Source organism: Thermoactinospora rubra (assembly GCF_002093975.1).
Classification (GTDB): domain Bacteria; phylum Actinomycetota; class Actinomycetes; order Streptosporangiales; family Streptosporangiaceae; genus Nonomuraea; species Nonomuraea rubra_A.
Map to the genome: position 1 here is coordinate 1 of NZ_KZ084336.1, position 57435 is coordinate 57435.

The 57435-nt window shown below is 74.2% G+C and carries 46 protein-coding genes; 28 read left to right on the forward strand and 18 right to left on the reverse strand.

The window, feature by feature from the left end; all coding sequences use genetic code 11:
• Window positions 1–39: 39 nt before the first annotated feature.
• From BSB02_RS15090 to BSB02_RS15100, 3 genes are all read left to right on the forward strand, one after another.
• Window positions 40–675, forward strand: coding sequence for a response regulator (locus BSB02_RS15090; RefSeq protein ID WP_084959435.1), 636 nt, complete (start codon window positions 40–42; stop codon window positions 673–675).
• Between the two features lie 10 nt (window positions 676–685).
• Entirely contained in the window at window positions 686–1183 is a 498-nt protein-coding gene (locus tag BSB02_RS15095) for a DUF402 domain-containing protein (RefSeq protein ID WP_084959436.1), read from the forward strand.
• A gap of 416 nt (window positions 1184–1599) precedes the next feature.
• The gene (locus tag BSB02_RS15100; RefSeq protein WP_143590688.1) at window positions 1600–3069 is read left to right on the forward strand and encodes an aldehyde dehydrogenase (NADP(+)); all 1470 of its coding nucleotides are present in this window, start codon (window positions 1600–1602) and stop codon (window positions 3067–3069) included.
• A gap of 55 nt (window positions 3070–3124) precedes the next feature.
• Here BSB02_RS15100 and BSB02_RS15105 read toward each other — a convergent pair whose 3' ends face one another.
• Window positions 3125–4666 carry a hypothetical protein gene (locus BSB02_RS15105; RefSeq protein ID WP_084959437.1) on the reverse strand — a complete coding sequence of 514 codons (1542 nt, stop codon included), beginning with the start codon at window positions 4664–4666 and terminating at the stop codon, window positions 3125–3127.
• 56 nt (window positions 4667–4722) lie between these two features.
• The gene (locus BSB02_RS42225) at window positions 4723–4971 is read right to left on the reverse strand and encodes a hypothetical protein (RefSeq protein ID WP_240506429.1); all 249 of its coding nucleotides are present in this window, start codon (window positions 4969–4971) and stop codon (window positions 4723–4725) included.
• Here BSB02_RS42225 and BSB02_RS15110 point away from each other — a divergent pair.
• From BSB02_RS15110 to BSB02_RS15135, 6 genes are all read left to right on the forward strand, one after another.
• Complete coding sequence (locus tag BSB02_RS15110) at window positions 4961–7288, forward strand: DNA translocase FtsK (RefSeq protein ID WP_240506430.1); 2328 nt, start codon at window positions 4961–4963, stop codon at window positions 7286–7288. The two genes, BSB02_RS42225 and BSB02_RS15110, sit on opposite strands and share 11 nt — an antisense overlap.
• Before the next feature lie 73 nt (window positions 7289–7361).
• On the forward strand, window positions 7362–8138 hold the full coding sequence (locus BSB02_RS15115; RefSeq protein WP_084959507.1) for a helix-turn-helix domain-containing protein: 777 nt from the start codon (window positions 7362–7364) through the stop codon (window positions 8136–8138).
• A gap of 36 nt (window positions 8139–8174) precedes the next feature.
• Window positions 8175–9578, forward strand: a complete 1404-nt coding sequence (rimO, locus tag BSB02_RS15120) for a 30S ribosomal protein S12 methylthiotransferase RimO (protein WP_084959439.1) — start codon at window positions 8175–8177, stop codon at window positions 9576–9578.
• Window positions 9575–10147 carry a CDP-diacylglycerol--glycerol-3-phosphate 3-phosphatidyltransferase gene (gene pgsA, locus BSB02_RS15125; protein ID WP_084959440.1) on the forward strand — a complete coding sequence of 191 codons (573 nt, stop codon included), beginning with the start codon at window positions 9575–9577 and terminating at the stop codon, window positions 10145–10147. Before rimO ends, pgsA begins: the two co-directional genes overlap by 4 nt.
• Window positions 10147–10635 (forward strand): CinA family protein, encoded by a 489-nt coding sequence (locus BSB02_RS15130; RefSeq protein ID WP_084959441.1) that lies wholly within the window; start codon window positions 10147–10149, stop codon window positions 10633–10635. The genes pgsA and BSB02_RS15130 overlap by 1 nt, the downstream gene beginning before the upstream one ends.
• Before the next feature lie 241 nt (window positions 10636–10876).
• The gene (locus BSB02_RS15135; RefSeq protein WP_084959508.1) at window positions 10877–11227 is read left to right on the forward strand and encodes a helix-turn-helix domain-containing protein; all 351 of its coding nucleotides are present in this window, start codon (window positions 10877–10879) and stop codon (window positions 11225–11227) included.
• Here BSB02_RS15135 and BSB02_RS15140 read toward each other — a convergent pair.
• From BSB02_RS15140 to BSB02_RS15150, 3 genes are read right to left on the reverse strand one after another with little or no spacing between them, the layout of a single operon-like run.
• Window positions 11224–12015, reverse strand: a complete 792-nt coding sequence (locus tag BSB02_RS15140) for a DNA-formamidopyrimidine glycosylase family protein (RefSeq protein ID WP_084959442.1) — start codon at window positions 12013–12015, stop codon at window positions 11224–11226. The two genes, BSB02_RS15135 and BSB02_RS15140, sit on opposite strands and share 4 nt — an antisense overlap.
• Window positions 12016–12067: 52 nt before the next feature.
• A complete protein-coding gene (locus tag BSB02_RS15145) occupies window positions 12068–12517 on the reverse strand; it encodes an RrF2 family transcriptional regulator (RefSeq protein ID WP_084959443.1) in 450 nt (149 codons plus the stop codon).
• An 8-nt stretch (window positions 12518–12525) separates the two neighbouring features.
• Window positions 12526–14376 (reverse strand): endonuclease/exonuclease/phosphatase family protein, encoded by a 1851-nt coding sequence (locus BSB02_RS15150; RefSeq protein ID WP_084959444.1) that lies wholly within the window; start codon window positions 14374–14376, stop codon window positions 12526–12528.
• A gap of 82 nt (window positions 14377–14458) precedes the next feature.
• Between BSB02_RS15150 and BSB02_RS15155 the strand changes: the two genes are divergently transcribed.
• Complete coding sequence (locus BSB02_RS15155; RefSeq protein ID WP_084959445.1) at window positions 14459–15619, forward strand: ROK family transcriptional regulator; 1161 nt, start codon at window positions 14459–14461, stop codon at window positions 15617–15619.
• A gap of 4 nt (window positions 15620–15623) precedes the next feature.
• Here the strand turns inward: BSB02_RS15155 and BSB02_RS15160 are convergent, their stop codons facing one another.
• A complete protein-coding gene (locus BSB02_RS15160) occupies window positions 15624–16220 on the reverse strand; it encodes a dihydrofolate reductase family protein (RefSeq protein ID WP_143590690.1) in 597 nt (198 codons plus the stop codon).
• Window positions 16221–16293: 73 nt separating this feature from the next.
• Between BSB02_RS15160 and BSB02_RS15165 the strand changes: the two genes are divergently transcribed.
• Window positions 16294–18939, forward strand: a complete 2646-nt coding sequence (locus BSB02_RS15165; RefSeq protein ID WP_084959446.1) for a helix-turn-helix transcriptional regulator — start codon at window positions 16294–16296, stop codon at window positions 18937–18939.
• A 15-nt stretch (window positions 18940–18954) separates the two neighbouring features.
• Here the strand turns inward: BSB02_RS15165 and BSB02_RS15170 are convergent, their stop codons facing one another.
• Window positions 18955–20544 (reverse strand): glycoside hydrolase family 3 protein, encoded by a 1590-nt coding sequence (locus BSB02_RS15170; RefSeq protein ID WP_143590692.1) that lies wholly within the window; start codon window positions 20542–20544, stop codon window positions 18955–18957.
• Between the two features lie 142 nt (window positions 20545–20686).
• Here BSB02_RS15170 and BSB02_RS15175 point away from each other — a divergent pair, with 142 nt between their 5' ends.
• Genes BSB02_RS15175 through BSB02_RS15195 form a run of 5 tightly spaced genes read left to right on the forward strand, consistent with a single transcriptional unit; the run spans window position 20687 to window position 29108 of the window.
• Window positions 20687–24883 (forward strand): non-ribosomal peptide synthetase, encoded by a 4197-nt coding sequence (locus BSB02_RS15175; RefSeq protein WP_084959447.1) that lies wholly within the window; start codon window positions 20687–20689, stop codon window positions 24881–24883.
• Window positions 24876–26186 carry an MFS transporter gene (locus BSB02_RS15180; RefSeq protein WP_240506431.1) on the forward strand — a complete coding sequence of 437 codons (1311 nt, stop codon included), beginning with the start codon at window positions 24876–24878 and terminating at the stop codon, window positions 26184–26186. The genes BSB02_RS15175 and BSB02_RS15180 overlap by 8 nt, the downstream gene beginning before the upstream one ends.
• Window positions 26164–27204 (forward strand): methyltransferase, encoded by a 1041-nt coding sequence (locus BSB02_RS15185; RefSeq protein ID WP_084959449.1) that lies wholly within the window; start codon window positions 26164–26166, stop codon window positions 27202–27204. Before BSB02_RS15180 ends, BSB02_RS15185 begins: the two co-directional genes overlap by 23 nt.
• A complete protein-coding gene (locus BSB02_RS15190; RefSeq protein WP_240506432.1) occupies window positions 27201–28493 on the forward strand; it encodes an FAD-dependent oxidoreductase in 1293 nt (430 codons plus the stop codon). The genes BSB02_RS15185 and BSB02_RS15190 overlap by 4 nt, the downstream gene beginning before the upstream one ends.
• Window positions 28494–28496: 3 nt before the next feature.
• Window positions 28497–29108, forward strand: a complete 612-nt coding sequence (locus BSB02_RS15195; RefSeq protein WP_084959451.1) for a DUF6875 domain-containing protein — start codon at window positions 28497–28499, stop codon at window positions 29106–29108.
• Here the strand turns inward: BSB02_RS15195 and BSB02_RS15200 are convergent.
• From BSB02_RS15200 to BSB02_RS15215, 4 genes are all read right to left on the reverse strand, one after another.
• On the reverse strand, window positions 29098–30561 hold the full coding sequence (locus tag BSB02_RS15200; protein ID WP_084959452.1) for a glycoside hydrolase family 3 protein: 1464 nt from the start codon (window positions 30559–30561) through the stop codon (window positions 29098–29100). The two genes, BSB02_RS15195 and BSB02_RS15200, sit on opposite strands and share 11 nt — an antisense overlap.
• A gap of 74 nt (window positions 30562–30635) precedes the next feature.
• Window positions 30636–31487: a carbohydrate ABC transporter permease gene (locus BSB02_RS15205; protein ID WP_084959453.1), complete on the reverse strand. Its 852-nt coding sequence runs from the start codon at window positions 31485–31487 to the stop codon at window positions 30636–30638.
• Window positions 31484–32500 (reverse strand): carbohydrate ABC transporter permease, encoded by a 1017-nt coding sequence (locus BSB02_RS15210; RefSeq protein WP_084959454.1) that lies wholly within the window; start codon window positions 32498–32500, stop codon window positions 31484–31486. Before BSB02_RS15210 ends, BSB02_RS15205 begins: the two co-directional genes overlap by 4 nt.
• A 2-nt stretch (window positions 32501–32502) precedes the next feature.
• Window positions 32503–33828, reverse strand: a complete 1326-nt coding sequence (locus BSB02_RS15215; protein ID WP_084959455.1) for an extracellular solute-binding protein — start codon at window positions 33826–33828, stop codon at window positions 32503–32505.
• Window positions 33829–33997: 169 nt separating this feature from the next.
• Between BSB02_RS15215 and BSB02_RS15220 the strand changes: the two genes are divergently transcribed.
• Window positions 33998–35146 (forward strand): ROK family transcriptional regulator, encoded by a 1149-nt coding sequence (locus tag BSB02_RS15220; RefSeq protein WP_084959456.1) that lies wholly within the window; start codon window positions 33998–34000, stop codon window positions 35144–35146.
• 77 nt (window positions 35147–35223) lie between these two features.
• Here BSB02_RS15220 and BSB02_RS15225 read toward each other — a convergent pair whose 3' ends face one another.
• The 3 genes from BSB02_RS15225 to BSB02_RS15235 are packed head-to-tail and all read right to left on the reverse strand — an operon-like array spanning window position 35224 to window position 38602.
• A complete protein-coding gene (locus BSB02_RS15225) occupies window positions 35224–37092 on the reverse strand; it encodes a N,N-dimethylformamidase beta subunit family domain-containing protein (RefSeq protein ID WP_143590694.1) in 1869 nt (622 codons plus the stop codon).
• Window positions 37089–38369, reverse strand: a complete 1281-nt coding sequence (locus BSB02_RS15230; RefSeq protein ID WP_084959458.1) for a condensation domain-containing protein — start codon at window positions 38367–38369, stop codon at window positions 37089–37091. The genes BSB02_RS15225 and BSB02_RS15230 overlap by 4 nt, the downstream gene beginning before the upstream one ends.
• Window positions 38366–38602 (reverse strand): acyl carrier protein, encoded by a 237-nt coding sequence (locus BSB02_RS15235; RefSeq protein ID WP_143590696.1) that lies wholly within the window; start codon window positions 38600–38602, stop codon window positions 38366–38368. The genes BSB02_RS15230 and BSB02_RS15235 overlap by 4 nt, the downstream gene beginning before the upstream one ends.
• A gap of 188 nt (window positions 38603–38790) precedes the next feature.
• Between BSB02_RS15235 and BSB02_RS15240 the strand changes: the two genes are divergently transcribed.
• From BSB02_RS15240 to BSB02_RS15265, 6 genes are read left to right on the forward strand one after another with little or no spacing between them, the layout of a single operon-like run.
• Window positions 38791–40185, forward strand: coding sequence for a class I adenylate-forming enzyme family protein (locus tag BSB02_RS15240; RefSeq protein ID WP_240506433.1), 1395 nt, complete (start codon window positions 38791–38793; stop codon window positions 40183–40185).
• Window positions 40182–41591 (forward strand): condensation domain-containing protein, encoded by a 1410-nt coding sequence (locus tag BSB02_RS15245; protein ID WP_084959460.1) that lies wholly within the window; start codon window positions 40182–40184, stop codon window positions 41589–41591. Before BSB02_RS15240 ends, BSB02_RS15245 begins: the two co-directional genes overlap by 4 nt.
• On the forward strand, window positions 41588–42496 hold the full coding sequence (locus tag BSB02_RS15250; protein ID WP_240506434.1) for a thiamine pyrophosphate-dependent dehydrogenase E1 component subunit alpha: 909 nt from the start codon (window positions 41588–41590) through the stop codon (window positions 42494–42496). Before BSB02_RS15245 ends, BSB02_RS15250 begins: the two co-directional genes overlap by 4 nt.
• Window positions 42493–43458 (forward strand): alpha-ketoacid dehydrogenase subunit beta, encoded by a 966-nt coding sequence (locus BSB02_RS15255; protein WP_084959461.1) that lies wholly within the window; start codon window positions 42493–42495, stop codon window positions 43456–43458. The genes BSB02_RS15250 and BSB02_RS15255 overlap by 4 nt, the downstream gene beginning before the upstream one ends.
• Entirely contained in the window at window positions 43451–44503 is a 1053-nt protein-coding gene (locus BSB02_RS15260; protein ID WP_084959462.1) for a 2-oxo acid dehydrogenase subunit E2, read from the forward strand. The genes BSB02_RS15255 and BSB02_RS15260 overlap by 8 nt, the downstream gene beginning before the upstream one ends.
• Before the next feature lie 12 nt (window positions 44504–44515).
• Window positions 44516–45193: a M15 family metallopeptidase gene (locus BSB02_RS15265; RefSeq protein WP_240506435.1), complete on the forward strand. Its 678-nt coding sequence runs from the start codon at window positions 44516–44518 to the stop codon at window positions 45191–45193.
• Window positions 45194–45274: 81 nt separating this feature from the next.
• Here BSB02_RS15265 and BSB02_RS15270 read toward each other — a convergent pair whose 3' ends face one another.
• Window positions 45275–46051: a phosphotransferase family protein gene (locus BSB02_RS15270; RefSeq protein ID WP_158088633.1), complete on the reverse strand. Its 777-nt coding sequence runs from the start codon at window positions 46049–46051 to the stop codon at window positions 45275–45277.
• Window positions 46052–46066: 15 nt separating this feature from the next.
• On the opposite strand from BSB02_RS15270, the gene BSB02_RS15275 reads away from it, so the two are divergent.
• The 3 genes from BSB02_RS15275 (at window position 46067) to BSB02_RS15285 (ending at window position 50901) form a co-directional block, all read left to right on the forward strand.
• Window positions 46067–47152, forward strand: a complete 1086-nt coding sequence (locus BSB02_RS15275) for a carboxylate-amine ligase (RefSeq protein ID WP_084959464.1) — start codon at window positions 46067–46069, stop codon at window positions 47150–47152.
• A gap of 44 nt (window positions 47153–47196) precedes the next feature.
• Entirely contained in the window at window positions 47197–49914 is a 2718-nt protein-coding gene (locus BSB02_RS15280; RefSeq protein WP_084959465.1) for an AAA family ATPase, read from the forward strand.
• 168 nt (window positions 49915–50082) lie between these two features.
• On the forward strand, window positions 50083–50901 hold the full coding sequence (locus BSB02_RS15285; protein WP_143590710.1) for an alpha/beta hydrolase family protein: 819 nt from the start codon (window positions 50083–50085) through the stop codon (window positions 50899–50901).
• A gap of 108 nt (window positions 50902–51009) precedes the next feature.
• Here the strand turns inward: BSB02_RS15285 and BSB02_RS15290 are convergent, their stop codons facing one another.
• Window positions 51010–55884 carry an ATP-dependent helicase gene (locus BSB02_RS15290; RefSeq protein WP_084959515.1) on the reverse strand — a complete coding sequence of 1625 codons (4875 nt, stop codon included), beginning with the start codon at window positions 55882–55884 and terminating at the stop codon, window positions 51010–51012.
• Between the two features lie 206 nt (window positions 55885–56090).
• Between BSB02_RS15290 and BSB02_RS15295 the strand changes: the two genes are divergently transcribed.
• Window positions 56091–56582: a VOC family protein gene (locus BSB02_RS15295; RefSeq protein ID WP_084959466.1), complete on the forward strand. Its 492-nt coding sequence runs from the start codon at window positions 56091–56093 to the stop codon at window positions 56580–56582.
• Window positions 56583–56596: 14 nt separating this feature from the next.
• Here BSB02_RS15295 and BSB02_RS39605 read toward each other — a convergent pair whose 3' ends face one another.
• Window positions 56597–56791: a hypothetical protein gene (locus BSB02_RS39605; RefSeq protein WP_143590698.1), complete on the reverse strand. Its 195-nt coding sequence runs from the start codon at window positions 56789–56791 to the stop codon at window positions 56597–56599.
• 36 nt (window positions 56792–56827) lie between these two features.
• Between BSB02_RS39605 and BSB02_RS15300 the strand changes: the two genes are divergently transcribed.
• A complete protein-coding gene (locus BSB02_RS15300) occupies window positions 56828–57022 on the forward strand; it encodes a DUF3046 domain-containing protein (RefSeq protein ID WP_084959516.1) in 195 nt (64 codons plus the stop codon).
• A gap of 20 nt (window positions 57023–57042) precedes the next feature.
• Here BSB02_RS15300 and BSB02_RS15305 read toward each other — a convergent pair whose 3' ends face one another.
• Window positions 57043–57315: a hypothetical protein gene (locus tag BSB02_RS15305; protein WP_084959517.1), complete on the reverse strand. Its 273-nt coding sequence runs from the start codon at window positions 57313–57315 to the stop codon at window positions 57043–57045.
• Window positions 57316–57435 lie beyond the last annotated feature (120 nt).

The window sequence follows — 57435 nt, forward strand, 5'->3', positions numbered from 1 at the left end:
GAGCAGCTTGCCACCACCCGCCAGAAAGAGGGTGCCCTAGTGATCCGTGTCGTCGTCGCCGACGACCAGGCGCTGCTGCGGGGCAGCTTCAGTGTCCTGGTCGACTCCGAGCCCGACCTGTGCGTCGTGGGGGAGGCCGCGACCGGTTTCGAGGCGGTGGAGCTGGCCCTGCGCGAGCGGCCCGACGTGGTGCTCATGGACGTCCGCATGCCGGGGATGGACGGCATCGAGGCCACGCGCCGGATCGGCGCCGCGGCCAGGGTGCTGATCGTCACCATGTTCGACCTCGACGCCTACGTCTACGAGGGCCTGCGGGCCGGGGCGTCCGGCTTCCTGCTGAAGGACACCGCGCCCGCCGACCTGCTCAACGCGATCCGGGTCGTGGCCGCGGGGGAGGCCCTGCTCGCGCCGTCGGTCACGCGGCGGCTCATCGAGGAGTTCGTCCGCGGCCGGGTCGCGCCGCGCTCCCTGGACGGGGTCACCGACCGCGAGCGGGAGGTCCTGGTGCTGATCGCCCGCGGCCTGTCCAACGCCGAGATCGCCGCCTGCCTGCACCTGAGCCTGGCGACGGTCAAGACGCACATCGGGCGGCTGCTGGCCAAGCTCCAGGCGCGCGACCGCGCCCAGCTGGTGATCGCCGCCTACGAGAGCGGGCTGGTCGGCCCGGCACGATAGCGTCCAAGGCGTGAAGGTCGTTTTCCGCAAGTATGACGGGTCCCTCCACTGGCACCACCCGGGCCGGTTATTGGGGGAGGACGCCCACGGGGTGTGGGTGGGATGCGAGGCGGGCACCTCGGGACAACGCGGCCACGAGCCGCCGGTCGTGTGGGAGCGGGCGTTCGTGATGCTCTTCCCGCGCGACCGGTGGTGGGTGGCGCTGTTCAACGAGATGCCGCACAGCTGCGAGGTCTATGTCGACGTCACCACGGTGCCGGTCTGGGCCGACGGCGAGGTCACGATGGTCGACCTGGACCTGGACGTGATACGGCGGCCCGGCGGGGAGGTCGTCCTCGACGACGCCGACGAGTTCGCGGACCACCGGGTGAAGTTCGGCTACCCGCCGGAGGTGGTCGCGCAGGCGGAGGCGTCGGCCGAGTGGCTGCTGGCGGCGGTCGCCGAGCACCGTGGCCCCTTCGGCGGCGCTCACGAGCCCTGGCTGGCCCAGGTGCGCTCGCCCGCCTGAGCGGCTCGCCGTTCGCCTGCCTGAGCGGCGAGCTGAAGGACGTGGTGCTCATCGTGCCGCAGCTGTGCGTGGGTGGGCTCACCCGCCTGAGCGGCTCGCCGTTCGCCTGCCTTGCGGCCCCAGGGTTCGCCCCGCTGGCGAAGGGCGCTCGCCCGTCGTGCGGCCGGCGTGATGCTGGTCCGGGAGGTGTTGCCCGCGTGAGCGGTGCGAGGCCCGCCGGGAGGGCTGTTGTTCGCTGGTGGGTGGTGAGGCTCGTTCGGAGGGTTGTTGCTCGTTGGGTGAGGGGCGTGATGCTCCTCCGAGAGGGCCGGTCGGTGGCCGACCAGAAGAATTGCAAACGGTTGCTGTCCCTGTGGAAGAATCGGCGCGGACCCGAGACGGTATAGTGGCGTGTGACATTGCACAGAGGTGAGCTGATGATCTATGGGTACGACCCCAGGACCGGAGAGCCCGTCGGCGAGGGGTGGCCGGAAAGCGACGCCCGCCACGTGGACGCCGTCGTCTCGGCCGCCGCGGCGGCGGGAGAATCCTGGCGCGCCACCCCGGCCGCCGAACGTGCCCGGACACTGGAAGCGGTTGCAGAGGCGCTGACCGCCCACGTGGACGAGCTGTGGGCGCTGGCCGACCGGGAGACCGCGCTCGGCGAGGCCCGGCTGCGCGGCGAGGTCGCCCGCGCGGCCGGGCAGTTCCGGCTCTTCGCCCAGGTCATCCGCGACGGCGGCTACCTTGAGGCGATCATCGACCACGCCGACCCGTCGCTCACGCCGCCCCGGCCCGACGTGCGGCGCATGAAGCACCCCCTGCCCGGCGTGGTGGCGGTCTTCGCGGCCAGCAACTTCCCCTTCGCCTTCTCGGTGTCGGGCGGCGACACCGCCTCGGCGCTGGCCGCCGGATGCCCGGTCGTGGTCAAGGCGCATCCGGCCCATCCCGGCACCTCCGAGCGGGTGGCCGAGGTCATCAGGACGGCCCTGCCCGACCCGGCCCTGCTCGACCTCGTCCACGGCATGGCGGCGGGCAAGGACCTGGTGCAGCACCCGCTCGTGGTCGCCGCCGGGTTCACCGGGTCCGTCCCGGGCGGCAAGGCCGTCCAGGCGCTCATCGCCGAGCGCGAGACGCCGATCCCGTTCTTCGGCGAGCTCGGCAGCGTCAACCCCGTGGTCGTGCTGCCCTCCGCCGACCGCTCCCAGCTCGCCTCCGGCTTCGCCGCCTCGCTGACGCTCGGCGCCGGCCAGTTCTGCACCAACCCGGGCCTGGTCTTCGTCCCCGAGGACCCCGGCCTGCTGAAGGAGCTGGCGGCGGCCGTCGAGGCGGCGACCGGCGGGCCGATGCTGGCCTCCCGCATCAGGGACGGCTACCTGAACGGCCTGGAGCGCCTGGGCGGGCTGCAGGTGCTGGCCGAGGGCCGGGCGGGGGAGGGCGCCTGGGCGGTGGCGCCCAAGGTCTTCACCGTGGACCTCGCGACCTTCGCCGAGGGGCTGCCGCACCTGGCCGAGGAGTGCTTCGGCCCGGCGTCCGTCGTCGTGACCTACCGCGACGTCGCCGACCTGCCGGGGGTGCTGGCCCGCCTCGACGGCTCGCTGACCGCCACCGTCCACGCCACCGACCCGGCCGAGGCCGCCTCCGTGGTGCCGGTGCTCCGCCGTACGGCGGGGCGGCTCATCTGGAACGGCTGGCCCACGGGCGTGGCGGTGTGCTGGGCGATGCACCACGGCGGCCCGTGGCCGGCCTCCACGTCCGCGCACACCTCCGTCGGCGCGACGGCCGTCGACCGGTGGCTGGCCCCCGCCGCCTACCAGGACTGGCCCGCCGAGCTGCTGCCGGACGAGCTCAAGGACGACAACCCGCTGGGCATCCCGCGCCGCGTGGACGGCCGCCTGGCCGGCTGAGGTGGACAGGCAGGCCGCCGGTTCGGGGGCCGGCGGCCTGCCGTACGGCGAGAGGTCAGACGGGGATCAGGTCGGGGCCGACGATGTGCCCCTGGTGGGGCTCGGGGTCGTTCTGGTCGTGGCGGAAGTGCCCGGCGTACCAGACGACCACGTTGGCGCCGTCGATGCTCTCGCCGTCGACGAACCGGTCGAGCCGGGCGCGGTTGTCGGGCCCGGGATTGCCGTCGGCCAGCTCGGTCGGCCGGTGACGCAGGAACCACAGGTCGGCCACGCCGTAGGCGTCCGCGGTGTTGTCGTGCTCGCCCGGGTGGATCTGGTAGCCGCGCCCGCTGGACTTGTCGCTCACCCGCCAGAACCTGGCCGGGTGCCGGCGCTTGCGCGCGGTCTCCTGCACGATCCGCACGGCCTCGGGGACGATCGAGCCGGTCTCGTCGAACTGCTCCACCACGTCGTTGGAGGCGCCGTCGATGTCGAAGTCGAACCGCCAGTAGACGTGGTGGCGGTGCCGCATGCAGGTGCGCTCGTTGCGCACGCCGGCGAAGCCGAACCGGGGCTTGATCGTGCCGTCGTCGGCCAGCCGCCAGTCGGACATGTAGCGGTACCAGCCGGCGGCCAGCTCGCTGACGATGCGCAGCTCGCCGTCGTCGTAGTGGAAGGCGACGCCCTGGAAGTTGCCCGCGTCGTTGTCGGGCCGCTCCAGCATGGTCTTGGGCGGCCGGGTGCACAGCCGCCAGCCCCAGCCGACCGGGTCGGTGCCGGTGGCCGAGAAGCGGGTCTCCTCGTTCTGCCAGTCGCGGAAGGTGACGCCGTCCTCCTCGTACTGGACGTTGAGGATCGGCACGTGGGCCTGGCGCAGCACGATCCTGCCGCGGTAGCGGACGTTGCGCAGCTCCACCCCGGATCCGTCGCCGGTGGGGGTGGAGGCGCGCGGCCGGACCACGATGAGGTCCCACAGCTCCTCGCCGGCCTTGACGACGCGGACCCGGACCCGGTCCGGCCCGCCGCGGTCGCGCAGCGCCTCGACGCCCACCGGAAGGTGGGACTCGCAGTCGCCGGGGTGCATCGCCGGGTTCACCCCGGCGGGGGACCAGTCGACCGTGCCCGCCGCCACGTCGACCGCCACGATGCGGTGCTTGCGCTCGGCCGTCGGGTCGTAGATGCCCAGGGTGGGCCGCCGGGTGACGGTGCCGTCGGGGTTCTCCAGGTCCGCCAGCGGCGGCATGGGCTGGTAGATGACGGCTTCCGGCGGGAGGTCGGCGTGGCCGCGCAGCACCTGCGCGGCCCGGCGGAGCTCCTCGCCGCGCGGCACCGGCCGGTAGCCGCTGGGCCGGACCTCGGCGCGCTCCGGAGCGTCGAGGGTGCCGCGCAGCTCGACCGCGCGGTTGGTCACGGGGCTGAACACGGTCGCGCGGAAAGGTGAGCGCTCGTCGGGGTCGTGGCCCAGGGCGGGAGCGGCCTCGGAGATCAGCTCTCCGGGGTCGGCGGCCTCCAGGTGGGCCAGCACCGCCGGGTTGCCGGCGGCCAGCTCGCGGACCTGCTCGGCCGATAACCCGGCCGTGGCGACCGCCTCGATGATGATCTGAACGTCCGCGCTCATGCGCGCCTCCCCGTTTTGTGGTCAATGTCGTCAATTCAGATGTTCACGAAGGAGGTCTAGTTCACACCGGGCCGATGCGGCGCGTCTGAGTGCTGTGACAGGTGTTGACGACGTACCTTTGGCATCATGGCCACCCGTACGCCGAAAAGCGCATCCAAGGGGCCGGCGAAGCGGTCGGCCGCGTCCCGCTCGACCCCCGCGAAGCGGCCGGCGACGGGGGCGGCCCGACCCAGGGCGAAGGCGCCGGCGCGCAGGTCCGTGACCCACCAGGACCCGATCAGCTGGGTCTTCACGATGATCGGCAAGCTCGTCGTGGGCATCTGGATGCTGCTGGCGGGCGCCGTGGGCGCGGCGGCCAGGGCGCTGGGCAACCAGGCCAGGGAGCTGGACCCCGCGCACCGGCGCGACGGTGTGGGCCTGGCCGTGCTCGCCGGAGCCATCGTGCTGGCGGCCATGACGTGGCGCGACGCCCAGGGCACGGTGGCGAAGGTGGTCGACGGCGTGGTGCACGGCGTCTTCGGCTCGCTGGCGTGGGCGCTGCCGCTGCTGCTCGGGCTGCTGGCCTGGCGGTTCCTGCGGCACCCCGACCAGAACGCCGACACCGGCCGCATGGTGATCGGCTGGGGCGCCCTGCTCGCCGGAGTGCTGGGGATCATCCACGTGGCCAACGACACCCCCTACCCGTCGGGCGGCGGCAACGACACCATGGAGCGCGTCTCCCAGGCCGGGGGCATCGTCGGGTTCCTCGTCTCCGCGCCGCCGGACAGCATCCTGCCGCCGTGGATCACCATCCCGCTGCTGCTCCTGCTGTCGGGCTTCGGCGTGCTGGTGATCACCGCGACGCCCGTGCACAGGATCCCCGAACGGCTGGCCGAGCTGCGGCACATGCTGTTCGAGCGGAGCGCCCCCGCCCAGCCCGGGGAGCCGGTCAAGAAGAGGACGCGGCCCAAGAAGGACTCCGGGGACGCGCCGGACGGGGTCAAACCCTACGACACGCCGGTGCTCAAGGAGGGCGACAAGCGCGCCGACCACTCGCCGGAGATCGTGCCCGGCCTGGTGGATGAGGAGGAGGCGCCGGCGGTCAAGGCCAAGCCCGAGCCGCCGCTGCCCACTCCCGCGCCGCGCAAGGTCGAGCAGCTCGTGCTGTCGCCGCAGGCCGGGCCGTACGTGCTGCCGGACCTGGCGGTGCTCAAGCCGGGCAGCCCGCCCAAGCCCGCCACCAAGGCCAACAGCCAGGTGGTCAACGCGCTGACCAGCGTGCTGGAGCAGTTCGGCATCGACGCGCAGGTCATCGGCTTCACGCGGGGCCCGACCGTGACCCGCTACGAGATCGAGCTCGGCCCGGCCGTCAAGGTCGAGAAGGTCACCGCGCTCACCAAGAACATCGCCTATGCCGTTAAATCGGCAGATGTCAGGATCCTGTCCCCGATCCCCGGCAAGTCGGCGATCGGGGTGGAGATCCCGAACGCCGACAAGGACCTGGTGGCGCTCGGAGACGTCCTGCGCTCCCAGGTCGCCCAGGCCGACCACCACCCGATGATCGTGGGCCTGGGCAAGGACGTCGAGGGCCGCACGATCGTGGCGAACCTGGCCAAGATGCCGCACCTGCTCATCGCGGGCGCGACGGGCGCCGGCAAGTCGGTGTGCGTCAACGGCCTGATCACCAGCATCCTCATGCGCGCCACGCCCGATGAGGTGCGCATGGTGCTGGTCGACCCCAAGCGCGTGGAGCTGAGCGTCTACGAGGGCATCCCCCACCTCATCACCCCGATCATCACCAACCCGAAGAAGGCCGCCGAGGCCCTGGAATGGGTGGTGGGGGAGATGGACCGCCGCTACGACGACCTGGCCGCCAGCGGCTTCCGCCACGTGGACGAGTTCAACAAGGCCGTGCGGGCGGGCAAGCTGACCCCGCCGCCCGGCAGCGAGCGCGTCTACCAGCCCTACCCCTACCTGCTGGTCATCGTCGACGAGCTGGCCGACCTCATGATGGTCGCCCCGCGCGACGTGGAGGACTCCATCGTCCGCATCACCCAGCTGGCCCGCGCGGCGGGCATCCACCTGGTGATCGCCACCCAGCGGCCCAGCGTGGACGTCGTCACCGGCCTCATCAAGGCCAACGTGCCCTCCCGGCTGGCCTTCGCGGTCTCCAGCCTGACCGACTCGCGGGTCATCCTCGACCAGCCGGGCGCCGACAAGCTGGTCGGCCAGGGCGACGCGCTGTTCCTGCCGATGGGCGCCAGCAAGCCCATCCGCATCCAGAACGCCTTCGTCAGCGAGAAGGAGATCGCCGAGGTCGTCGCGCACTGCAAGGCGCAGATGCAGGTGGAGTACCGCCCGGACGTCACGGCCGTGGCCTCCGCCAAGCGCGAGATCGACGAGGAGATCGGCGACGACCTCGACCTGCTGCTGCAGGCGGCCGAGCTGGTCGTCACCACGCAGTTCGGCTCCACGTCGATGCTCCAGCGCAAGCTGCGCGTCGGCTTCGCCAAGGCCGGACGCCTGATGGACCTGCTGGAGAGCCGCAACGTCGTCGGCCCCAGCGAGGGGTCGAAGGCCCGCGAGGTGCTGGCCAAACCGGACGATCTACCCCAGCTCCTTGCCGACTTGCGTGGCGAATGACCTTATCCGCTCCTGGGCATGGTGATAACTGATTGAATGTGTATCACTACGCATTGTCAGGGGCGGGGGCGTGATGGAGCAGAGCATCGGCGCCGTGCTGGCCGCGGCGCGGCGGCACAAGGGGCTGACGATCGGGCAGCTCAGCGCGATCACCCGCGTCAGGGAGGCGGTCCTGTGCGCGATGGAGCGCGACGACTTCTCCCTGTGCGGCGGCGACTTCTACGCCAGGGGGCACATCCGGGCCGTCTGCAAGGCGGTCGACCTGGATCCGGTCACCGTCGTGAAGCTCTACGACGAGCAGCACGGCGGCCCGCCCATGCCGGTGCGGGCCGCGGCCGCCTTCCAGGCCGAGCGCGCCATCAAGCTGGGGGAACGGCGCAGCGGGCCCAACTGGACCATGGCTCTGGGGGTGGCGCTGGCGATCGTGGTGGTGTTCGGCGTGGTCCGCGTCATGGGCGGGACCGGCGAGGTGCCCAGCACCGGCATCCAGCCCGCCAGCGTGCCCAGCCCGCTGCCCACCTCCGGCGCCGTGCGCCCGGCGCCCCACCATGGCGAGGCCCGCTCCACGGTCAACGAGGCGGCGGGGAAGCGGCACGTCGTGGTCGTGCGGATGCGGGCGAAGCGGTCCTCCTACGTCAACGTGCGCGACGCCAAGGGCCGCAAGCTGTTCGCCGGCACCCTGTCCGCGGGCAAGTCCACCACGCTGAAGGCCCCCACGGGGATCGACGTGCTGCTCGGCGATGCCGGAGCGGTCTCACTGCAGGTCAACGGCAGGAATCTGGGCACGCTCGGCAGCAGCGGCGAGGTCGTGCGCAGGTCGTTCGGACCCTCCGCCCCCCGACCCAGGTGAAGGGAGTGGCACGGGGCCGATACCGTAGTAGGCACCATGTCATCCCGCCGAACCGTTTCCCTGATCACCCTGGGCTGCGCCCGCAACGAGGTCGACTCCGAGGAGCTGGCCGCGCGGCTGGAGGCCGCCGGCTGGCAGCTCGGTGACGAGCAGCCCGACGTCGTCGTCGTGAACACCTGCGGGTTCATCGAGTCGGCGAAGAAGGACTCCATCGACACGCTGCTGGCCGCCGCCGACTCCGGCGCCAAGGTGGTCGCCGCCGGATGCATGGCAGAGCGCTACGGCAAGGAGCTGGCCGAGGCCCTGCCGGAGGCTGGCGCCGTGCTGTCGTTCGACGACTACGCCGAGATCGGCGCGCGCCTCGACGACGTGCTGAGCGGCCGGCCCCTCACCCCCCACACCCCGCGCGACCGGCGCACGCTGCTGCCCATCACCCCCGTGGAGCGCAAGGGCGCCAGGAACGTCCCCGGGCACGGCGACCTGCCCGTGGGCGTGGCGCCCGCCAGCGGCCCCCGGGTGCTGCGCAAGCGCCTCGACGAGAGCCCGGTGGCCGCGCTCAAGCTGGCCTCCGGCTGCGACCGGCGCTGCACGTTCTGCGCGATCCCCGCCTTCCGCGGCGCCTACGTCTCGCGCCACCCCGACGAGCTGGTGGCCGAGGCCGACTGGCTGGCCCACCGCGGCGTGCGCGAGCTGGTGCTCGTCAGCGAGAACTCCACCTCCTACGGCAAGGACCTGGGCGATCTGCGGGCGCTGGAGAAGCTGCTGCCGCGCCTGGCCGCCGTCGAGGGCGTCGAGCGGGTGCGGGTCAGCTACCTGCAGCCCGCCGAGCTGCGGCCCGGCCTGATCGAGGTGATCGCCGGCACCGAGGGCGTGGCGCCGTACTTCGACCTGTCCTTCCAGCACGCCAGCGGCACGGTGCTGCGCAGGATGCGGCGCTTCGGCGACCCCCAGCGCTTCCTGGAGCTGCTGGAGAGCATCAGGAGGCTGGCGCCGGAGGCGGGCGTGCGCTCCAACTTCATCGTGGGCTTCCCCGGCGAGACCGAGGAGGAGTTCGGCGAGCTCGTCTCCTTCCTGGAGCAGGCCAGGCTCGACGTCATCGGCGTGTTCGGCTATTCCGACGAGGAGGGCACCGAGGCCGCCGGGTTCGACGGCAAGCTCGACCAGGACACGATCGAGGAGCGGGTGCGGATCCTCACCGAGCTGGCCGAGGAGCTGACGGCGCAGCGCGCCGAGGAGCGCATCGGCACCGAGGTCGACGTGCTCATCGAGGAGGACCTGGGCGACGGCGGCTACGAGGGCCGCGCCGCCCACCAGGGGCCGGAGGTCGACGGCTCGGTCACCGTCCAGGGCATCGGCCTGGTCCCCGGCCAGCTCGTGCGGGCGGTCGTCGTCGACGCCGAGGGCGTCGACCTGATCGCCCGGATCAAGGCCGGTCCATGACCAAGGACGAGCGCCGCTTGGTGAGCCCGTGGAACATCGCCAACGTCCTCACCGTGATCCGGCTAGCGCTCGTCCCGTTCTTCGTCGTCTGTATGTTCCTGCCGGGCACGGGGTGGCGCCTGGCCGCGCTGGCGGTCTTCGCCGTCGCCTCCCTCACCGACCACCTCGACGGTGAGCTGGCCCGGCGCTACGGCCTGGTCACCGACTTCGGCAAGATCGCCGACCCGATCGCCGACAAGGCGCTGACCGGCGCCGCACTGGTGTGCCTGTCGCTGCTGGGCGAGCTGCCGTGGTGGGTGACGATCGCGATCCTGGGCCGGGAGCTGGGGATCACGCTGCTGCGCTTCTGGGTGATCCGGCACGGCGTGATCCCGGCCAGCTTCGGCGGCAAGGTCAAGACCGTGCTGCAGATCGCCGCGATCGTGCTCTACATCGTTCCCGGCATGCCGGAGCCGGTGCGCTGGACCGTCATGGGCGCGGCCCTGGCGGTGACGATCGGCACCGGGATCGACTACGTGTGGCGGGCCGTCAGGCTGCGCCGGGTCGCCAAGCGCGTGCGGGGGGAATAGTGGGCGCCGAGGAAGCGCTGTCCTATCTGGTACGGCAGGCCGCGACGCTCGCGGTCGCCGAGTCGCTGACCGGCGGCCTGATCGCCGCGGCCTTCACCTCGGTTCCCGGCGCCTCCAAGGCCTTCAGGGGCGGCGTGATCGCCTATGCCACGGATCTCAAGCAGGGTCTGCTGGCCGTACCGCGGGACCTGCTGGCGCGGGAGGGCGCCGTCCATCCCGACGTGGCGGCGGCCATGGCCCGTGGGGTCGCGGCGCTGTGCGGCGCGACGTACGGCCTGGCCGTGACGGGTGTGGCGGGGCCCGAGCCGCAGGACGGCAAGCCGGTGGGCACCGTCCACGTGGCCGTCAGCGGTCCCGGCGGAACACTTTGGGGTAAAGATCTGCTCCTGGAAGGGTCACGGGAACGTATTCGGGTAGGCACTGTTCATGAGGCAGTCGATCTACTCGAAGGTGTGCTCAAAGCCTCCAAGGGGGAACATTCGGGATGATTACCGTGTTACGTCCCGAGCGAACATGCCAGGCACGGTCTGACGCGGTGTCGGTGGATACGGGTACGGTGGAGCTGTGAGTGAGGTCCGTGAGCCATCTGCAAGCATCGAGAGCCCGGCGGGCGGGCCACCAATGACGCGGCAGAGACGCCCGATGATGTCGGCGAGGAGTATGCACGAGGTCAAGAAAAAGGTCGGGCCAGGGCTGGTCAAGCCGGCCACTCCGGGGAGGGAGCGACAGATGATTCTGCTGCGTCAGCTGCTCGGTGACGTGCTGCGGCGGCTGCGTGTCCGGCAGGGGCGGACCCTGCGGGAGGTTTCGACCCTCGCGCGGGTGTCGCTCGGCTACCTGTCGGAGGTCGAGCGCGGCCAGAAGGAAGCCTCTTCCGAGCTGCTCGCCTCGATCTGCGGCGCTCTGGGTGTGCCGCTGTCGCAGGTGCTGCGCGAGGTTTCCGACCAGTTCGCGCTGGCCGAGCTGCAGGCCGCCCCGGTGCTCGCCGACGTGCCCGAGCACGAGCGTCTGCCGATCGCGGAGACGGTGCCCGGGTCGGTTCCCGACTTCCCCGAGGTCAAGGACATGGTGGCCGCCTAACGCGGCTGACAGCTCCCGCACCACAGGATCAGCCGTTCCTGTGGCTGCGCCCCCATCTCCCCGCGGCTGATGCGACCCCCGCATCGCCGGCAGGGTTTCCCTGCCCTGCCATAGACCCAGGTCTGGTATCCAGGACGGCGATCACCCGTGGTGACGATCGCCGCCGGGTGCGAGCCCGGCGCGACGTTGGCGGCCAGCAGCCGCTGCGCCAGCGCGACCAGACCCTCCAGCTCCGGCACCTCACCCACCGGCCGCCACGGCCACACCCCCCGCAGGAAGAGCGTCTCGGCACGGTAGATCGTGCCGATCCCCGCCAGGTTGCGCTGGTCCAGCAGCGCCTCCCCGATCGTCACCTCCGGCCTGGCCAGCAGCCGCCGTACGGCCTCGGCCGGGTCCCAGCCGGGGCCGAGCAGGTCCGGCCCCAGATGGCCGACCACGCGGTCCTCCTGCGAGGTGCGCACCAGGTCGACCATGCCGAGCTTGACGCCCACGGCCAGCCACTCGGTGTTCGCCAGCACCAGCCTCACCTGGTCGCCGCCGGGGATCCGGCCGCCCGCGGGCAGGATCCGCCAGCTGCCGTCCATGCGCAGGTGGGTGTGGACGGTCAGGTCGCCCTCCACGCGGGTGAGCAGGTGCTTGCCGCGTGAGACCGTTTCCAGGACCGTCCGGCCGGACAGGTCGGCCGTCGCGTGGCGGGGCACGCGGAACTCCGACCGCACCAGGACCCGCCCGTCGAGCGCCCGGCGCAGCCGCGCGGCCGTCCGGTAGACGGCGTCCCCCTCAGGCACGGTGTCTCTCTGGCACGATGTCTTCCCCAGGCGCGGCGGCTCTCGCGGGCCGTCAGTCCCAGGCGGCCGGGTCGGCGGCGAGCTCGCGCACCCGGTCGGGCAGGTCGCCCTTGGCGACGTGCTCCAGGGTGACCTCCTCCAGGATGGCCCGCTCCGAGGCGCGCAGCGCGATCCACACCTGCTGCAGCGACTCGGCGGGGCCGCGGTAGCCGACGTGCTCGGGCCGTTCGCCGCGCACGTTGGCCAGGGGGCCGTCGACGGCCCTGATCACGTCCGCCAGCGAGATCTCCGCGGCGGGCCTGGCCAGGACATAGCCGCCCTCCGGACCACGCTGGCCGCGCACCAGTCCGGCCCGGCGCATCTGGAGCAGGATGTTCTCCAGGTACTTGGGAGGCATGTCCTGCTCCTTGGCGAGCTCACCCACCGTGGTCGGGCCGGCACCCGCGGCGGCGAGTTCGGCGGCGGCACGAAGGGCGTAGTCGACACGAGCGGAAAGGCGCATGTAACCGATTATCCCCCCTGGTCAAGACTGGTTAGCCGCAAGGTCGCCACAACGGGCAGGTGATCGGAGTACGGCACGCGCTCCGCGCTCGCGGAGACCACGGTCAACCCCTCGGTGACCAACACGTGGTCGATGCGCTGGGTGGGGTTGCCGGCCGGGGAGGTCGGCGCGGTCAGGTGGTCCCGCAGCCCGGCCTCCAGCAGGATCCGCATCTCGGGATCCTCCGGGCGGATGTTGAGGTCGCCGGCGAGGATCACGGGCCTGGCCTGCCCCGTGGCGGGCGCGGTCGTGCCGGGAGCGGCCCGCTGGACGTCCTGGCCCGCGGCGAGCGCCCGGACCATGTCCGCGACCTCGGCCGCCTGGCCGTGCGGGGCCTGGAGGTGGGTGTTGACGACGCCGACCTCCCTCTCGCCGAGGCCGAGCACGATGGCCTGCGCCTGGGCCCCGGTGGGGTAGTCGTGCCGCCCCAGCGGGTGGGAGTGTGCCCCGGCCGGGAGGTTGGTGAGCACGGCGTCGCCCCACAGCCGGTCGGCGGCCGGGGCGAAGTGGTAGCGCATGCCCAGGCGCCTGGCGATGCGTTCGAGGTCGTCGTGGCCGCCGTTGAGCAGCCAGCCGCGGTCCACCTCGCTGAGGAGCACCACGTCGGGCTTCTTCGAGGCGGCCCAGTCGGCGATGGCGTCCAGCGAGAGACGTCCGTCCAGGCCGAAACCCATGCGGATGTTGTAGGCGATGAGGGTGAAGGTGTCGCCGTCCTTGGGCTGCTCGTCGGGGAGGGGCCACCAGGTGGCGGCGACGGCGGCCGGGGCGAGGAGCGCCGCGGCGACCAGGGGTTTCCACGGCGAGGGCGTGCGGGGATCCTCAAGGCCGCGAGGGGCGAGGCGTACGGCGAGGCCGCACATCGCCACGGCCACGGCAAGCGGGATCACCGTGTTGGGGAAGCCGAGATCCATGTCGTAGGCGGCGTAGTAGAGGAACACCGCCAGGAGGAAGACGAGCATGCCGCCCAGCAGGCCGCCGCCCGGCCGGACCGCCGTTCCGCCGAGCCGTGCGGTCCGCGACAGCAGCAGGCCGGTCGCGCCGAACAGGAGGACGACGCCGACGGGCGCGACGGGGAGCAGGAAGACCAGGACCGTGCCGAGGAGCAGCAGGCCCGAGGCGAGGACGGCCCCGAGCCTGGAGTGCTCGGGGCGAGGACCCCTGGTGGAGCCGGCGACGAGCAGCGCCGCGGAGAAGACCAGCGCCGCCGTGCCGAGGTGGGCGAGCCACGGGACCTCGGCGGGGGGCACCGTCTCCACCTGGGCCAGGCCCGCCGCCATACCGGTCAGCAGCAGCGCGGGCCCGAACAGGAACCACGCCACGCCCGGCGCGAGGTCCGCCGAGGGCGACGCCTGCCACAGGGACAGCGCGAAACCTCCGCACAGCGCGACCACGCCGAGCCAGGGCAGCACGCCGTCGTGCCACACCAGGTCGACGTTGTCCAGTAGCAGGTGCACCACAATGGACGCGGCCAGCCCGCCGGCCAGGCCGACGGGGACGGCCTTCCGGTCGAGCGTGCGCGCGCAGCCGTACAGGAAGACGATGCCCGCCGACACGCCCGCCGAGGCGGCGGCGAGCTGCCACGCGCCGGTCTGGAGGATCACCCGGGAGGCGGCCAGCGCGGCGGCTCCGCCGTACAGGGCCCATCGGGGTTTCAGGAGGACGGCCAGGAAGGGGAGCGCGAACCACAGCGCGGCGTAGGCGCCCATGAGCTCGGCCGGGGTCTCGCCCGCGCGGCCGAACAGCGTGATCAGTGAGGGCAGGAAAACCCGTAAGACGTCCAGGAAGACAACGATTCCCAGCACGAGCGGCGCAGCGGGCATGAGGCATCCTCACGTCCATCGGCATGGCCTGGCAAGAGCGCTAAACTCTTCGCAGCTTCGACGATGAGACGGTGGGGTGGGTGTGGAGCGACGTCCTGGAGTGCCCCGGTTGCTCCGGGAGATCAATGACCGGGCTGCCCTGGAGCTGCTCCTGACCGAGGGGCCGATGACCCGCGGCCAGATCGGCGACCTCACGGGGCTGTCGAAGGTGACCGCGTCCCAGACGCTCGCCCGGCTGGAGGAGCGCGGCCTCGTCGAGGTGGTCGGCACCCAGGCAGGAGGCAGGGGGCCCAACGCGGCGCTGTATGCGGTGGTGTCCAGCTCCGCCTATGTCGCCGGGCTCGACGTGGGGCCGCAGATGGTCTCGACGGCCATCGCCGACATCCACGGCCGCACTCTCGCCGAGGTGACGGTGTCGCCCGACGGCAACGACGACCCGGTGGCGGTCGTGCACAGCGCCGTGGTCAAGGCGTGCAAGAGCGCGCGGGTGAGCCTGTCCAAGCTGCGCGGCGTGGTGATCGGCACGCCCGGCGTGGTCGACCCGCGCAGCGGCGACGTGCGCTTCTCCTTCGACTTGCCGGCCTGGCACGAGGGCATCCACGAGGCGCTGGCCCGCGACCTCAAGCGCGAGGTCACGATCGAGAACGACGTCAACCTCGCGGCCGTCGCCGAGCGGTCCGCCGGGGCGGCCAAGGGCGTCGACAACTTCGTGCTGGTGTGGGCGGGGCGCGGCCTGGGCATGGCGGTCGTGCTCGACGGCAAGCTGCACCGCGGCCGGTCGGGCAGCGCGGGCGAGATCGGGTACCTGCCGGTGCCCGGCGTGCCGCTGCCCGAGGACGTGCGCGCCGTCCCCGGGCGGCTGCCGTCGCTGGCGGGCGGCCTGCAGTCGCTGGTCAGCGCCGAGGCGGTGGCCGAGCTCGCCCAGGGGTACGGCTTCGCCGGCGTGGCCGACGCGGTCGCCGCGGGGGAGCGCGGCGAGCCCCTGCTCGACGAGATCGCCCACCGGCTCGCGCTCGGCGTGGCCTCGGTGTGCGTGGTGCTGGACCCCGGAATGGTCGTGCTGGCCGGCGATGTGGGCAAGGCCGGCGGCCGGGCGCTCACCGAGCGGGTCGAGGAGGCGGTGGCGCGGATCTGCCCCATCCGCCCCGAGGTGGTCACCACGGCGGTGGAGGGCAACCCGGTGCTGCGCGGCGCCGTGCTGGCCGCGCTGGAGCAGGCCCGCGAGGAGCTGTTCGCCTCCTGACCGTTCAGCCGTCCTGGCGCACCCGCTCGTACCGCAGGGCCAGCGCGCCGGTCTCGCTCGCGACCGGATCGGCGGCCAGGCGCCAGCTCGAGGCGGGCAGGCCGTCCTCCAGCAGGCGCCTGCCGCCTCCGACGACCTCCGGGCACAGCGTCACCCACAGCTCGTCGAGCTCGCCCGCCTCCAGCAGCTGGGTGATGACGCTTCCGCTGCTCAGGACGATGATGTCGCCGCCGCCCTGTTCGCGCAGCCGCCTCACCACCTCGGCGGGGCCGCCGTCGGCGATCCGGGAGTTCTCCCACGGGGCCTCCCGCAGCGTGGTGGAGAAGACGACCTTCTCCACCTTGTCCAGCCACTGCGCATAGGCGCGGTCGCGGGGGTCGGCCGTCTCGTCGCGGGCGACAGCCGGCCAGTAGCCGCCGAAACCCTCGTAGTTCTTGCGCCCCAGCAGCGCGGTGGTGACCGTCGCGGTCATCCGCTCCAGGCCGGTACGGCCCGCCCGGCTGACGGCGTGGGGGACGATCCAGCCCATGTCGTAGTCGCCGCCGGTGCCGTTCACGCGGCCGTCCAGGGACAGGGTGATGTTGCCGATGACGGTCCTCATGGTGTCCTCCAACAGGATCGGGTGAGATATGCCGACAAGTCTCGTGAGCTGGGCAAGCGCTAACATCGGCCAGGTGGCCGATATATCCGGCGGGGGCCTGCTGCCACCGGAGCTGACCTCGTTCGTCGGCCGGCGCCCGGAGCTCCACACCCTGTCCGGGGCGCTGGCCTCGACCCGGCTCGTCACGCTGACCGGCGCGGGCGGCTGCGGGAAGTCACGGCTGGCCCTGCGGCTGGCGCACGACCGCCGCGAGCTGTTCGCCGGAGACGTGTGGTGGGTCGACCTGGCGCTCGAGGGCGATCCCGCGTCTGTGCCGCGCCGCTTCGCCGACGCGCTGGGCCTGCTGGTGACCTCCGAGGCGGCCGGGTTCACCGCCACCTTGGCCGGGCAGCTGGCCGACCGGCGGCTGCTGGTGGTGCTCGACAACTGCGAACACCTCGCCGAGGCCGTGGTCGCCTTGGTGACCGATCTGCTGCCGCGCTGCCCGGGCATGACCGTGCTGGCCACCAGCCGGGAACGGCTGGGCATCCCCGGCGAGCTGGTCTGGCGGGTGCCGCCGCTCGACGACCACGACGCCGTGGCCCTCTTCCGCGACCGCGGCGGCCTCCTGCCCGGCACGCCGGAGACGGAGGCCGCGGTGCGGGCCGTCTGCGCCCGGCTCGACGGGATCCCGCTGGCCCTGGAGCTGGCCGCCGCCTGGACCGGGACGCTGTCGCCGCAGGAGATCCTCGCGGAGCTGGAGGACCGCTTCGCCGTCCTGGTCACGGCCGACCGCGCCGCGCCGCCGCGCCACCGGACCCTCGAGGCGTCGATGGACTGGAGCCACGCCCTGCTCGGGGAGGCCGACCGCGTCCTGTTCCGCCGCCTGGGCGTGTTCCAGCCAGGTTTCTCGCTCCCGGCCGCCGAGCGGGTCTGCGCCTTCGACGGGCTGGACCGCGCCGCCGTCCTGACCGGGCTGCGCGGGCTGATCGACAAGTCGCTGCTCGTGGCGGAGACCACGCGCGGCCTGGCCCGCTACCGCATGCTGGAGACCGTCCGCCACTACGCCCTGGCCAGGCTGGCGGAGGCGGGTGAGCTGGAGTCCGTCAGGGAACGGCACGCCGCCGCCTGCCTCGAGACGGCGCGGGAGAGCGCCCCGCTGCGCGACGGCGACGTGGACGCCTGGCGATCGCGGATGACGGCGGACTACCCCAACCTCCGCGCCGCCCTCGAATGGAGCCTGTCGCGGGACGACGCCGGCGTAGGCCGTGCGCTGGCCGCCGAGCTGGCCTGGCTGTGGCACCTGGAGGGGCGCAGGGGCGAGGGGCCGGCGTTGCTGCGGCTCGCGGCCGAGCGGGGCGCGGGCGAGCGGGACGCCCTGCAGGCCCGCGTCCTGGCCGGCCTGGCCCTGGTGGCCGACACCACGCACCCCACGGAGGCCGGGTTCGAGGCGGCCCGGCAGGCGCGGGAGCTGGCGCTGGAGTGCGGCGATCGCGCCACGGCCGCCCTGGCGGCCAGCCTGTCCGCGATCGGCCTGTTCCACGACCCGCAGGCGGCCGAACGGCTGGCGGCCACCGCCCGGGCGGAGGCGGGCGGGGAGGGCTTCGTCGCCGACGCCGCCCAGGCGCTGCTCGGCATGATCCGCAACCAGCGCGACGAGCACGAGGAGGCCCTGCGCCTGCTGGAGTCCGCGCTGACAGGGCTGCTGCGGCGCCGCGATCGGGGCGTCGCGTCGGCCGCCCTCGGCTTCATGGCCCTCAGCAACGCGCACCTGGGACACCTCGGCCGCGCGCGGGATCTGGCCGAGCAGGCGGTCGACGTGGCCACGCCACTGGCCGACCACCATCGGGTCGGCATGGCCCGCAGCGTGCTGGCCCTCGTCCACGGGCTGCGCGGCGAACCGGCGGCGGCGCACGAGGTGCTGGACCCGGTGGTGCGGCTGGTGGACGCGGCCCCCGCCGCGCCGTTCGTGCCTGGCCTGGCGCTGGCTGCCGGCCGGATCCACCTGTGGAAAGGCGAGCCCCGGCCGGCGCTGCGCCGGCTGTACGGCGAGGCGGCCTGGCGCGGCGGGCCGGTGTCGCAGGAGCAACTGCCGCCCGACGTCCGTCTCGCGGTCGTGGCCGCCCTGCGGGCGCTCGGAGAGGTGGAGGCCGCCGAGCGGACCTGCGTGTCGGTGCTGGACATGGCGCGGGCCGCCGGAATGCCGCGCGTGACGGCCGACGCGCTCGAACAACTGGGACACCTGACCGCCGACCCCGTCCGTGCGGCGCAACTGCACCGCGAGGCGCTCGGGCTGCGCGCCGCCCACGGCCTGCGGCTGGGCATCGTCGACAGCCTGGACGCGCTGGCCGCCCTGGGCGACGGCGCGGCGGCGGCCCGGCTGGCGGGCGCGTGCGACAGGGCCAGGCAGGAGCTGGGCTACCCGCGGCGCGAGCCGCCGCCGGGACGCGACGACCTGGCGGAGGCGTTGGCCGAGGGACGGCGCATGACGCTGGAGGAGGCCGTGGCGTACGCGACCCGGGCCAGGACCACCAGGCGCCGCCCCGACAGCGGATGGGACAGCCTCACTCCGACCGAGCGCCAGGTCGTCGAGCTGGTGGCCGACGGGCTGACGAACCCGGAGATCGCCCGGCGGCTGTTCATGAGCCGCAGCACCGTCAAGACGCACCAGGCCCATGTCTACGCCAAGCTCGGCGTGGCCAACCGCACCGAGCTGGCGGGTCTGCGGCGGGGAGGGTGATCTGGAGCCGGATCGTCAGGGATCGAGCAGAGCGGCGATGGCCTCGGCGGCGACCTGGGCGCACAGCGCGGTCCCGCCGAAGGTGGCGACGGTGACGGCGCCGGGGCAGTCGAGGCCGGGGACGCCCATCTCGACGACGACGGCGTCGGGGCGGCGGGCCAGGATGCGGTCGACCGCCTGGGCCGCCCACGCATGGCGGTAGGCGGTCCTGATCGCCACGACCACGGGCCGGTCCGGTGCGGGGTCAACGGGGTCGGGGCCGGTGAGGCGGGTGACCGTGGTGCCGGGCATGAGGCGGGCCAGCGGGGCGGCCAGGCCCCAGGGGGTGTTCGGGTCGACCGCGAGGTTGGTGGGGGTGTCCAGCTCGATCACGTGCGGCGGTCCCGACACGGCTGGGGACCGCCGCACCGTCACGCGCAACGCCCGCCTCGCCGCCGCCACGGCCGCCTGACCCGGGCTCATCCCGGCCGCGCTCGTCCCGGTGGTGCTCGCCTGAACCGGACTCGCCCCGGCTGCGTTTGCCCCGGTGATGCTCGTCGCGACGGTGCTCGGCTCAGCCGCGTTCGCCCTGGCTGAGTCCGCCTTGGCCGCGGCGCTCCAGTCGGTCAGCCGCCGCACCCGGGCGGCGGCCTCCGCGAGGCGTTCCTCCGGCAGCGTGCCGTCCATGACCGCCGCCATGATGGTGTTGCGCAGCAGCCCCACCACGCCGGGGGAGCGGCTCTCGCCGCCCACGCAGACGGCGTCCGCGCCCGCGGCCAGCGCCAGCACGGCGGTACGGCCCAGCCCGTGCCTGCGAGAGACCGCCGGCATCTCGATGCCGTCCGTCACGATGAGGCCGTCGAACCCCAGGTCGCCGCGCAGCAGCTCCACGACGGCGCGGCTCGTCGTCGCCGGTGAGCCGGCGTCGTACGCCGGCACGAGCAGATGCCCCGTCATCACCGCCCGCACCCCGGCCTCGACGGCGGCGCGGAACGGCGGCAGGGCGGTCGCCGCCAGGTCGTCGGCCGGCCACGTGACGACGGGCAGCTCGTCGTGGGAGTCGACGGCCGTGGCCCCGTGGCCGGGGAAGTGCTTGGCGCACGCCGCGACGCCGGTGGACTGCAGCCCGCGCACCCACGCCGCGGCATGGCGCGCGACCAGCTCAGGATCGGAGCCGAACGCCCGGGTGCCGATGACGGGGTTGTCCAGGTCGGAGTCGACGTCCACCGCCGGCGCGTAGGTGAGCGTGAACCCCAGCTCCGCCAGGTCGCCGCCGACGCCGCGGGCCACGGCCTCGGTGAGCGCCGGATCGTCGGCCGCGCCAAGCGCGAGGTTGCCCGGCCGGGTGCTGCCGCCGTACGCCTCCAGCCGGGTGACGTCGCCGGCCTCCTCGTCGACGGCGATCACGGCGTGCGGGTTCTCCGCCCTGATCTGCCGGATCAGCGCCGCGGCCTGACCGCTGTCAAGCAGGTTCCCGGCGTACAGCGTGACCCCGCCCAGGCCCTCGGCCAGGCGCCGCCGTACCCAGTCGGGCAGGGTGGCGCCCACGAACCCGGGCTGGAGGACGGCGTCGGCAAGCCCGGCCAGCACGGGGCTGCCGCCACGCGGAGTGATCTTCGTCCCCATCGTCTGGCTCCCTCGCCGAAGGCGCTTGTCTGGCGTCCTCCGATATGTATAGCATCGGCTCCAGAAAATAAATAGGAAACTTTCCTAAGAGATACTTGTCGGGACGCCCAGTCAGATCCACAGGATCGAGGGGACGGTCTGGATGCCGACCACGCGAAGCCGCACCACGGTCCTGTCGCCCGGGCAGGAGCGCCTCTGGTTCTTGGACCGGCTGTCCGCCGGTGACGCCTCCTACAACATCGCGGTCGCCGAGCGGTTCGCCGGCCGCCTCGACGCGGGCGCCCTGGAGCGCGCCTTCGCCGAGATCGTCGCGCGCCACGAGGCCCTGCGCACGGTCTTCCCCGACCGGGACGGCGTGCCCGTCGCCGAGGTACGGCCCGCCGCCTTCTCCCTGGAGCGCGTCGACGCCACCCCCGAGCGCCTGCCCGCGCTGCTCGCCGAGCGCGCCAACCGGCCCTTCAACCTGGCCGCCGGCCCGCTCGTCCGGGTGAGTCTGGTACGGCTCGGCGACCTGGACCACGTGCTGCTCGTCGTGCTCCACCACATCGTCGCCGACGCCTGGTCCCTCGAGCGGATCCTGTATCCCGAGCTCGGCCGCCTCTACGCCGCCTTCGCGAGCGGAAGGCCCGCGCCACCGGCCCCGCCCGCCCCGCCGTACGGCGACTACGCCAGGCGGCAGCGCGAGCGGGACCACGGCGAGGACCTGGCGTTCTGGCGGGCGGAGCTGGAGGCGGTGCCCACGCTGGAGCTGCCGGCCGACCGGACCCGCCCGGCGGTGCGGAGCGGGCGGGGCGGCCTGGTCGTGCGCCGCCTGCCGCGCGAGCTGTGGACGGGCGTGGCGGAGCTGGCCAGGGCCGAGCGCTGCACCCCGTACATGGTCCTCCTCGCCGCCTGCCAGGCGCTGCTGGCCCGCCACAGCGGGCAGGACGACTTCTGCGTGGGCACCCCGATCGCCGGGCGCGACCAGGTCGAGGACGAAGGGGTCTTCGGCCTGTTCGTCAACACGCTCGCGATCCGCGCCGACGTCGGCGGCGACCCGGCGGTCCGCGAGCTGCTCAAGCGCGTACGGCGCCGCGTGCTGCGGGCCTTCGCCCACGCCGCCGTGCCGTTCGAGCAGGTGGTCGCCGAGCTGAGGATCGCCAGGGACCCGTCCACGCCGCCGCTGTGCCAGGTGCTGCTGAACCTGGACAACCCTGCAGAGGGCCGGCAGGACGACGGCTACTCGCTGAGCCTGGCCGGGCTGGAGCGGGAACCGGTGCCGTCGGGCCTCGCGCCCGCGAAGGCCGACCTCGCGCTCGACGTGGTGGTCCACCCCGACGCCCTGACCGTCATGGCCACCTACAGCGCCGAGCTGTTCGACCGCGACACCGTCGAGCGGATGGCCGGCCACTTCCACCGGCTGCTGGCGGACATGGCCGAGCGGCCCGGCGCCCGGGTGTCGGAGCTGCGCATGCTCCCGCCGGAGGAACAGGCGGTCCTCGTGGCCACCTCGCCGATCCCGCCCCCGCCCGGGCGGCTGGAGGAGCTGATCGCCCGGCAGGCCGCCCGCACCCCGGACGCGCCGGCCGTCGTCACCCCGGACGGCACGCTCAGCTACGCCGAGCTGGACCGGCGGGCCGAGGCCGTCGCCGGCGGCCTGGCCGCCCGCGGCGTGGGCCGGGGCAGCCGCGTGGCGCTGTGCTTACGCGCGAGTCCCGACGCCGTCGTGGCCCTGCTCGCGGTCCTGCGCCGCGGCGCCGCCTACGTGCCGCTCGACCCGGCCCAGCCGCGCGACCGGCTGGCGTCGCTGCTCGGCGACTGCGGCGCCGTGCTGGCCGTGGTCCCCGAGGACCACGACGGCCTTCCGGTGCCCGCCGTGACCGTGGCGGCGCTGGCCGAGGGCGCCTCGCCGGCCGCAGCGCCCGAGGAAGCACACGTCGACGACCCCGCCTACGTCATCTACACCTCCGGCTCCACCGGGACCCCCAAGGGCGTCGTCGTGGCCCACCGCACCGTCGCCCGGCTGGCCGCCGCCTTCCGCGACCTGCACGGCTTCGGCCCCGGCCAGCGCGTGCTCATGGTCCCGCCGCTCAGCTTCGACGCCTCGGCCGGGGACATCTTCCCCGCGCTCATCAGCGGAGCCGCCCTCGTCCTGCACCCCGAGCCCGCCTCGCTCACCGGCCCGGACCTCCTGGCCCTGTGCGCCGACCTGTCGATCACCATGGTCGACACGGCGAGTGCCCTGTGGCAGCAGTGGGTGGCGGAGCTGACGCCGCTCGGGCGGGTGGATCCGGGGCCGCTGGCCACCATGATGGTCGGCGGCGAGAGCGTCCCCCTGGAGCGGCTGCGCGCCTGGGCCGAGCTGACCGGCGGCACGGTCGCCTTCTACAACCACTACGGTCCCACCGAGGCCACCGTCTGCGCCACGGCCTACCGCACCGTCGACGGCCGCGAGCTCGCCGATCGCACCCACCTGCCCATCGGCACCCCGCTCCCGCACGTGCGCGCCTACGTCCTCAACAACGGAACACTGGCCCCCATCGGCGCCCCGGGCGAGCTGCACCTCGGCGGCGGCTGCCTGGCGCTCGGCTACCTCGACCGGCCGGAGGAGACGGCGGCGCGCTTCCTGCCCGACCCCTTCGTCCGGGGGGCGCGGATGTACGCGACCGGCGACCTGGTACGGCGGCGCGCCGACGGTGTGCTGGAGTTCCTCGGCCGCACCGACCGGCAGCTGAAGGTCAACGGCAACCGTGTCGAGCCGGGCGAGATCGAGAGCGCCTGCCTGGCCCATCCCGCCATCCGGGAGGCCGTCGTCACCGCGCACGCCGGCCGGCTGGTGGCCTACCTCGTGGGCGACCCGATCAGCGCGGCCGGCCTGCGCGGCTTCCTCGGCGACCGGCTGCCGCCGTACATGCTCCCGGCGGTGGTGGTCATGCTCGACGCCCTGCCGCTGACCCCGCACGGGAAGGTCGACCATCGCGCGCTGCCCGCCCCCGAGGTGGCCGCCGCGCCGTACGAGAGCCCGGTCACGCCCCTGGAGACGGCCGTCGCCGCGGTCTGGGAGGAGATGCTCGGCGTCCGCGCCGGGCGGCGCGACAACTTCTTCGACCTCGGCGGCCACTCCCTGCTCACCCCGCGCATGGTGGCCAGGCTCGCCCAGGAGACCGGCGTCGAGGTGCCGCTGCCGACGCTGTTCGCCAGCGCCGACCTGGCCGAGCTGGCCGCCGCCATGGCCGGCGCGAGGCCCGCGGCCGGCGTGGACCTGCGCGCCGAGGCGAGGCTGCCCGCGGACTTCCGCGTCGCCCGCGAGCCACGCGACGGCCCGCCGCGCAGGGTGCTGCTGACCGGCGCGACCGGGTTCCTGGGCGCGCACCTGCTCGCCGAGCTGCTCACCACCACCCAGGCCACCGTGCACTGCCTCGTCAGGGGCCCGGCCGAGCGGATCGGGCAGGTCCTGCGGGCCTACGGCCTGTGGCGGGACGCCTTCGCCGCCCGCGTCGTGGCCGAGCCCGGCGACCTGGCCCGGCCCGGCCTTCCCGACGTGGACGCGGACCTCATCGTGCACTGCGGCGGCGCCGTCGACTTCGCCCGGCCGTACTCGCGCCTGAAGGCCGCCAACGTCGACGGCACGCTGCGGCTGCTGCGGCTGGCGGCCAGGACCGGCACGCCCGTGCATCACGTCTCCACCCTCGGGGTCCACCTGACGCCGGGTGAGCGGACGGTGCGGGAGGGCGACCCCTTACCCGACCCCGGACGGCTCCACCTGGGATACGACCAGAGCAAGTGGGTGGCCGACCGGCTCGCGGCCGCGGCGAGGGCGGCCGGGCTGCCGGTCGCCATCCACCGCCCCGCGCGCATCACCGGCGACAGCCGCGAGGGCAGATCGCCGGCGGGCGACTTCCTCCACCGCTTCCTGGCCACCTGCGCGAGGCTCGGCTCGGTCCCCGACGGCGAGCGGCTCGACATGGCCCCCGTCGACCACGTCGCCGCGGCCATCGTGCACCTGGCCGCAAGCCGCGCCGAGGGCGACTTCCACTACTACAACCCGCGCACCGCGAGCACGGCCGACCTGGTCCGCGCCATGACCGCCCACGGCGTCCCGGTACGGCCCGCCCCCGGCGCCGAGTGGCGCGCCGAGGTGCGGGCCAGGCTCGCCCGCGGCGAGGAGCTGCCGATCGCGCCCTTCCCCGCCTTCTACGCCGGGCACCACGGCGAGCGGGGCCCGCGCTTCGACTGCTCCGCCACCGAGGAACGCCTGGCGCAGGCGGGATTGATCTGCCCTCCCGCCCCCGCCCTCCTCGGCCTCTACCTCGGCCGCCTCCTCGATGTGGGCGCCCTGCCGGGAGGCTGCCGTGCCTAGGACGTTCCTGGCCATCTGGTCCGCCCAGCTGCTGTCGATCGTCGGCTCCAGCCTCACCGGCTTCGTCCTGGGCGTGTGGGTCTTCCAGCGCACCGGGTCCGCCACGCAGTTCGTCACGATCATGCTCTGCGCGATCCTCCCCGAGGTGGTGCTCGCGCCGCTGGCCGGATCGCTGGCCGACCGGTGGGACAAGCGCAGGCTGATGCTCGCCGCCGACCTCGGCGCCGCGCTCGCCACCGGCGCGCTGGCCCTGCTGCTGGCGCTCGGCGAGCTGGAGGTCTGGCACATCTACCTGGTGACCGCGGCGGGCGCGGCCTTCGGCACCGTGCAGATGGCCGCCTACCACTCCCTGATGCCGCTGCTCGTCCCGGCCGAGCGGCTGGGCAGGGCCAACGGCTTCATGCAGGTGGCCGACGCGGCGCGCATCGCCGCGCCGCTGCTGGCCGGCACCCTGCTGACCGCGGTCGGCGTGCTCGGCGTCATCGTGGCCGACCTGGCCGCCTTCCTGCTCTCGCGGCTGGTCCTGGCCCTGGTCCCGCTGCCCCGGGAGGCCACCAGGCCGGGTGGCGGCGCGCCCGCCGCGCCGCTGCTGGGCGACCTGGCGTCCGGCCTGCGCAGCCTGAAGGCGCGCAGCGGGCTGGCCTGGCTGGTCGCGCTGCTGGCCGCCTACAACCTGTTCTTCGGCATGGCCGGCGTGCTGGTCCAGCCGCTGATCCTCACCTTCGCCCCGCCCGCCGTGCTCGGCGCGCTCATGTTCGCCGGGGGAGCCGGGCTGCTGGCCGGCGGGCTCGTGCTGAGCGCCTGGGGCGGGCCCAGGCGCCGGGTGCGCGGCCTGCTGGCCTTCGTCGCGGTGGGCGGGGTGCTGCTGGCCGCCCACAGCCTGGCCCCCTCGCCCTGGCTCATCGCCGTCGTGGCCCCGGCCTTCCTGTTCACCCTGCCGTTCGTGCAGGGCACCGGGATGACGATCCTGCAGCTCAAGACCGCCCCCGCGGAGCTGGGCCGGGTGCTGGGCGCCGTGCGCATGCTCACGCAGGCCGCGACCGTCGCGACCTACCTGGCGGCGGGCCCGCTGGCCGACAGGGTCTTCGAGCCGCTGCTGGCCCCCGGCGGCGCCCTCGCCGGCACCGCGGGCCGGATCGTCGGCACCGGCGACGGGCGGGGCATCGCCTTCGTCTTCCTGCTCACCGGCGCGGCGCTCGTCCTGCTGGCGCCGCTGGCCGCCCTTCACCCGCGGCTGCGCCGCGTCGAGACCGACCTACCGGACGCGGAGGAGCTTCCCGATGCCGCTCTATCTCGATCCTGACGACCTGCGGGACTTCCGCGACCGCAACCAGGCGCCGGGCGCCCTGCTCGACCTGGTCGGCGCGATGGCCTTCCGCGCCGCCGCCGCCGCGCAGCGCCTCGGCGTGTTCCAGGCGCTGCGCGGCCGCCCGCGGGCCGCGGCGCAGCTGTCCGCCGTGCTCGGCTGCTCGGCCCGGCAGCTGGCCGTGCTGCTGGACGCCCTGGTGGCCTTCGGCTACCTGGAGCGCGACGGCAACGCCTACGCGCTCGGGCCGGCGGCGAACCCCTGGCTCGACCGCACAGCGCCCGGAAACTTCGCCGCCGCCCTGGCCGTCTGGGACGAGCTGCTCGGCAGCCTGTGGACCGGCATGGAGGAGGCCGTGAGGAGCGGGCTGCCGCGCGAGCCGTACTATCCCTGGCTGGAGAAGCGGCCGGAGACCCTGCGCGACTTCCAGAGCATGCTCGCCGGGCTGGCCCGGCTGCTCGCCCCGGCCGTGGTGGAGGCCGCTCCGCCGCTCGCGGGCCGGCTGCTCGACATCGGCGGCGGCCACGCGATCTACAGCCTCGCGTTCTGCTCCGCCGCGCCGGAGGCGACCGCGACGGTCGTCGACCTGCCGGGCGCCCTGGAGGAGGGCCGGACGCGGGCGGAGGCCGCCGGGCTGGCCGACCGGCTCACGTTCGTCCCCGGCGACCTGGCCGACCCCATCGACGGCCGCTACGACGCCGTCCTGCTGTTCAACGTCTGCCACGGCCTGGACGAGCAGGCCGGCCGCGAGCTGATCGCCCGCGCCCGCGGCGCGCTCGGCCCGGGCGGGATCGTCCTGGTCCTCGAACCGTTCGCCGACGCGCCCGCGCGCCCGCACGACACGGCCTTCCTGCGCGGCTTCAGCCTCAACCTCGCGATCACGCAGGGCGGCCGCCTGTACGCCTTCGACGAGGTCGCGGCATGGGCCCGCGAGGCCGGGTTCGCCCGCGTGGAGCGGCGCGCCCTGGCCGCGCCGACCACCGACGAGCTGCTCGTGGCATGGGAGGACCGGTGAAGATCCTGATCGTGGGCGCGGGCCCGGCCGGCTCGCTGCTCGCCTGCCACCTGGCCCGCCGCGGCCACCGCGTGGAGGTCTTCGAGCGGCGCCCCGACCCGAGGCTTGCCGGGGACGACGAGGGCCGGTCCATCAACCTCGGCCTGTCGGCACGCGGCGTGCGAGCCCTCACCGACGTGGGGCTGATGGACCGGATCCGGCCGCTGGCCGTCCCCATGCGCGGCCGCGCGGTACACGCGCCCGACGGCCGCGTGAGCTTCCACCCGTACGGCGCGCGAAGCGACCAGATCCTCCACTCCGTGCGCCGCCGCGACCTGGTCACCGCCTTGGTCGAGCACGCGGCGGCGCACCCGCAGGTGACCTTCCGCTTCCGCCACCGCGTGGTGGACCTGGACCGGGACGCCCCAGCGCTGGAGGCCGAGGAGGAGGACACCGGACGCAGGCTCAGGTGCACGGCCGACGCCGTCGTCGGCGCGGACGGCGCCTTCTCCACCGTGCGGCCCTCCATCGAGCGGGACCTGCGCCGGGAGTTCCTGCCGTGGGGCTACAAGGAGCTGACCATCCCGTCGATGCCCGTCCACCACGAGGCCCTGCACGTGTGGCCGGGCGGCGACGACGGGCTCATCGTCACCCACCCCAACCGCGACGGCTCCCACACCGCCACGCTCTTCCTGCCGGTCGAGCGGTTCGCCCAGATCACCGATCCCGAGGCGTTCTTCGCGCGGCGCTTCCCCGACGCGCTCCCGCTCATGCCGTACCTGGCCAAGGAGTACGGCGAGCGGCCCGTGGGCCACCTGGTGTCCGTCCGCACCCGGCCGTGGCGGCACGAGGGCAAGGTCGTCCTGCTGGGCGACGCGGCCCACGCCGTCTACCCCTTCTACGGCCAGGGCATGAACTCGGCGCTGGAGGACTGCACGGTCCTGGACCGCTGCCTGGCCCGCCACGCCGACCCCGCCGCCGCCTTCGCCGAGTTCGAGCGCGCCCGCAGGCCGCACACCGACGTGCTGGAGGAGCTGTCGCGGCGGAACTTCGCCGAGCTCCGCGACGGCGTGCGCGCCCCGCTGCACCGGGCGCGCAAGCGGCTGGACCTGCTGCTGGCCAGGGCCCTCCCGGGCCGCTGGGTCCCGCTCTACACGATGATCTCCCACACCACGACGCCGTACGCCGACGCGCTGGCCAAGGCCGAGCGCCAGGACGCCGCCTTACGCCGGACCGCGCTGGGCGCCGCGGGCCTGGCCGTGCTCGCCGCCGTGCTCGCCGCCGTGTTCCTCGCCAGGAAGGGCCGCTGAACGATGCTGACCGACCCCCTCGACCCCTCCAGGGTCCTGATCGAGCCGGCGGACCTCGGCGGCGAGGACCCCCTGGTCCGCCGCCACGCCGAGCCGCTGGGCCGCGTGGTGGCCTGGGCCCGCGAGTACCTGTGCCGCCCCCACCCCGAGCTGGGCAGGAAGGGGCCGGTGTGCCCGTATGCCCAGACGTCGCTGGACAAGGCCGCCTTCTACCTGGCCGTGTGCCCGGGGCGGCCGGACGTCGCCCGGGCGACGAGCGTGCTGGCCGGCTACCGCGACTGGTTCGGGCGCCTGGAGTCGCCGCCCGAGGTCCTGGCGCAGTTCCGCACGATCCTCGTGCTGTTTCCCGAGATCGAGGACATCGGGGTGATCGACGCGGCCCAGATCGCGCTCAAGACCGACTACGTCAGGGACGGGCTCATGATCGGGGAGTTCCACGACGGCCCGCCGCGGAAGGCCGGCCTGTGGAACCCCGCCTTCCTGCCGCTGCGCAGTCCCGTGCCGATGCTCGTGGTGCGCCACATGGTCGGCACCGACCTGCCGTTCCTGCAGGGCGATCCGGACCATGAGGCCGCCTACCACGAGCGGTTCGGCGACCGGCGGGTCAGGCGGTGAGCAGCTGGAGGGACAGCAGCTCCATCGCCGCCGCCGCGCTGGCGCGGCTCGCGCCGTAGGTGGCGATGTAGGCCGCGCACTCGGGCCGCCAGACGGGCAGCCCCATCTCCACCACGACGGCGTCGGGGCGCCGCGCGACCAGCTCGGAGACCAGGGCCCGGCTCTCGGGGTGGCGGTGGGCGTCCTTGAGCACGACGACGAGCGAGCGGCCGGCGGCCTGCCGTACCAGGGCGTCGGCGTCCGCCTCGGCGGGGCGCACCCGCAGGGTGTCGCCGGCGGGCAGCAGGGGGGACAGCCCCCACGGCACCTCGCCGACCGCGATGGTCGGGGGCGTGTCGAGCTCGACCACGAGCGGGCCGGCCGCCGGGGAGGCCGGGGGAACGGCGCCGACCAGCTTCACGGCACGCCTGGCCGCCTCCAGCCCGATCCCGGGCTCCCGCGCGACCGGCGGCCGGGGACGGCCCGTCCACGCCCGCAGCTCGGCCACGCGGGCCGCGGCCTCCTCCAGCCGCGCCACCGGCAGCGTGCCGTCCTCCACCGCCGCCACGATCCCGGCGATGATCCGCCGGATGTCGTCGTAGCCGGGGGTCGGGCCCAGGCACAGCAGGTCCGATCCGGCCGCCAGCGACCGCACGGCGCCGCCCACCAGCCCCACGCCGTCGGAGACGGCCTTCATGTCCAGCGCGTCGGTGATCACCACGCCGTCGTAGCCGAGCTCCCCGCGCAGCAGGCCGGTCAGCGCCTCGGGCGAGAGCGTGGCGGGCTGGGAGCCGGTCAGCGCGGGCACCGCGACGTGCGCCGTCATGACGGACCTCGCGCCCGCCTCGATGGCCGCGCGGAAGGGGACGAGCTCGCGCTCGCGCAGCAGCGCCATGGAGGCGTCGACCACGGGGACGGCCAGGTGGGAGTCGACCGTCGTGGCGCCGTGGCCGGGGAAGTGCTTGACGCAGGCCGCCACGCCCGCCGCCTGCAGCCCGCGGACGGCGGCCACGGTGTGCCGGGCGACCAGGTCCGCGTCGGCGCCGAACGAGCGGGTGCCGATGACCGGGTTGTCCTCGGCGGTGTTCACGTCGGCGTCCGGCGCCATGTCGAGGGTGACGCCGCAGGCGGCCAGCTCCGCGCCGATCGCGCGGTAGACGCGCTCGGTCAGCTCGGCGTCGTCCACGGCGCCCAGCGCGGCGTTGCCCGGGTACGGGCTGCCGGCGTGGTAGGCCAGCCGGGTGACGTCGCCGCCCTCCTCGTCCAGGGAGACGACCGGGTCGCCGGCCGCCCTGAGCGTCGCGGTCAGGCCGGCGAGCTGCGCGTGGTCGCGCACGTTGAAGCCGAACAGCGTGACGCCGCCCAGGCCCTCGCCGAGCTCGCGCAGCAGCCACTCGGGCGCGGTGGCGCCGTCGAAGGCGACCAGCAGTGTGCCCGCCGCGAGGCGGCGCAGCCCCCGATCTGTCTTACTCATGTCACCTCGATTGACGTCCGGAGTCAGGCTCCGGTACGGCATGCGGGCCGTACCGGACCCGAGAAGCAGGGAGGTCAGCCCTTGACGGCGCCGGCCACCAGGCCGGAGACCATGCGGCGCTGCACCAGCAGGAAGAAGACGATGACGGGGATCGTCATCATCGTCGAGGCGGCCATGATGCCGCCCCAGTCCGTGCCGCGCTGGCCGAAGAAGAAGCGCAGGGCGACCGGCATGGTGTAGCCGCTGGACTCGTTCATCAGCGTGAGCGCGAAGATCAGCTCGTTCCACGCGGTGATGAAGGAGAAGATGCTCGTGGCCACCAGGCCGGGCGCCACCAGCGGGAACAGCACCCTCCAGAACGTGGTCATGCGGCTGGCGCCGTCGATCCACGCGGCCTCCTCCAGCGACTTGGGCACCGCCGCGACGAACGTCCGCAGCATCCAGATGCCGAAGGGCAGGGTGAGACCGACGTTGACCACAATCAGGCCGAGCAGCTGGTCGAACAGGCCGAGCCGCTTGACGCTCAGGAACAGGGGGATGAGCAGCGCCTCGGACGGGATCATCTGCACGATGAGCAGCGTGATCAGGAACGCCGTGCGCCCCTTGAACGCGAAGCGCGCCACCGCCGTGGCGGCCAGCAGGGCGAAGGCCGAGGCGACGAGCACGGTGCCGAGCGCCACGATCGCGCTGTTGCGCATGTAGACCCAGATGGAGTTGCCCGCCACGCCCTCGCTCAGCACCCGGTCGATGTGGTCGAAGGTGAAGTGCGTGGGGAACGGGATGAACTCGGTGGTGAAGATCTGGTCGTTGGCCTTGAAGGCGGTGGCGACCATCCAGTACACGGGGAAGATCGCGAAGAGGAACACGCCGACCGCCACCGTGTTCAGGGCGATCTTGCCCAGGCGCCGGCGCGCGAGCGGGGTCATGTCAGCTCCTCCTGCTTGACGATCTGGCGGACGTGCACGGCCGTGATGATGAGCAGGATCACCGTCAGCACCACGGCGATGGCGGCGCCCGTGCCCATCTTGGGCGGCGGGTTGAAGGCCTCGGCGTAGGAGAACAGCGACAGGTTGAAGGCCTCGCGGTTGCCGGCCGTACCGCCGAGCAGCACGTAGAGCTGGGCGAAGACCTTGAAGTCCCAGATGATCGACAGGATGGTCAGCACCGCGAAGACGGGCTTGAGCAGCGGGACCGTCACCTTCCAGAACGTCCGCCAGCCCGTCGAGCCGTCGACCCTGGCCGCCTCGTACAGCTCGGTCGGGATGCCCTTGAGCCCCGCCAGCACCGAGACCGCGATGAAGGGGAAGGAGGCCCACACCACGGCGATGACGAGCACCACGTAGACGCGGAAGGGGTCGTTCAGCCACGGGTCGCCGGTGAAGTCGGACCGGCCGAGGACCAGCTCGGCGAGCCAGTCGGGCAGCAGGTTCAGCGACCAGTTGACGATGCCGGCCTCGGCGTCGAACAGCCAGCGCCAGATGACGCCCTGCGCCACCGGCGGCACGGCCCAGGCCGCCATGATGCCCACCGTGAGGGTGATCGACATCTTCCTGCCGAGCCTGTTGAGCAGCACGCCGACCGCCGTGCCGATGACGAGCGTCAGGCTGACCGTCACCACGGCGAACAGCACCGTGTTGCGCAGCGACGACCAGAACAGCTCGTTGTCCAGGATCTGCTCGTAGTTGCCCGTGCCCACCCACTCGGGCTCGGCCGCTCCGCGGATCACCCGCAGGTTGATCTTCTGGAACGACATGATCCCCATCTGGATCAGCGGGTAGAGCAGGAGCGCGGCGATGACGAGGAGGCCGGGCACGAGCAGGAGGTAGGGGACGGCCCACGCGGGCAGCCCGCTCCCCCGGGGCGGCCGCCGCGAGCTGCGGCGACGCCGCCCCGGGGCGGAGATGGCATCTCCGCCCCGGCTGCGAGTTGATGTCGTCATCGTCACTGCTGGTTGAGGATCTGCTCGAGCTCGGTGTTGGCCTTGGCGAGGGCCTCGTCGGCGGTGGTCTTGCCCTCGATCACCGAGCGCGCCGCGTTCTGCAGCACGGCCTTGGTCTCGTTGGCCTCGGTCCACTGCGGGTCGGCGGGGAAGGCCTTGGCCTTGGCGAAGGCCGCGGCGAAGGGGGCCTGCGCCGGGTCCTCGGCGAGCTTGGCCAGCGTGTCGGGGTAGACGGGCAGCAGGCCGCCGTCCATCGCGTAGCGGTCGGCCCACTTCTTGCTGGTGGCCAGCTTGACGAACTCCTTGGCCAGGTCCTTGTTCTTGGCGTCGTTCCAGACGGCGATGTCGTTGCCGCCGAAGAACGCCGGGGTCTCGCCGCCGGCCTTGGCGGGCAGCGGGAAGAAGGCGAGCTGGTCGTCCTTCAGCTTGCCCTTGCTCTCCTCCTTGATGGTGGCGATGTCCCAGGAGGCGGTCAGGTACATGCCGACCTTGCCGTTGGAGAAGCGGGTGCGGATGTCGGCGGAGTTCTGGGTCAGGCGCGACTTGCTGGACACGCCGGAGGTCACGATGCTCGTGTAGAGCTCGAAGCCCTTCTTGAAGGCCGGGTCGGTGACCTTGCCGACCCACTTGTCGCCCTCCTTGACCGCGTACTCGCCGCCCTCGGACCAGGCCAGCGCGCCGAGCAGGTGGTTGGCGTCGGAGCCGCCGTTGAAGGCGAAGCCGTCGACGTCCTTGCCCTTGTCGTCCTGGATCTTCTTGGCGGCCGCGAGCAGCTCGTCGAAGGTCTTGGGCACCTCGATGCCGAGCTCCTTGAACCAGTCCTTGCGGTAGAGGACCGCGCGGGTGCCCGCGCCCCACGGCATGGCGTAGACCTCGCCGTCGATGGTCTCGAGGCCGAAGAGGTTCTTGGGGATCTGGGCGTGCTCGCCGGAGGCCGGGATGTCCGTGATCGGGGCCAGCGCGTCCTGGCTCTGCCACAGCGGCACCTGGTCGTTGCCGATCTCGGTGACGTCGGGGCCCTCGCCGCCGGCGGCGGCCGCGGTGAACTTGTCGTTGACCTGCGGCCAGGGGATCCACTGGACGTTGGCGGCGGCGCCGGTCACGGTCTTGAACTCGGCGACGAGGTCGTCCATGTACTTCTGCGAGGGCTCGTTCGGATCGCCGAGCCGCCACACGGTGATGGACTGACCGGCGTACTTCGGGCCCGCGGACGTGGCCTGCTGACCGGCCGGCTGCTCCGCCGCCGGCTGGCTGGAGCCACACGCGGCCAGGCCCACGGCGAGAGCGGCCGTGGTGACCGTGGTGGCCGTGATCTTCGAGATCCTCACTGGGTTCTCCTTCCCGCCCGGCTCAATGCGTCGGGGTTCGCGCTCATCGGTGCCGGCCCTGCGGTCCGCACCTGCTGATCGTCAAGGCGACTGACTGGTGCTAAACTAACAAGAAACTTTCTTAAAAGAAACGGTCGTTAGCTGATCGTGACGAGAGGGGGCCCGATTCGTGGCTCGCAACCCGGGGGTGCCGCGGCTGCTGCGCCGGCTGAACGACCGCGCGGCGCTCGAGCTGCTCCTCACCGAGGGCCCCCTCACCCGTGCCGAGCTGGGCGAGCTCACCGGCCTGTCCAAGGTGACGGCCGGCCAGCTGCTGGCCCGCCTGGAGGAGCGCGGGCTGGTCGAGGTGGCGGGGGAGCGGGCCAGCGGTCGCGGCCCCAGCGCGGCGCTGTACGGCGTCGTGCCGTCCAGCGCCTACGTCGCCGGGCTGGAGGTGCTCCCCGACAGCGTGACCGTGGGTGTGGCCGACATCACGGGAAAGATCGTGGTCGAGGTCACGGTCAACCCCTCGCGCAGCGGCGATCCGGTGAAGATCGTGCACAGCGCGGTCCGCCGCGCGTGCGCCTCCGCCGAGGTGAGCCTGTCCCAGCTGCGCGCCTTCGTCATCGGCACCAGGGGCGTCGTCGATCCCCGCACCGGCGACGTGCGCTTCTCCTACGACCTGCCCGCCTGGCACGTGGGCGTGCTCGACAGCCTCCGCCGGACCCTCGGCGCCTCCGTGACCATCGAGAACGACGTGAACCTGGTCGCGCTGGCCGAGCACCGGCACGGCGCCGCGGTCGGGGTGGACGACTTCGCGGTGGTCTGGGCGGGCGTCGGCCAGGGGCTCGGCGTGATGCTCGGCGGGCGGCTGCACCGCGGGATCAGCGGCGGAGCGGGCGAGATCGGGTGGCTGCCCGTCCCCGGCGAGCCGCTGCCCATCGACGTCGGCGAGCCGCAGTCGGGCTCCTACCAGCGGCTGGTGGGCCAGGACGCGCTCGCGAAGCTGGCCGCCGAGCACGGGCTGCCGCCGCGGCCGGTGGCCGAGCTGGTGCGCGCCGGCCACCCCGGATTCCTGGACGCGGTGGCCGCCCGCCTCGCCGTCGGGGTCGCGGCCGTGGCCGTGGTGCTGGATCCCGGGCTCATCGTGCTGAGCGGCGACGTCGGCCGGGCCGGCGGCCAGGACCTGGCCGCCAGGGTCGAGGAGGCGGTCGCCCAGGTGTGCCCGAGCAGGCCGAGCGTGGTGGCCTCGGCGGTGCCGGGCAACCCGGTGCTGCGCGGAGCGCTGGCGGCGGCGCTGGAGCAGGCGCGGGAGCAGGTGTTCTCCGACACCGTGTGATCCGTCCCGTGTGATCCGTCCCGTGTGATCCGTCCCGTGTGATCCGTCCCGTGTGACCCCGTTCCGCTGAAACCGCTTCAGCACGAGCCGGCCTGGGCCGCGGGCCGGCGCATCGGCCGCCACCGCAGCGGCTCGCCGGGGCCGCCGGTGAGCAGCAGCCCGGCGTGGGCGGCCAGCACCCGGCCCGGGACCTCCCGGGCGTGCGGTTCCCAGGTTCCGCCGGGCAGCGCCGTCAGCAGGCGGCCGTCGGCGGTCAGGGCGAACAGCCGGCCGTTGGCCGCGGCCAGCGACACGGTCCCGGCGCAGCTCCCGGCGGGCGTCCACGACTGCTCGCCGAAGCCCCGCCGCCACAGCTCGCCCGCGGCCGTGGCGACGTAGAAGGCGCAGTCGGCGATCGCCAGCCCGGCGGCTCCCGGCGGCGCGTCGCCCACCTCCCGCCAGCCCTCGCCGTCCAGGAGCAGCAGGCCGCCCGCTCCCGTCACGCCGTACAGCCCCACGCCCCAGCCCGCGGCGGCCTCCCTCGGAACGGCCAGGCCCCGCACGTCCGCCACGGCGGCGAGCGGCTCCCAGGGTACGTTCTGCCCGCACAGCTCGCGCCGCAGCAGCCGGCCGTCCGCGTCCACGCCGTACAGCGTGCGCCCGAGCACGGCCAGCGCCCGCAGGTCGGCGGGCGGGCCGATCGTCGTCCAGCCGCCGGGGGAGCCGGAGGACAGGCGGTCGATCACGTTGCGGGTGATCCGCTCCACCACCGGGTCGTGCAGCGTGTTGCCCCAGTTGACGGTGGCCGCGGTGAAGACCGTGCCGAGCCCGCTGGTGAACACGCCCATCGTGGCCATCCCGCCCTGGCCGTAGGCGCTCCAGTGGCGCAGGTCGGCCGTGGCCAGCACCACGAACGACGAGGGCGTGCCGTCGCGGCAGGTGACCCTCGGCACGCCGCCGACCTCCTCGAACTCGGCCGCGTCGGTCTCGTATCCCAGGCAGCCCTGCCCGAACTTGTCCCCGTCGGTCAGCCCCGTGCCGTCGAAGACCCAGTGGCCGGCGAAGCGGGCGGTGTAGGACTCCTCCAGCATGCGCGGCATGAACGGTCCCCAGGCGCCCGCGCCCAGGCGGAAGCTCACCCCCGTGAGCGTGTTCTCCGGGCGGCCCGCCGCCGACCACTCGACCGTGGCCAGCCGCGGATCGGCGACCGGGTCGGCCACGGCGTCCCGGTGGCACACCATCGTGCGCCCGCCGTCCTCCAGCCGGATCTGCCACCAGGCGGTGTTGCCGGAGAAGAAGGCCACGTTGCCGCCGCGCCTGACGAACTCCTCCACCGTGTCGCGCATGCCCGCCGACCAGTACTCGTCGTGCCCGTTGACGATCAGCAGCCGGTGCCGGGACAGCAGGTCCAGGCCGTCGTGGAGGTCGAGGTTGGAGCAGTAGGCGACGTCGTAGCCGGCCGGCCGCAGCCAGCGCATCAGGCCCTCCTCCCACCGCTCGGGCGGCGGGCCGCCGCCTGGCCGGTCGAAGGTCACCGCCGGGGCGCGGCCGGGGGACTCGGTCCAGTAGACGCTCTGCCCGGGGCTGCCCGCCCGGTTGTAGGCCTGCCACGTGGTGAACGGCACGCTGAGGAGGATGGGCGCGGCCGGGACGGCCTGCCGTACGACGAAGTAGACCTCGTTGTCCGGGCAGGGCGCCTGCCCCGGCAGGCCCCGCGGCCACGGTACGGCGGGGCCGAACCGCGCCCGGTAGAGCGAGCTCGGCCAGTCGGCGCCGACGTGGAGCGTCCAGTCCTCGCCGGCCGAGCCGGTGAAGACCACCCGGTCGTCGGTCGCGTCGCAGACGACGACCGGCGCGGGCTCGGACACGACGAAGCGGAGGGTCTCGCCCTGCGCGCAGGAGGTGGCGGCGGCGTAAGCCCGCACTCTGGCCTGTCCTGTGGCCTGCTCTGTGGCCTGCACGGTCATCGGCGGGCGGTCTCCACGAGCAGCCCCTCCAGGTCGCGCAGGTAGCCCTCCATGCTCGCCCGCGACAGGTAGCGGGTGTCGGCGGTGAGCGAGACGCCCTCGGCCGACACGTGGACGCAGAACCGGCAGTTGAGCCGGTCCTGGCTGAGCGGCCAGGTCAGGGTCGTCTGCTCCAGCGCCGCGTCGAGCCGCTCGGGCGGGCAGTCGGCCGGGCCGGGGTCGGCCAGGCGCATGTCGTTGAAGCAGCAGCCGGGGTGGACCGGCTCGCCGCGCCGCTCGCTCTCGGCGGCGACGACGCGCCGGCGGTCGGCGGGGTCGTGGTAGGCGCTGCGGTAGGCGCGCACGGCGGCGGCCTCGGCGGGGCGCAGGAGGTCGGGGAAGGGGCGGTCGACGTCCAGGGTGAACAGCCCCTCCTGGGAGAGTGTGCTGACGATGCCGCGCGTGTCCTTTCTGAACCTGTTGGCCGCGATCGGCAGCACCGCGCTCGTGCGGTGCCCGCCGTACCGGGCGGCCAGCTGCGCGGTGGCGGCCAGCAGGACGGTCGAGGTCGACACGCGGTGCCGCCAGGCGACGGCCCGGACCGCCAGGTCGAGCGCCGGGGAGGCGAGCAGCGCCCGCCAGATGGGCGGCCGGGCGGCGTCCTGGCTCGACGCGGCGAACATCGTGGCGGGGACGCGCCGGTGCTCGCGCTCCCAGTGCGCCGCGGCGGTCGCGGCGACCCGGCGTCCCTCGGGCCCGGCCTGCCAGCGCGCCAGCTCCAGCGGCTGCGGCGGGCGCGGCCCCGGCACGCGCCCCCGCACGAGCAACATCCGCAGGTCGCGGACGGCGATCTCGGCGCCGAACCCGTCCGCTGCCAGGTGGCAGAAGACCAGCACCACGTGCGTGACCAGGTCGCCCTCCGTCACCAGCGCCACCCGCAGCGGCCAGTCCCGCTCGTAGTCGAAGCGGGTGGCGGCGAGCTTGTCCAGCACGTCCCGGGGCGCGGCGCCGACCACCTCGACCGGCAGCCGGCCGCGGGCCTCCAGGTGCTGGCCCAGCGCCCGCGTCGTGCCCGGCCGTTCGGCCACGAGCGTCCGCAGCGACCCGTGCCGCTCGACGAGCGCGCCGACGGCCGCCGCCACCTCGCGGATGTGCCTGGCGCGCGGCAGCTTGAGCACCTGGCCGAAGTTGAAGTAGTGGTCGTCGGGCCAGGTGCGCTCGATCGTCTGCCAGATCGCCTCCTGGCCCCAGGTGAAGGGGCCGGTCCCGCAGTCGCCGGCGGCGAAGTCGACGTTCATCGGTCCGACAGGCGCGCGGCCAGCAGGTCGAGGTCGTCGAGGACGGCCAGGCCCTCCTCGCTCAGGTCCACCTCGACGCCGAACTCGGCCTCGACGGCGTCGATCAGCCGCATGCGGGCGATCGAGGTCAGGCCGAGCGCCGACAGCGGCAGGCCCGAGGCCATGGCTTCCCGTGCGGTCACCTCGCCGTCGGAGGACTCCTCGACGAGAGCGGCCAGTCGTTGTCTGATCACGTCCTGACGCCCTTCCGGAATCAGGAAAGAATCTTAACTGTTTCGAGTGTTCCACGGAGTCTTGGCTGTCCGCAAGGCCCTGCTTCGCCGGGCTTGTCTCCATTGCGGCAGCGTGCCAGACTGGCGCCCAGCGATAAAACAGTAAAGTTTCCTATTAGAAAAGCCATGTCCGAGCCCGGGGGCCGATCGTGACACTTCCCGAGTTATTACGCAGGCGGGCGACGGCCGAGCCGGACCGGCGAGCGCTGACCGTCCACGGCGCCGGGTCGCTGACGTTCGGGGAATGGGAGACGAGGTCCACGCGCGTGGCCGCCGCGCTGGCCGCCGGGGGCCTGCGGCCGGGGGACCGGGCCGGGCTCGTCTTCGGCAACGGGGACTGGGTGGAGTACGCCGTCGCCTTCCTCGGCGTGATCAAGGCGGGCGGCGTGGCCGTACCCCTGTCCGACCGGCTGGCCCCGGCCGACGCCGAGGCGATGCTGGCGCACTGCGGCGCCGCCACGGTCCTGCGCCCCGGCGCGCTGCCGGAAGACGGGAACAGGGGATCGGCGGGCCCTCCGGCGCCGGGCGACCTGGCCCAGATCCTCTACACCTCCGGCACGACGGGCCGCCCCAAGGGCGTCGCCGCCACCCACGCCAACCTCGCCCACGGCTGCGGCGGCAGGCGGCGGCCGTTCGCGCACAGCCGCCACCTCGCCCACGCCTTCCCCATCGGCACGAACGCCGGCCAGTGGATGCTGGTCAACGCGGTGGACGCGCATCCCGAAGTCGTCACCCTGCCCCGCTTCACGCCCCGCCGGTTCGCGGCGATGATCCAGCACCACCGGGCCGGCACGGTCTTCGTGGTCCCCGCCATGGCCGTCGAGATGCTCGCCGCCCGCGTCCACGCCGAGCACGACCTGTCCAGCGTCCTGCTGCTCGGCTCGGCCGCGGCGCCCCTGCCGCCCCGGGTGGCCGCCGAGCTCGGCGCGGCCTTCCCGCACGCGACGATCGCCAACTACTACACCTCCACCGAGGCCGCGCCCGCGCAGACCGTCATGCTCTTCGACCCCGAGCGGCCCTCCAGCGTGGGACGCCCCGCGCAGGGCGGCGCCGTGAAGGTCGCCGCCGCCGACGGTTCGCCGCTGCCGGCGGGAGCCACGGGAGAGGTCTGGATGCGCTCGCCCGCCGCCACCCGCGCCTACTACGGCGACTCGGCCGCCACCCGGGAGGTCTTCCGCGGCGGCTGGGTGCGCATGGGAGACCTGGGCTACCTGGACGAGGAGGGCTACCTCTACCTGGTCGACCGGGAGAGCGACGTCATCAAGTCGGGGGCCTTCAAGGTCTCCACCATCCACGTCGAGGAGGCCGTCTACGAGCATCCCGGCGTGACCGAGGCCGCCGCCTTCGGCGTGCCGCACCCGACGCTCGGCAAGGCCGTCGCCGTCGCCTACGTCGGCCAGGCGACCCACGAGGAGCTGCGCGTCTTCCTCAAGGACCGGCTGGCCCCGCACGAGCTGCCCGTGAAGCTCGCCACCCTCGCCGCCCTGCCGCGCAACCAGGGCGGCAAGGTCGACAAGCAGGCTCTCCGGAAGGTGGTCCGATGACCGAGGTGTCGCTCGCCCAGCACGGAATGTGGATCACCGAGCGGCTGGGCGCCGGATCGGCCTACCACATGCCGATCCTCATCCGCTTCGACGCGCCGCCCGACCGCGGCCTGCTCGCGAAGGCCGTGGCCCGCCTGGTGGAGCGCCACCCGCTGCTCGGCTGCGCCGTCGCCGACCGCGACGGCGTGCCGTCCCTGGTGCCCGCCGCCGTGCCGCCCCGCCTGGCCGATCGGGTGTCCGCCGAGCCGTTCGACCTGGAACGCGGGCCGCTGATCCGCTTCGCCCTCGACGGCGACACGCTCCACGTCGTGGCCCACCACCTGGTCTTCGACGGCCACTCCAAGGACGTCCTGGTCGCCGACCTGGCCGCCTTCTGCGAGGGCGCCGAGCCGCCGCCGCTGGAGGTCGTGGACCACGCGGCGGCGCAACGGGAGCGCGTCGCCGCGCGGCTGGAGGAGGCGCGGGCCTTCTGGGCGGAGCGCTGGCGCGATCCGGGCGGGACGGTCGTGCCCGGCGGGGTGCTGCGCTCCCGCGGCGGCGGGGCGGGCGGCCTGCTCGAGTTCGGCCTGGACCTGCCCGCGGTGCCCGGGCTGACCAGGTTCGAGGTCCTGCTCGCCGCCCTCCACGCGCTCCTGGCCTCCTACGGCAACGCCTGCGTGGCGACCGCGGTGGACCTGTCCACCCGGACCCCCGCCGAGGAGGGGCGCATCGGGCCCTTCGTCAACGAGCTGCCCGTCTTCTCCGCGCCGTCCCCCGCCACACCTTTCGCGGACTTCGCGATGACGCTGCGGGCGGAACTCCGGCAGGTGTACGGCTTCCGCGAGGTGCCGCTCGCCCGGGCGGTGCCCGGCATCCGGCCGCACGCCGCGCTGGCTCCCGTGTCGGTGAGCTACCGCAGGGCCGGCGCCGAGGTGCCCGGCTGGCACGTGGACCGGCTGGCGTTCAACGGCGCGGTGCGCGGCGCGCTGCAGCTCCAGCTGCTCGACTCGCCCGGCGGCCTGCGCGCGAGCCTGCGCCATGCCCCGGCCGAGGTGGCGGACCCGGCGCGGATCGCCCGGGACCTCAAGGCGCTGCTCGCCCGCATCGGCGCCGATCCCGGCCTGCCGCTGCGGGACCTCACGCCCTTCCACGACGCCGTGACGGCCCCCGTCGAGGAGGGCGGCACGGCGGCGCGGGCGGTGGACGCGGCCGACCCGATGCTGGCCGAGATCACCGCCATCTGGGAGGAGGTGCTGAAGTTCGCGCCCATCGAGCCGCACGACGACATCTTCGACCTCGGCGGGCACTCGCTGACCATCACCCAGATCATCGCCCGCATGCGCAAGCGGCTCGGCGTGGAGGTCGACCTGGACGACTTCTTCGACAACCCGACCATCGCGGGCGTGCTCGAGGCGGTCAGGAGGTGACCGCCACGCTGGATGCGGCGGTGGAACCGGCCAGGCTCTCCGACGAGGACCTGTCGCTCATGCTGACGATCCGGGCCTTCGAGGACAAGCTGCTGGAGCTGTTCGGCAGGGGCTTGCTCAACGGCACCACGCACACCTGTCTCGGCCAGGAGTACGTCCCCGTCGCCCTGGAGCCGCTGCTCGACCCGGCGGACCACGTGTTCAGCAACCACCGCGGCCACGGCCACTACCTGGCCCGCTTCCGCGACCCCGAGGGCCTGCTGGCCGAGATCATGGGGCGGGAGGGCGCGGTGTGCGGCGGCGTGGGCGGCAGCCAGCACATCCGCCGCGACCGCTACCTGTCCACCGGCGTGCAGGGGGAGAGCCTGCCCGTGGCGGCCGGGGTCGCGCTGCACCTGAAGCGTGCCGAGCCAGGCCGCCTGGCCTGCGTCTACATCGGCGACGGCACCTTCGGCGAGGGCGCGGTCTACGAGGCGCTCAACATCGCCTCGCTGTGGCGGCTCCCGCTCCTGGTCGTCGTGGAGCACAACGGCATCGCCCAGTCCACGCCCACCGAGGCCCACCTGGCCGGCACCATCGCGGGACGCGCCGCCGCCTTCGGCGTCGGCCACCTGCTCGTGGAGGGCGCCGACGTGCCGCGCATCCGCCGCGCGCTGGCCCCGGTGGTCGCGCGGGCGCGGGCCGGCGAACCCCAGATCGCCGAGTTCCGCACCCATCGCCTCGGACCGCACAGCAAGGGCGACGACACCCGGCCGCCACGGCCGGCGCGCGACGACTGGCTCGCCCGCTACGCCGCCGCCCATCCGGACCAGGTGGAGCGGCTGGAACGCGCGGCGCGGGCGGCCGTGGAGGCCGTCGCCGCGGACGTGGCGGCCCGCCCCCCGACCCGGTGGGAGCGGCCGTGAGGGTCGCCGAGAACCTCAACGCCGCCCTGCACGGGCTGCTGGCCGGGCTGCCGGACCTGTACGTGCTCGGCGAGGACATCCTCGACCCGTACGGCGGCGCCTTCAAGATCACTCGCGGCCTGTCCACGCGCTTCCCCGACCGCGTGCTGTCCACGCCCATCAGCGAGAACGCCATCACCGGCGTGGCGGCCGGGCTGGCCCTGTCGGGCGACGCCGCGATCGTCGAGATCATGTTCGGCGACTTCGCCGCGCTGGCCTTCGACCAGCTGCTGAACTTCGCCGCCAAGTCGGTGTCCATGTACGGCTTCCGCGTCCCGATGCGCATGGTGGTGCGCTGCCCGGTGGGCGGCGGGCGCGGCTACGGCCCCACGCACAGCCAGAGCCCGCACAAGCACTTCGTCGGGATACCGGACCTGGCGCTGTATGAGATGTCGCCCTTCCACGACTGCCTGGCCGTGTTCGAGGAGATGCTCGCGCGGGCCGAGCCGTGCGTGTTCTTCGAGGACAAGGTGCTCTACACGCGCCCCATGCACGCCGTCGAGCCGCCGTTCTCGGTGTCGGTGAGCGACGGGGTGGCCAGGGTGTCGCTGGAGGACTCGCCGGACTGTGTGATCGTCGCGGGCGGCGGGGTCGCGCACCGCGTCATGGCCGCCATGCGGTCCCTGCTGCTGGAGGAGGAGATCGTCTGCACGCTGCTCGTGCCCTCGCGGCTGTATCCCTTCGAGGCGGACGTCCCGGCGGCGCCGTACGTCTTCGTGGTGGAGGAGGGCACGGCGGGCGGCACGTGGGGGGCCGAGGTCGCGCACGTGGTGCACTCGCGGCTGTGGCCGCGCCTGGCCCGCCCGGTGGGGCTCGTCCACTCGGCCGCCTCGATCATCCCTGCCGCGCCGCATCTGGAGCGCGAGGTGCTCGTGAGCGAGGCGGCGATCCATCGCGCCATCAGGGAGGCCGTGCGTGGCTGAGCTGCGTGTCCCCAAGCTGAACGCCAACGACGCGGAGTACCTGGTCGTCGAGTGGCTGGTCCCGGACGGCGCGGAGGTGGCGGCCGGCGACGCCGTGGTGCTGGTGGAGACGTCGAAGGCCGCCGAGGAGCTGCCCGCCGGGGCTTCTGGGGTGCTCCGCCAGGCCGTTCCGCCCGGCGTGTGGTGCCGCCCCGACGACGTGCTCGCCGCCATCACCGGCCCCTCCGCCCCCGGCGACACCCCGTCCACGGCGAGCCGTACGGCCGAGCCCGGCGCCCCGGACGGCGGGCCACTCCTCACCGCCCCCGCCCGGGCCTTCATGGACGAGCACGGCATCGGCCTGGAGCAGGTGCGAGCGCTCGGCCTCGAGGTCGTCAGGCGCGCCGACCTGGAACGGCTCGTGGGCGCCGGCCAGGACCTCTCGCGGGTGCAGCGCGCCGTCGCGCGGGCGGTCGAGCTGTCGCACCGCACGATCCCCGCGGCCTACCTCGTCGTACGCATGGACCTGACCCGGGCCCTCGCCTACGCCGCCGCGGCGACCAAGCACGTCAGGAGGCCGGTCGGTCTCGCCGAGGTCTTCGTGCACCTCGTCGCGGGCCTGCATGCCGACTTCCCGCTCTTCTTCGCCCGCCTCGAGGGCACCCGGGCCCTGCTGCCTGCCGCCCCGGACATCGGCGTCACCGTCGACGTGGGGGAGGGCCTGTTCGTCCCGGTGGTCCACGACGCGGCCCGCCGCAGCGTCAAGGACATCGCCACGACGCTGATGAAGCACCGCATGTCGGCCGCCACCGGCGAGTTCAGGGAGGCCGACCTCGCGGGCGCCAACTTCGTCGTCACGCTGCACACCGACGGCGGCGTGGTCATGGCGATCCCGTTCGTCTTCCCCGGCACGGCCTGCGCCCTGGCCGTGACCGCCCCGTACGACGGCGTCCACGCCGACATCGGCCTGGCCTACGACCATCGCCTGATCAACGGCCGCGACGCCGCACGCTTCATGAGCGCGCTCAAGACGGCCGCCGAACGGCTCGACTGGGGGCCTGTGTGACAATTGCTCCCCATGGGGGACGACTGGATGCGGGACGACCGGGACGACATCGTGCTCATCTCCGACCCGAGGGTGGCGGCCGTCCCCGTGGCGGAGTCCGGTGAGCCCCTGGCCGACGCGCGCGGCCGGCTGCGCGTCGACGGCCGGATGGCCGATCCGGCGGGGGCGTACGCGCACCTGAGGGCAGGCCTGCTGGACCGGCTGGAGCGGGCCGAGCGCCTGCTGCCGGACGGCTTCCACCTGCTCATCGTGGAGGGGTACCGGCCGGTCGCGACACAGCAGGAGATCTTCGACGAATACACCGCCACGCTGCGGGCGACATTTCCGGAAATGTCGCCCGAGGAGCTCCATGCGGCGGCCAGCCGCTACGTCTCGCCGGTCCAGGTCGCCCCGCACACCGCGGGAGCCGCGGTCGACCTGACCCTGTGCGCGCCCGACGGCACCGAGTACGACATGGGCACCGAGATCAACGCCACGCCCGAGCAGAGCGGCGGCGCCTGCTACACCGCCGCGCCCGCCATCTCCGACGACGCCCGCCACCACCGCAAGATCCTGGCCGCCGCGCTGGAGTCCGTCGGCCTGGTCAACTACCCCACCGAGTGGTGGCACTGGTCCTACGGCGACCGCTACTGGGCGCTGGCCACCGGCGCGCCCGCCGCCCTCTACGGCCCGATCCGGGCCCCGTTCTAAGCTCCTCGTGCCGGGGCCCGGCCTCAGGCTGTCGGGTTCAGGCCCGCTCCGGCAATCGCGTCCGGGGCCCGCTCAGGCCGCCTAGGCCGCTCCGGCCATCGTGCGGTCCAGCAGCGCCAGCCCCTCCTCGGCGTACCGCCGCTCGCCGGTGCGCATGCCGTACGCGATGTCCCCCAGCAGAGTGCACCGCGCGTAGAAGGCGGCGCGCTCGCGCGAGTACTCCCCGGCGTAGTGCGCCGCCAGCAGCTCGCAGAACTCCGGCCCCAGGTCCCGGTAGAGCAGCGCGAAGTCCCGCGCCGGGTCGCCCACGGCCGCGTCGCTCCAGTCGATGACGCCCGTGACCTCGCCCGCCTCCAGCAGCACGTGCTCGTCGCCCAGGTCGTTGTGGCAGAACGCCGCGACGGCCGCCTCCTCGGGCGGCGCGGCGGACAGGAAGGCCTCCACCGCCCGGCGCGCCCCGGCCGGGAGCCGCGTGGCGATCTCGCGGTAGTCGTGCCCGGCCCGGCGCAGCAGGCCGGGCAGCGTGCCGGAGACCGCCGGGGCCTCCAGCCCGCTGCGGTGCAGCGCGCTGAGGAACTCGCCCAGCACCGCGGCCAGCCGTACCGGATCGTGGGCGGGCCGCTCGCTCAGCGGCACGCCGGGCAGCTTGCGCACCACCAGCACGCCGCGCGCCGGGTCGGCCTCGACCACCTCGGGGACCGGCAGGGTCGCCACCCGCGCCAGGGCCGCCAGCAGGGTCGCCTCGCGCCGCACGGCCTCGGGGTCCGGCTCCTTGCGCACGCGGGCGATCAGGCCGTCGCCGGTGTCGTAGACCACGTGGTCCCAGCCCTCGCCCAGGGTGAGTCGAGACGGATACACGGGAACAAAACCTATGTGACCGCCAAAATCGGGATCGAAGAGGAGTACCTCGTCGTCGATCCCCAGACCCGTCACGTGACCCCCCGAGCCGCCGAGGTGCTGGCGGCGGCCGCCCAGGTCATGGATCTGACGCAGGAGATCACCCGCTTCCAGGTGGAGGCACGCACGCCGCCCTCCGCCGACCTGTCGCAGGTCGGAGCCCGGCTGCGCGCCGCCCGCCGCGAGGTCGCCAGGGCCGCCCGCGAGTGCGGCCTGGCCGTGGTGGCCAGCGGCATCCCCGTGCTGGGCGACGTGGTGCCGGTGCCGCTCAGCGACGGGCCGCGCTACGAGCAGGGCCGGGTGCTGTACCGCGCGCTGCACGACGAGATCAGCATCTGCGCCCTGCACGTCCACGTCGACGTGCCCGACCCCGAGCACGCCGTCTTCGTCGGCAACCACCTGCGGCCCTGGCTGCCCACGCTGATCGCGCTGGCCGCCAACTCGCCGTTCTTCGTCGGCCGCGACACCGGCTACGCCTCCTGGCGGGTGATCAGCTGGAGCCGCTGGCCGGTCTCGGGCGCCCCGCCGTACTTCCCGAGCTTCGCCGACTACGAGCTGGCCCTCGCGGCGCTGGAGGAGTCCGGCGCGGTCATGGACCGCAAGACCGTCTTCTGGGACGCCCGGCCCTCGCCCAACCTGCCCACCGTGGAGGTGCGCGTCGCCGACGTGCCGCTCGACGTCAACGACAGCCTCACCATCGTGGGCCTCATCCGCGCCCTCGTGGTGACCGCGCTGGCCCACGTCGCGCGCGGCGACCTGGGGCCGCCGATCTCGCCGGAGGTGCTGCGGGCCGCCTACTGGCGCGCCGCCCGCGACGGCATCCAGGGCGAGAGCCTGGACCTGTGGGGCGGCGGCCTGGTGCCCGCCGCCGACATGGCCCGCCGCCTGCTGGAGCACGTACGGCCGGCGCTGGAGGACGCGGGCGACGCGGAGTTCGTCGAGGAGGGGCTGGAGCTGCTCGTCCTGCGGGGCTCGGGAGCGGTACGGCAGCGCCGCGCCTTCGGCTGGGGCGGCGGGCTGGCCGGCGTCGTGGACGACCTCATCGAGGCCTCGCAGGCCTGAACTGGGCCTTCCCGGGCGCTGCCGGCGGGGCGACACTGTGGGGCATGGTCCACGGGCGCGACGCCGAGCGGGAGGCGCTGCGGTCGCTGGTGGAGGGCGCGCGCCGCGGCGCCGGAGGCTCGTTGCTTGTGCTCGGCACCTCGGGCTCGGGCAAGAGCACCATGCTGCTGGACGCGGAACGGCTGGCCGGCGGCTTCACGGTGTTACGTGTGCGGGGCGTCGCCGCCGAGCGTGAGCTGCCGTACTCGGGCCTGCACGCGCTGCTGCGGCCGCTGTGCCGCCCGGCCCGGGAGGCACTCGGCGCCGTCCCGGTGTGGGCCGCGCCGCCCGGGCTGGCCCTGCACGCGGCGGTGCTGGACCTGCTCACCGCGGGCGACCGGCCCGTCCTGGTCTGCGTGGACGACGCCCACCTGCTCGACGCCGCCAGCCGGGAGGCGCTGTGCTTCGCGGCCCGGCGGGCGGCGGGGGAGCGGCTGGCGGTGCTGTTCGGCGGCGACCCGCGGGACCTGCCCGCCCTGGAGGGCGTGCCCGCGCTCGCGCTCGGCCCGCTCGACCCGCGCTCGGCCGGCGCCCTGCTGGACGAGGCGGCTCCCGCTCCGCCGGGACCGGACCTGCGCGCGGCGCTGCTGGCCTTCGCCCAGGGCAACCCGCTCGCCCTCACCGAGCTGGCCGCCGCGCTGACGGCCGAGCAGCTCGCGGGCACGGCGCCGCCGCCCGACTCGCTGCCCCGGCACGGCAGGCTGTGGTCCGCGCACGCCGCCCGGCTGGCCGGCCTGCCCTCGCTCACCCGCTGGCTGCTGCTGCTCATCGCCGCCGACCCGGCGCTGGACCCGGCCACGCTGGTCCGGGCGGCCGGGCCGTACGGCCTGCTCGACGCGCTCGAACCGGCCGAGGACGCCGGGATCGTCCGCCTGGGCGCGCAGGGGTTCGGGTTCCCGGAGCCCGGCATGAGGTCGGTGATCTACCGGGGCGCGTCGGTGTCGCGGCGGCGGCGCGCCCACCGCGCCCTGGCCGCCGCCCTGTCCGGTGACGCCGACCGGTTACGGCGGGCCTGGCACCGCGCGGTCGCCCTCGACGGGCCGCCGGACCGGCTCGCCGACGAGCTGGCCGCCGCCGCCCTCGCCGCCCGCTCGCCCGGCGACGGCGTCGACCCCGTCGAGGCGCTGGAGCGGGCCGCCGAGCTGGCCACCGCGCCCGCCGCCCAGGCGCGGCACCTGATCGCCGCCGCCCGGCGGGCCGTCTCCGCCGGACGCGCCGCCCACGCGCAGGCCCTGCTGGGCCGGGCACACGCCCGCAACCCGCCGCTGGACGTCCTCGGCCGGGCCGAGCTCCTGCGCGGCGGCCTGGAGCTGTACGGCGGGGCGACCGCCGCGGCCAGGGACGAGCTGCTCGCCGCCGCCTCCCACCTGCTCGCCGCCGACCGCGCCCAGGGGCTGTGCGCCCTGGTCAAGGCGGCCGAGGCTTGCTACCGCGCGGGCGACGGGCGCGGTTTCGCGGCCATCGCGGACCGCGTGGCCGCCGCCCGCGCGCCCGAGGACGGGCCGGTGGTGCACCTGCTCGCCGACTACCTGGGCGGCGTGGCCGCCACCCTGGCCGGCCGCCACCGGGAAGCCGACGACCTGCTGCGCCGCGTCGTCGAGCGCGCCCGCCTGGTGCGCGGCCCGGCCATCCTCGTGCGCGCCGTGATCGCCGGGCTGCTGCTGGGGGAGGACCGGCGGGCCGCCGCGCTGGCGACGCGGGCCATCGCCGAGGCCCGGGCCGAGGGGGCGCTGTCGCTCATCCCGTGGGCGCTGGAAACGCTCAACCACGCCGAGGTCTGGGCCGGGCGCTACGCCGCGATCGCCCGCAACGCGCTGGAAGGGCTGCGCCTGGCCGAGCAGGCCGGGCAGCCCAACGCCGTCGCCGAGCACCTGGCCTGGCTCGCCCTGACCGACGCCGTCCAGGGGGACGAGGCGGCCTGCCGTACCCGCGCGACCTCGGCCCTGGCCCTGGCCGAGGCGCACGGCCTGGGCCTGGCCGGCGCGATCGGCACCTGGGCGCTCGCCCACCTGGACCTCGCCGCCGGACGCCCCGCCGACGCGCTGCGGCGGCTGATCCTGCGCACCCGGCACGACCACCTCACCGTCCGCGTCATGGCCACGCCCCTGCTGGTCGAGGCCGCCGCGCGGACCGGGCGCCCGGAGCCCGCGCACGGCCTGCTCGGCGCGCTGGACCGCTGGTCGGCCAGCACGGGCAGCCCCGACCGGCTCGCGCTCGCCGTACGCTGCCGCGCCCTGCTCGCCCCGCCCGACGCGGCCGACGGCCTGTACCGGGAGGCGCTGGACCTGCACGAGCGCGGGTCGTGCGCGTTCGAGGCGGCCCGCACGAGGCTCCTGTACGGCAGAGCCCTGCGGCGCAACCGCCGGCCGGGAGCGGCACGCGAGCAGCTGAGCGCGGCGCTGGAGACGTTCGCGGGGCTGGAGGCCCGGCTGTGGGCCGAGCAGGCGCGGGCGGAGCTGCGCGCCGCGGGCGCCCGGGTCAACGGCGGCCAGCCCGGCGAGGGAGAGACCGCCGCCCGGCAGCCGGGAAACGGGATCCAGTCCACCGGCCGGCTCACCGCCCAGCAGCTCCGGATCGCCCGCATGGTCGCCGAGGGCGCCACCAACCGCGAGATCGCCGCCGCCCTGCACCTCAGCCCCCGGACCGTCGAGCACCACCTGCGCAACGTCTTCGTCACGCTCGGCATCCGGTCCCGGGTCGAGCTGGCCCGCCTGCTCCCCTGAGACAGGTGATTTCACCGATGCGCGGCTCTGCCGCCCGCTCAGACACTGACGCTCACATCGGTCAAGCGGAGCCGTGAAGGCTCCCGAGCGTCAGGAGCACATGTGACCCCCCACCTCGTGAGGCGACCGCGCCGCAAGGCGCTCGCCGCGCTCTGGCTCGCCCTGCTCATGCTCGCCGGGCTCGCCGCATCCCCCGCGCACGCCGCGCTCAACCCCTACCAGCGCGGGCCCGACCCCACCGACGCCCTCCTGGAGGCCCCGCGCGGCCCCTTCGCGACCGCCTCCACCACCGTCTCGCGGCTGAGCGTCAGCGGCTTCGGCGGCGGCGTGATCTACTACCCGACCGACACCAGCCAGGGCACCTTCGGCGGGATCGCCATCTCGCCCGGGTACACCGCCTCGTGGAGCAGCCTCGACTGGCTCGGCCCCCGCATCGCCTCCCACGGCTTCGTCGTCATCGGCATCGACACGCTCAGCCGCTACGACCAGCCCGCCAGCCGCGGCCGCCAACTGCTGGCCGCGCTGGACTACCTCACCCAGCGCAGCTCGGTCCGCGGCCGCGTCGACGCCTCGCGGCTGGCCGTGGCCGGGCACTCGATGGGCGGCGGCGGCAGCCTGGAGGCGGCCGACAGCCGGCCGTCCCTGCAGGCGGCGGTGCCCCTGGCGCCGTGGCACACCACGAAGAACTGGTCGGGCGTCCGCGTGCCGACCATGATCATCGGTGGTGAGAGCGACAGCGTCGCGCCCGTGTCCACGCACTCCGAGCTGTTCTACGCCTCCATCCCGGCCTCCTCGGAGAAGGCCTACCTGGAGCTCAACGGCGCGTCCCACTTCTTCCCCAACACCACCAACACCACCATGGCCAAGTCGATGGTGTCCTGGCTGAAGCGGTTCGTGGACGACGACGTGCGCTACGACCCGTTCCTGTGCCCCGGGCCCGACGGCTCGGCGGTGGAGGAGTACCGGCAGACCTGCCCGCTGTCGTAGCGTCGCCCGCCTCGCGGTGCGGGGACGGCTCCCGCCGCCCCCGCACCTTTTCGCGCCTCCCAATGGCACGTTCAGGCCCTGAACGTGCCATCGCGTTCCCGGAGGGCTTCACGATCTCAGGCGCAGCCCCCGCGGGGTGGGATGGAAGCCCGCCGCCTCCAGCGCCGCCGCCAGCGGGGAGTCGGCGATCCGCTCGCCGTCGGCCCGCTCGACCGTCAGCTTTCCCAGGGCCCCGTCCCGTACGGCCAGCGCCAGGGCGTCGACGGCGGGACGGAGCCGCTCGTCGTCGGCGAACGACAGGAGGGTCTTGCCGCCCCGCTCGACGTAGAGCACCAGGAAGCCGTCGACCAGCACCACCAGGGCGCCCGCCTTGCGTCCCGGCTTGTGCGCCACGTCGCCGGGGTGGGCCGGCCAGGGCAGGGCCGCACCGTAGGGGTTGGCCGGGTCGGCGGCGGCCAGCACCACGGCCCGGCGCGCCTCACCGCCCCGCCCGCCCGCCGTGCCCGCCGTGCCCGCCACGCCAGCCGTGCCCGCCACGCCAGCGGTGCCCGCCACGCCAGCGGTGCCCGCCGTGCCAGCCGTACCGGCCCAGGGGCCTGCCTGCGCGCCGGGCATGCTCACCGGGTCCGGCCCTTCCGCCGACGGGGACGCCGCGGGGCCGGGCCCCATGGCCCGCATGCGGTCCACGGCCCCCGGCAGGGCGAACTGGGCGCCGCCCAGCCCCTCGACGAAGTAGCCGCGGCGGCACCTCCCGCTCTCCTCGTAGGCGCGGAGCACCTGGTAGACACCCGAGTACCCGCCCGAGAGCCGCTCGGCGGTCACCGCGCCGCGTGTCACCACCCCGTGCCGCTCCAGCAGCACCTCGGCCTGCGCCTGCGCCCGCAGCGTGGCGTCGGCCGCGGGCTCGGGCAGCAGCCACCACCGCCCGGCGACCGTCGGCGGGCCGCTGCGGGTGGGCAGCACCGCCCTGCGCCGCCGGGTCGCCGCCGGCCGGTGCGCCGGGCGCCCCGACCCCAGCACGGCCCGCAGCGGGGCCAGCGTGTCGCCGGACACCCGGCCCGCCCACACGAGATCCCACAACGCCGTCACCAGCACCGGGTCGTCGGGCGAGCCGACGCGCTCCGACAGCCCGCGGAAGAACAGCGCCCCGCCGCCCGCCAGCGCGTCGAGCACCCGCTCGTGCAACGGCGTCATCGTGATCTCCGCCGGAGACGGCAGCAGGAGCGGGGCGGTGTCGGCGAAGTACAGCGCCACCCACCCGTCGCCGCCCGGCAGCGAGCCCTGGCCCGCCCACACCACCTCGCCGGAGGCCGTCAGCTCGTCGAGCAGCGCCGGATGGTAGCCCGGCACCCGCGAGGGCAGCACCAGCGTCTCCAGCGCCGAGGCGGGCACGGCCGCCCCCTGGAGCTGCTCGATGGCGTTGACCAGCGCGTCCATCGAACGGGCCGGCGACACCCCGCTCCCGCTCCGCTCGGCCGCGCGGCCCGCCGCCGGGCCGTACCCCTGGGTCTCGGAGGAGCCGGTGACGCCGTGCCAGGCCGGCAGGAACCGCGCCAGCGTCTCGGGGGAGACCGGCTCGACCTCCTTGCGCAGCCGCGCCAGCGACCGGCGGCGCAGCATCCGCAGCACGCCCGCGTCGCACCACTCCTCGCCGCGTCCCCCGGGCCGGAACTCGCCGCTCACCACCCGGCCGGAGGCGGCCAGCCTGCGCAGGGTGTCGGCGACCACCGCGACGCCCAGCCCGAACCTGGCGGCAGCCGTACCGGCCGGGAAGGGACCCCGGGTGCGGGCGTGCCGGGCCACCAGGTCCGCCAGCGGGTCGGGCACCGGCTCCAGGAACACGTGCGGCACGCCGACGGGCAACGGCACGCCGAGGGCGTCGCGCAGCCGGGCCGCGTCCTCGATCGCCGTCCACTGCTCCTCGCCCGCGATCCGCACCCGGATCGCGCGCCTGGCCCGCTCCAGCTCCTCCAGCCAGGCCGGATCGCCCGAGCGCACGCTCACGTCGGCGGCCAGCAGCGGGCCGTGCGAGCGCAGCAGGTCGGCCAGGTCCTCCGCGTCGCGCAGCGGCCGGTCGAGCCTGGCCAGCTCCCGCTCGGTGTCGGCGATCACGTCGGGGTCGAGCAGCTCGCGCAGGTCGGCCTGGCCCAGCAGCTCCGCCAGCAGCGTCGTGTCCAGCGCCAGCGCCTGGGCGCGGCGCTCGGCCAGCGGCGCGTCGCCTTCGTACATGAACGCGCCGATGTAGTGGAACAGCAGCGAGGCGGCGAACGGCGAGGCCTGCGAGGTCTCCACCTCCACCACGCGCACCTTCCGCGCGGCGATGTCGCGCATGAGCTGCACCAGGCCCGGGACGTCGAAGACGTCCTGCAGGCACTCGCGCATGGTCTCCAGCACCACCGGGAAGGAGGCGTACTGGCTCGCCACGCCCAGCAGGTGCGCCGCCCGCTGCCGTTGCTGCCACAGCGGGGTCCGCTTCCCCGGGGTACGGCGGGGCAGCAGCAACGCGCGCGCCGCGCACTCGCGGAACCGCGAGGCGAACATCGCCGAGCCGCCCAGCTCCTCGACCACGATCCGCTCGATCTCCTCCGGGTCGAAGGCCGCCACGTCGGAGGGCGGGTCGCCCAGCGTGTCGGGGATGCGCAGGACGATGCCGTCGTCGGAGTGGATGGCCTGCACGTCCAGGCCGTAGCGCTCGCGCAGCCTCCGGTTGATCGCCAGCGCCCACGGGGCGTGGACGCGCGCGCCGTACGGTGAGTGGATCACCACGCGCCAGTCGCCCAGCTCGTCGTGGAAGCGCTCGACCAGCAGGGTCCGGTCGTCGGGGACGTAGCCGGTGGCCTCGCGCTGCTCGCGCAGGTAGGCCAGGAGGTTGTCGACCGCGTGGTCGTCGAGCCCGGCGGCGCGCAGCCGGTCGACCGCCCGGCCTTCCGCGGAACGGCCGCCGCCTTCCGCCGGCTGTCCCAGGTCGTCGCCCGCTTCGGCCGACAGCTCGCGCAGGAACGACCCGATCGCCTTGCCCAGCTCGGCGGGACGCCCCTGCGTGTCGCCGTGCCAGAACGGCAGCTTGCCCGGCTGGCCGGGAGCCGGTGAGACGGTCACGCGGTCGGCCGTGATGTCCTCGATCCGCCACGAGGTCGCGCCGAGCACGAACACGTCGCCCGCCCGCGACTCGTAGACCATCTCCTCATCCAGCTCGCCCACCCGCGAGGACCTCTCGCCCACGAGGAAGACGCCGAACAGCCCGCGGTCGGGGATGGTGCCGCCGTTGGTGACCGCCAGCCGTTGCGCGCCGGGACGGCCCTGGAGCGTGCCGGTGACGCGGTCCCACACGATGCGGGGCCGCAGCTCGGCGAACTCCTCGCTGGGATACCGCCCCGCCAGCATGTCGAGGGTGGCCTCCAGCGCGCTGCGGGGCAGGGTGGAGTACGGCGCCGCCCGCTTCACCACCGACTCCAGCTCCTCCACGGTCCAGTCGTCCATCGCCACCATGGCGACGATCTGCTGGGCGAGCACGTCGAGCGGGTTGCGCGGGTAGCGCATCTCCTCGATCTGGCCGGTCTTCATCCGCTCGGCGACGACGGCCGTCTGGATGAGGTCGCCGCGGTACTTCGGGAAGATGACGCCCCTGGACACCGCGCCCACCTGGTGCCCGGCCCGGCCGATGCGCTGCAGGCCGCTCGCCACGCTGGGCGGCGCCTCCACGCAGGCCACCAGGTCGACGGCGCCCATGTCGATGCCGAGCTCCAGGCTGGAGGTGGCCACGACGGCGGGCAGGCGCCCGGACTTCAGCGCCTCCTCGATGTGGGCGCGCTCCTCCTTGGACACCGACCCGTGGTGGGCCCGCACGACCTCGGTGACCACGCCCTTGGCGGTGCCGGCCTGCGCCATCATGTCGGCCGGAGGCCGCCTGGCTCCCGGACCCCGCACGCCCCCGCCGCCCGCCTGCCCGGCCCCGGCGTCCGTTGTCCCGTCGCCAGGCGTCTCCCAGATCGACAGGTCGACCGTCTCGGCGCCCCGGGCCCGCTCATAGGCCAGCTCGTTGAGCCGCGTGCACAGCCGCTCGGCGAGCCTGCGCGAGTTGGCGAACACGATCGTCGAGCGATGCGCCTCGATGAGGTCGAACAGCCGCTCCTCCACGTGCGGCCAGATCGACTTGCGTGCGGGCTCCGCGAAACCGGCCTCCACCTGCTCGGGCGACGCGACGAGCTCGGTCATGTCCTCCACCGGCACGACCACCTCGACCTCGATCCGCTTGTCGGCGGGCGGCTGCACCACGGTCGCCGGGCGCACGCCGCCGAGGAACGCGGCGACCTCGCTCACCGGGCGCACGGTGGCCGACAGGCCGATCCGCTGGGCGGGCCGCTCCAGCAGCGCGTCGAGCCGCTCCAGGCTGAGGGCCAGGTGCGCCCCCCGCTTGGTGGCGGCGACGGCGTGCACCTCGTCGACGATCACGGTCTCGACCCCGCGCAGCGCCTCCCTCGCCTGGCTCGTGAGCAGCAGGAACAGCGACTCCGGCGTGGTGATGAGGATGTCGGCGGGCTTGGCCGCGAACCGCCTGCGGTCCTCGGCCGGGGTGTCGCCCGAGCGGATGGCCACCGAGATGTCGGGCACCGGCAGGCCCAGCCGCCTGGCCGTCTGCCGCAGCCCGGTCAGCGGGGCCCGCAGGTTGCGCTCCACGTCGACGGCCAGCGCCTTGAGCGGCGAGACATACAGCACCCTGCACCGGCGCGGCGGCTCGGCCCGCCGCCTTCCCCGCTTCCCGCCTCCGCCGCGCCCGGCGTCCGCGACGGCGGAGGCGGCCCCCTCCGGCCCCGCCTGTTCGGCGGCCAGCCTGTCGAGCGACCACAGGAAGGCCGCGAGCGTCTTGCCCGAGCCGGTCGGCGCGACCACCAGCGTGTTGTCGCCGCGCGCGATGGCCGCCCACGCCCCCTCCTGGGCGGCCGTGGGCGCGGCGAAGGCGCCGCGGAACCACTCGCGGGTCATCCGGCCGAACAGCTCCAGCGCGCTGGGGGACCGGCCGCCATCAGGCTCGACAAGCTCGTTCACGTGCCCATAGTGCCCCGCCGTACCGACAAAAACCGCTCGGCGGAGCCGCCGGGGCGGGCGGCCCGTGGCGAAGGAAATTCCGGTCGGCGCGGATTGAGCGCCCGCAGGCCGGAGATGAAGGAGGTGAAGCGAGGTGAGCGCCGGTGACTGAAATCGACTACGCGGCATTAGCGGCGAAGCGCGAACGCATCAAACAGCAGTATCTCCTGCCCCACCGCCCGTCGAGCAGCGCCCGGGGGCTGCACCACTTCGCGCTCGTCTCATCGGACGTGGAACGGACTGTCAGGTTCTATCAGGACCTTCTGGAATTCCCGCTCACGGAGATCTTCGAGAACCGCGACTACAAGGGCTCCAGCCACTTCTTCTTCGACGTGGGCAACGGCAACCTGCTGGCGTTCTTCGACTTCCCCGGCCTGGACCTCGGGCCGTACCACGAGGTCCTGGGCGGGCTGCACCACATAGCCATCTCGGTGGACCCGGCCACGTGGGAGCGGCTGCGGGGCAAGCTGGAGATGGCCGGCGTGCCGCACCAGATCGAAAGCGGCGCCTCCATTTACTTCAGGGACCCCGACGGCGCCCGGCTGGAGCTGCTCGCCGACCATCTGGGAGAGATGTACGGCTCTCGCGTGCTGTGACGCTTTCGCGGTGACTACCGGCGGGAGGCCCGGCGCGCGCGGGAGAAGCCCTCTCGCGGCTGCTCCCTGATCTGCGCGTGCCGCTCCGACCGCTCGGCCTTCTCCTTCTGTACGGCCAGGCGCTGGAGCAGGTTGACGTGACGACGCTTGGCACGGCCCGCCTTGCTCTTGGCTGACTTGGGCGGCGCTTGTTTCGGGGTTTTCGCCATGCGCGAGTACCTACCCGCCACCGGCATACTTGAATGGTGCGCCTGACCGAATTCTGGAGAAGGATGCGCGCCCACTTCGGCGACGCCTACGCCGAGTCGTGGGCCCGCGACTACGTCCTGGCTCCACTTGGGGGAAGGACCGTCGAGCAGGCCCTGGCCGACGGCATCGGCGCCAAGGAGGTCTGGCGCGCGGTGTGCGAGGTGGAGGAGGTCTCGCCGCGGCTGCGCTAGCCGTACCCCTCTGAAGAAGGTCAGGAGGGCTCCGCGCCCAGCGCGGCCCTCAGCGCCTGCGCCGTCGCCTCCAGGTCGTCGGTGGTGCCCTGCCCGCCCGGCGACCACAGGAACAGCCAGCCCCGCTGGGTGGGCGTGGCGAAGACGAGCGTCTGGCGGCCGGTGCGCGGATGCCAGGCCCACAGCACCGGGTCGGCGCCGCCCACCATGCGGCCGACGAGCCCATGGCCGGGGAGTAACTCGGCGAGGGCCTGCAGGTGGGTGCGCCGCTCCTCGGCGTACGTGCTCGCCACGACCTCAGCATCGCCCCAGGTCACGGCCATGGCAACAGTGCCGGCGGAATGCCCGGGAATGTCCGGCGGCGGGTGGGACTTCGAGCACGGTTCCCGGTGTGCTCGAACAGCCGTTCGGCT

Excerpts from the sequence above, each read along its gene's own strand:
- BSB02_RS15100 (WP_143590688.1), top strand. The coding sequence starts at position 1,600 with ATGATCTATGGGTACGACCCCAGGACCGGAGAGCCCGTCGGCGAGGGG.
- BSB02_RS15105 (WP_084959437.1), bottom strand. The coding sequence starts at position 4,666 with ATGAGCGCGGACGTTCAGATCATCATCGAGGCGGTCGCCACGGCCGGG.
- BSB02_RS15110 (WP_240506430.1), top strand. The coding sequence starts at position 4,961 with ATGATCGGCAAGCTCGTCGTGGGCATCTGGATGCTGCTGGCGGGCGCC.
- BSB02_RS15115 (WP_084959507.1), top strand. The coding sequence starts at position 7,362 with ATGGAGCAGAGCATCGGCGCCGTGCTGGCCGCGGCGCGGCGGCACAAG.
- rimO (WP_084959439.1), top strand. The coding sequence starts at position 8,175 with ATGTCATCCCGCCGAACCGTTTCCCTGATCACCCTGGGCTGCGCCCGC.
- pgsA (WP_084959440.1), top strand. The coding sequence starts at position 9,575 with ATGACCAAGGACGAGCGCCGCTTGGTGAGCCCGTGGAACATCGCCAAC.
- BSB02_RS15135 (WP_084959508.1), top strand. The coding sequence starts at position 10,877 with ATGATTCTGCTGCGTCAGCTGCTCGGTGACGTGCTGCGGCGGCTGCGT.
- BSB02_RS15145 (WP_084959443.1), bottom strand. The coding sequence starts at position 12,517 with ATGCGCCTTTCCGCTCGTGTCGACTACGCCCTTCGTGCCGCCGCCGAA.
- BSB02_RS15150 (WP_084959444.1), bottom strand. The coding sequence starts at position 14,376 with ATGCCCGCTGCGCCGCTCGTGCTGGGAATCGTTGTCTTCCTGGACGTC.
- BSB02_RS15160 (WP_143590690.1), bottom strand. The coding sequence starts at position 16,220 with ATGAGGACCGTCATCGGCAACATCACCCTGTCCCTGGACGGCCGCGTG.
- BSB02_RS15170 (WP_143590692.1), bottom strand. The coding sequence starts at position 20,544 with ATGGGGACGAAGATCACTCCGCGTGGCGGCAGCCCCGTGCTGGCCGGG.
- BSB02_RS15175 (WP_084959447.1), top strand. The coding sequence starts at position 20,687 with ATGCCGACCACGCGAAGCCGCACCACGGTCCTGTCGCCCGGGCAGGAG.
- BSB02_RS15185 (WP_084959449.1), top strand. The coding sequence starts at position 26,164 with ATGCCGCTCTATCTCGATCCTGACGACCTGCGGGACTTCCGCGACCGC.
- BSB02_RS15195 (WP_084959451.1), top strand. The coding sequence starts at position 28,497 with ATGCTGACCGACCCCCTCGACCCCTCCAGGGTCCTGATCGAGCCGGCG.
- BSB02_RS15200 (WP_084959452.1), bottom strand. The coding sequence starts at position 30,561 with ATGAGTAAGACAGATCGGGGGCTGCGCCGCCTCGCGGCGGGCACACTG.
- BSB02_RS15205 (WP_084959453.1), bottom strand. The coding sequence starts at position 31,487 with ATGACCCCGCTCGCGCGCCGGCGCCTGGGCAAGATCGCCCTGAACACG.
- BSB02_RS15210 (WP_084959454.1), bottom strand. The coding sequence starts at position 32,500 with ATGACGACATCAACTCGCAGCCGGGGCGGAGATGCCATCTCCGCCCCG.
- BSB02_RS15225 (WP_143590694.1), bottom strand. The coding sequence starts at position 37,092 with ATGACCGTGCAGGCCACAGAGCAGGCCACAGGACAGGCCAGAGTGCGG.
- BSB02_RS15230 (WP_084959458.1), bottom strand. The coding sequence starts at position 38,369 with ATGAACGTCGACTTCGCCGCCGGCGACTGCGGGACCGGCCCCTTCACC.
- BSB02_RS15245 (WP_084959460.1), top strand. The coding sequence starts at position 40,182 with ATGACCGAGGTGTCGCTCGCCCAGCACGGAATGTGGATCACCGAGCGG.
- BSB02_RS15265 (WP_240506435.1), top strand. The coding sequence starts at position 44,516 with ATGGGGGACGACTGGATGCGGGACGACCGGGACGACATCGTGCTCATC.
- BSB02_RS15280 (WP_084959465.1), top strand. The coding sequence starts at position 47,197 with ATGGTCCACGGGCGCGACGCCGAGCGGGAGGCGCTGCGGTCGCTGGTG.
- BSB02_RS15285 (WP_143590710.1), top strand. The coding sequence starts at position 50,083 with ATGCTCGCCGGGCTCGCCGCATCCCCCGCGCACGCCGCGCTCAACCCC.
- BSB02_RS15290 (WP_084959515.1), bottom strand. The coding sequence starts at position 55,884 with ATGACCCGCGAGTGGTTCCGCGGCGCCTTCGCCGCGCCCACGGCCGCC.
- BSB02_RS39605 (WP_143590698.1), bottom strand. The coding sequence starts at position 56,791 with ATGGCGAAAACCCCGAAACAAGCGCCGCCCAAGTCAGCCAAGAGCAAG.